The organism is Pseudomonas sp. BS3767 (genome assembly GCF_900099665.1).
GTDB classification, from domain to species: domain Bacteria; phylum Pseudomonadota; class Gammaproteobacteria; order Pseudomonadales; family Pseudomonadaceae; genus Aquipseudomonas; species Aquipseudomonas cerasi.
In genome coordinates, this window is record NZ_FNCX01000006.1 from 230,686 (window position 1) to 285,138 (window position 54,453).

Below are 54,453 nucleotides of genomic sequence, written 5' to 3' on the forward strand. Positions count from 1 at the left end.
GATTGCCGTCATGGATCAGGGGCGGTTGGTGGCCGTGGGCACCCACCAGCAGTTGATCGCCAGCAACCCGCTTTATGCGCGACTGGCGGCGTTGCAGTTCAATGCCGGGGTTGAGTAGGAGAGGGTGAGGAGGGCCTGTGGGCAACGTGGGAGGTCAAGCCTCCCACTCGCTGAGTCTCAGCGATATTCGCACAGGTAGGCGGTATCGACTTTGACCTTGAGCTGGAACTTGCTGTTGGCCGGTACGTTGAACTGGTTGCCGGTGGCAAAGGTTTCCCAGTCAGTGCTGTCCGGAAGCTTCACGCTCAATTCGCCGGAGATCACATGCATGATTTCCCGTTGCGCCGTACCGAACTCATATTCGCCCGCTGCCATGACACCGATGGTTGCCTCACCATCGGCCTGCGTGAAGGCGATGGATTTGACGGTGCCGTCGAAGTACTCGTTGACCTTGAACATGGGCGATTCCTTTTGAAAGGGCTGAAAATGGCTCGCCAGTATGCCCAACACGTTAAAACTCGTCACGCCCCTTGCACATCGACGCTGACGAAACGTCGACCTGCAGCGGCATTCAGTTGGGCAGAATCAACGGCAGCAGCCTGGCAGTATTGCGCGCATCGACCAAGGCGCGGTGCTGTTGCCCGCTGAACTGCATGCCTGCCAGTTGCAAGGCACTGTTCAGCCCCATCGGTTTCTGCAAATGGCGAGCCTGGGCGAAACGCTGTTTGAGATTGACGTGCGGCATGCTGGACAGTGCACTGTCGAGGTGATGCTGACGCCATTCCTCTTCCAGTTGCTGACGATCGTAATCCCCCCAACTGGCCCAGCCCACGATACGTGCACGGTGATGGCTCAACCAGCGCTCGAACTGCGGCCACACCGTCGTCAGCGGTGCAGCGCTGTCGATGCTGCTCTGGTTGATATGGGTCAGCTCGCGGCAGAAATGGGTCAGCAGCGGCCTGCGCGCCGGGCGCACGAAGCGTTCGAAATGGTCCAGCTCGCGTCCGTCCTGATTGACCAGTGTCGCGCCTATCTCGATGACTTCCATTTCTGCGACCGGCCACCCACCTTCTTCGGTCGTAGCCTCAAGATCAATCACCAGCCAGTGCGGCATCATCAAGCTTCCTTACGATAGTCAATGGCTTGAGCGTAGCCAGATTAACCCGTTGCGCACACCCTGAGCCTTGCATCGGCACCCTTGTTGTAACAACTGCCCCTACAGTGACCACGGGTGATTGCATTGGTGCCTCGCAGGCGGCTGTCACTTGCCTGGGCGAATACCGCAAGGATGCCGCAGAGCGCTGACGCCGTCGATTTGACAGTTGTTTAAATCATGGAAACCGCATAGTTTGAACGGCTTTGATTGATGTCGTGTTTTATGAAAAGACTTGCAGTGTTAATTGACGGTGTGGCGCGCAAGATCGTTACCGGCGTCATGCTCTTCATTCCGTTGATGGCAACGCCGCAGGTCTTCGCCGCGCAGATCGTGCGCGTGGCCGCAGTGCACTTCCCCCCTTATATGGTGCGCCCTGAAAAAGGTGAAGACGCCGGTCTTTTACCCAGGTTGATCGACGCCCTGAATGGCGAGCAGGACGACTACGAATTCGTGATGATCCCGACCTCGGTGCCCCGGCGTTTTCGTGATTTCACGGAAGGGCGTTTCGATGTTGCAGTCTTCGAAAACCCTGACTGGGGCTGGAAGGACATTCCACATGAACAGCTCGATATGGGGCTCGAGGATGCCGAGGTCTATGTGGCGCGCCGGGAAGAAGGGCGGGGGCAGGATTACTTCGACACCCTGGCTGACAAACGTCTGGCATTGTTCAGTGGCTATCATTATGGATTTGCCAACTTCAATACCGATCAGAAGTACCTGAGCGAGCACTTCACCATTACCTCCACGTACTCCCACGACAGCAACTTGCTGATGGTGGTGCGCGGCCGCGCCGATATTGCACCCGTTACCCGTTCGTACCTGATTGATTTCATGGCGCATAACAAGGATGAAGCGGCGCAGTTGATGGTGTCCGACCGTGTCGATCAGATCTACCGTCAATATGCGTTGTTGCGCCCGAACGGCAACATTGATGTTTCGCACTTCAGGCAATTACTGGAGAGGTTGCGTGCAGATGGGCAGTTGGCGAAGATTTTCGAGCCGCTAAATATCAAGGTGCTTCCGATAAACGCCGAGATGCCTGACAAGTAGCGGGTGGCAGGTGTCCGCCTGCCACCCGGAGGCACTTAGCGGTCCTTGGCGTCCTTGGCATCCATTTCTGCGTTGCGCTCGTGGACGCGCTTGAGCTGTTCTTCAGTGAGGGGCAGTTTCTTGGCTGTGTCGCGCAGCATCATCAGACCGCCGACGACCGAGCCAATGGCTACGAGCAGAATTAACCAGGCATACCAGGGCATAGCGCTCTCCTTGTTGTGATACCGGTTTGAGCAGCACGGCTACCCAATGGTTCAAGTGTATGCGCCTTGAAGGGGTTGCGTGCGAAAGCATTCGCCCGCAACCCGAAGAACTCCGGTGATCAATCCCCGGTCAGCATCGCGTCGGTCGGCGCGTCGGCACGGGATTTGGCGGTCAGACTGAAGTAGATAAAGCCGATGGCCATCAGGCCCAGGAAAATCAGGCCGATCAGTGCGTTGAACCAGGCCATTGCCACCAGGCACACGACGGCCAGCGCCAGAGCGATGCCGGGCACCACTGGATAACCGGGTGCGCGGAACGTGCGCTCCAGGCCAGGCTCGGTCTTGCGCAGTTTGAACAGGCTGAGCATGCTCATGATGTACATGACGATGGCGCCGAACACGGCCATGGTGATCATCGCAGCGGTCAGCGTCATGCCGCTCAGGTTGATCAGGCCGTCGCTGTAGATCGCGGCGATGCCGATCAGGCCGCCGGCGATGATTGCCCGGTGCGGTGTCTGGAAGCGCGAGAGCCTGGCCAGCGAGGCGGGCAGGTAGCCAGCGCGGGCGAGGGCAAAGAACTGGCGCGAGTAACCCATGATGATCCCGTGGAAGCTGGCGACCAGGCCGAACAGGCCGATCCACACCAGCATGTGCAGCCAGCCGGAGCTGTCACCGACCACGGCTTTCATGGCTTGCGGCAGGGGATCGTTGATGTTGGCCAGGGTGCGCCAGTCACCCACGCCACCGGCAAACAGCATGACGCCGATCGCCAGTATCACCAAGGTCAGAATGCCGCTGATATAGGCCTTCGGGATGGTACGTTTCGGGTCCTTGGCTTCTTCGGCGGCCATTGCAGCGCCTTCGATGGCCAGAAAGAACCAGATAGCGAAGGGAATGGCAGCGAACATGCCGGCAATGGCTTCGGGTCCGAAAGTCTGCGAACCGGCCCAGCCGTTCAGGGCGAAGTTGCTGAAGCTGAACGCAGGTGCAACCACGCCCATGAACACCAGCAACTCGGCCACAGCCAGAATGCACACCACCAGCTCGAAGGTTGCCGCGAGCTTCACGCCCACGATGTTGAGCGCCATGAACACGATGTAGGCGCCGACTGCCGCATGCTTGGGGTCAAGACCCGGGTATTGCACGTTGAGGTACGCACCGATGGCCATGGCAATCGCCGGTGGCGCAAAGACGAATTCGATCAGCGTGGCCATGCCGGCGATCAGTCCGCCTTTTTCGCCAAAGGCGCGACGGCTGTAGGCGAACGGACCGCCCGCGTGGGGGATGGCAGTGGTGAGCTCGGTAAAACTGAAGATGAAACAGGTGTACATGGTTGCAACCATCAGGGCTGTTACCAAAAAGCCCAACGTACCCGCGACGCCCCAGCCGTAGCTCCAGCCAAAGTATTCGCCGGAAATCACCAGCCCTACCGCGATCCCCCATAAATGAATCGTGCCGAGCGTCGGCTTGAGTTGTGTGCTCATTGTTCTCTCCCTGGGATTCGATAAACGTTGAAACATCCTGTTGCAGAGGCCGTGCCAGTGCACGCATCGGTGTCGTGATGCTTCAAAACGGGTCGTTTACAGAACGTCAGGATGAATCGATTCAACTCGTTGTAAAGCTTTGGTCCGGATTGGTGCGGCGATGACCGCCAGGGGTGCATGGAATTCAGAGGTGTGAGGACGCTGTTCGGGCAAATGCCGATCTACGGGTCCCGCCAGTGCGCCGGTTCAGCTACAATGCGCGCCGATTTCGACTTACCTGAGACCACGCTCATGTCCGCCTGCCAGACTCCTGTCATCGTTGCCCTGGATTTTCCGACCCGCGAAGCCGCCTTGCGCCTGGCTGATCAGCTCGATCCCAAACTGTGCAGGGTCAAAGTTGGCAAGGAACTGTTCACCAGTTGCGCGGCCGACATCGTCGAGACCCTGCGCCACAGGGGCTTCGAAGTGTTTCTGGATCTGAAATTCCACGACATCCCCAACACCACGGCGATGGCGGTCAAGGCGGCGGCCGAGATGGGCGTGTGGATGGTCAACGTGCACTGCTCGGGTGGCTTGCGCATGATGGCGGCCTGTCGGGAAGTGCTTGAGCAGCGCACTGGCCCACAGCCGCTGCTGATCGGTGTGACCGTTCTGACCAGCATGGAACGTGAGGACCTGGCCGGTATCGGCCTGGACATCGACCCGCAGGTGCAGGTGCTGCGCCTCGCTGCTCTGGCCGAGAAAGCCGGGATGGATGGTCTGGTCTGCTCGGCGCTGGAAGCGCAGGCTCTGAAAGCCGCTCACCCGTCATTGCAACTGGTGACACCCGGCATTCGTCCGGCGGGCAGTGCGCACGACGACCAGCGTCGTATCCTGACCCCTCGTCAGGCACTGGATGCAGGCTCTGACTACCTTGTCATCGGCCGCCCGATCAGCCAGGCGGCTGACCCGGCGAAGGCCCTGGCGGCGGTGGTTGCCGAGCTGGCTTGAGTGGATGGGTTCGTAGCGTCACGGCTCTTTACCTGCATCGTGGGGAAGGGCTGTGACGCTGCGAAAACCCTGCGGGTTTATTCCACTTTCAGGATCAGCTTGCCCTGATTCTCACCGCTGAACAGCATCTGGAAGGTTTCCGGGAACGTCTCGAGGCCTTCCACGATGTGCTCCTTGCTCTTGAGCTTGCCTTCCTTGATCCAGCCGGCCATGACCTGGCCCGCTTCTGCAAAGCGCTCTGGGTGGTCCAGTACGATGAAGCCTTCCATACGTGCACGGTTGACCAGCAGCGACATGTAGTTGGCCGGGCCTTTGATCGCCTTGGTGCTGTTGTACTGGCTGATGGCGCCACAGATCACCACACGCGCGCCGACCGCCAGTTGGCTGAGTGCCGCATCGAGGATGTCGCCACCGACGTTGTCGAAGTACACATTTACGCCATCCGGGCAGTGACGTTTCAGACCGTCCATGACGTCTTCGGATTTGTAGTCGATGGCGGCGTCAAAGCCCAGCTCCTCGGTCAGCAGACGGCATTTTTCCGTGCCTCCCGCAATGCCGACGACCCGGCATCCCTTGAGCTTGGCGATCTGCCCGGCCACGCTGCCGACAGCGCCTGCCGCACCGGAAATCACCACGGTGTCACCGCTTTTCGGTTGGCCGACATCCAGCAGCGCCAGGTAGGCGGTCATGCCGGTCATGCCCAGTGCTGACAGATAAAGGGGCAGTGGCGCAAGGTTCGTGTCCACCGTGTAGAAACCCTTCGGTTCACCAGCAAAGTAGTCCTGCACGCCCAGGGCGCCCTGAACATGGTCACCTACGGCGAACTTGGGGTTTTTCGATTCAATTACTTCACCCACGCCGAGGGCACGCATTACTTCGCCCAGCTTTACGGCTGGAATGTAGGATTTGCCGTCATTCATCCAGCCACGCATTGCCGGGTCCAGTGACAGGTATTTGCTCCTGACCAGAATCTGCCCGTCGGCAAGTGCGCTGACCGGGACTTCCTGATAGGTGAAGTCTTCACGGCGCGCATCGCCCGAAGGGCGCTTGGCGAGCAGGAACTGGCGGTTGGAAAGATCGGTCATGGCAGGGTCTCCTGAAAAGGGTTCAAGAATGGATTCAAACGCTCATCGCGCCATTCGGACAAGAAGCGATCACCCAGCGAATGCCGTTTGATCCATGTGATTGATAGGAGTCCGTTGCGCCGCTGGCGTTCAGACGGATCTGCGGATGAGCCATGCTGATGACGGATATGGCTTGAGTCGCGCCCCCTCAGTGCTCTAGGCTCTGTACGAAAAGTGGCTGCGCTCGGTGATGCTGCGTTAAACACAGGCTCGGAATGTTCATTTACAACACGTACACTCCGCTTCCTCGCCTGTTTTTGCCTTGCCTGACCTTCGCTCGCCGACTTTTCGTACAGAACCTAGATTCCTAGTTCGATCAACGCTTGGACGACCGTGATGCCTGCCACCTCTTCAAACACTCTTCACCCCCGGGCTCTGCGAGCTGGCGACGCCGTGGCACTGGTCTCTCCGGCAAGCCCTGTGGACCCCGGCAAGATCCAGGCGGCGGTGGCGGTACTTGAGGGGTGGGGGCTGCGCCCGCGGGTCTATCCGCATGCGCTGGGCAACTACTCGTTCTATTCGGGGACCGATGAAGAGCGGCTCGCCGACCTCAACGCCGCGCTGGCCGACCCGGAAATCCGCGCGGTCATCTGCACTCGCGGTGGCTATGGCGTGCAAAGGATTGTCCAGCAGGTGGATATGGACGCGGTGCGTCGTGATCCCAAGCTGGTGACTGGCTTTTCTGACATCACCGCGTTGCACGGTGCGCTGTGGAACCATGCGCGCCTGGCGACCATTCATGGACCGGTCGCTTCGCAGCTGGAACGTGGCGGTCTGTTCGTCAGCGGTATGCGCCATGTGTTGATGAGCACCGAGCCTGTCCTGCTCAAGGCTGATCCGGCCTCGCCAACGGCCAGGGTCAGAACCGCTGGCAGCGCACAGGGCCTGCTGTTGGGCGGTAACCTGTGCATCCTCGATACCTCTGTGGGTACGCCGTTCATGCCTGACCTGAGCGGCGCCATCCTGCTCATCGAAGAGGTCAACGAACCCGCCTACCGGGTCGACCGCATGCTCACCCACCTGGGCAACTGCGGGATTCTTGCGTCTCTGGCCGGCATTGCCGTCGGCGAATTTACCCCTGCTCCAAACACTGGCCGCACCATCAGCCCCGCGGATGTGCTGCTGGAGCGGCTGGGCAGTCTCGGCATCCCGGTGCTCGGCGGTCTGCCGGTAGGGCATGGAGATCCCAATCAGGCAGTGCCCCTGGGCACCCAGGCGATACTCGATGCCGACGCCGGAACCCTGCTGGTAGCGGCTGCCGCGCGTAGTTGATCTCTGCCGCGCTGCCAGCGGTTGGCCTAATCGGCCTTGCGTGTGTTCAGGATCAGCAAGGTCAGCAAACCCGCGACGATGCCCCAGAATGCCGAGCCTATGGAAAACAGCGTGAGTCCCGAGGCGGTTACCATGAAGGTGATCAAGGCGGGTTCGCGTTCCCTCGGTTCGGCCATCGCAACGGTCAGGCCATTGGTGATCGACCCGAGCAGCGCCAGCGCGGCAATCGAGAGCATCAGTTCCTTGGGGAACGCACTGAACAGACCCGCCAGGGTGGCACCGAAAATGCCGGCTATCGCATAGAAAATCCCGCACCAGATCGCCGCTGTATAGCGTTTGGACTTGTCCTCGTGCGCATGAGGGCTGGTACAGATGGCGGCACTGATCGCGGCCAGATTGATCCCGTGGCAGCCAAACGGTGCCGTGAGCAATGAGGCAAAGCCTGTCACCGATATCAGCGGCGAAACAGGCGGGAAGTAGCCGTCGGCTCGCAACACGGCCACACCCGGCATGTTCTGCGAGGTCATGGCCACCACGAACAGCGGGATGCCAATGCTCACTGTCGCTGCCCATGAAAACGCGGGGGTGGTCCAGACCGGTATGGCGACTTCCAGCGCCAGGCCGTCAAAGTTCAGCAAACCCAGCATGCCAGAGATGCCGATACCGACCAGCAGCGCGAGCAGCACCGAGTAGCGCGGCGACAGGCGCTTGACCAGCAGGTAAGTGAAAAACATGCCCATTACCAGGCTGGTGTGGTGCTGTGCGGCAATAAAGATCTCACTGCCGATCCGGAACAGAATCCCTGCCAGCAAGGCCGCAGCCAGCGACGCTGGCAGACGCCGCACGATGCGCTCGAAACTGCCGGTCACCCCGCACAGAATCACCAGCAGCGCGCTGGTGATGAACGCGCCAATGGCCTGCGGGTAGCTGACGCCGCCCAGGCTGGTGATCAGCAGTGCGGCGCCGGGTGTCGACCACGCCACGGTAATTGGCATGCGGTAGCGCAGCGAGAGGCCGATGCTGCACACCGCCATGCCCATGAACAGCGCCCACAGCCACGATGAAATCTGCACGCTGCTCAGCCCTGCCGCCTGGCCCGCCTGGAAAATCAACACCAGCGAACTGGTGCAGCCGGTCATCATGGCGATGAAACCGGCAACCACCGCCGACGGCGATGAGTCTGTCAGCGGGCGCAATGGCACCTTCAGGGATTGGTTCATGCTGGGCGTTCCTTGAAACGGGCAGGTAGCAAAGGGCGCCAAGCCTAAACGCATGGCTGCTGCGCCTTGCAATACAGCGACATGAGTAAACGCCAGCACAGTTGCAGCCGTGGCGTTTACTCGGCGTCAGCCCCGGCCGGACAGGCTCCGGATTGCAGGGTCTGCCCCAGCGCCCGATTGACCGTCAGCCAGCCATCCACGGCATCCTGACCTGCTTCGGCGAACACCCGCTGCAGCAGTTTGACCTGTTCGCGGCGCAAGCCCTGTTCAAAGAGGGCGCCTTCATCGGTGAGGCCCAGCAGTCGTTTGCGCTTGTCATTTTCGGGGGCAGCGCTGTGCACCAGATTCATGGCGATCAGCTGACGTAGCGGGGCATTGAGGGCCTGTTTGCTGACGCCCAATACGGTGAGCAGCTCCTTGACGCTCAGGCCGGGATAACGGGCGATGAAAAATACGATGCGCTGGTGCACGCGACTGAAGCCGCGTCTGGCCAGCATTTCATCAGCCTTGGCAGTGAATGCCTGATAGCCGAAGAAGAACGCTTCCATGGCCATTTGTTGATTGGCAGGTTTTTTAAGGTCAAGCATGTTGACGTATCCGGGTTGATCGTCGTAATTTGAGTCAACCAGTTTGACGTATTTCCAATTGTCTCGGCTACAGGTAACTGCCATGGCTTTCTCCGAACGCGTTTCCCGTCTGAAAAGTTCTCTGATTCGCGAGATCCTCGCCGCCGCTCAGCGCCCGGAAGTGATGTCGTTCGCCGGTGGTCTGCCCGCCGAGTCAATGCTGCCCAAAGTGGAGTGGGCCGACATGCCTGTTGCGCTGGGTCAGTACGGCATGAGCGAGGGCGAACCTGCGCTGCGTGAAGCGCTGGCCGCCGATGCCCGCGCTCTGGGTATCGACTGCGACGCCCGTCAGGTAATGGTGGTCAGTGGTTCTCAGCAGACACTGGACCTGGCCGCCAAGCTGTATATCGACAAAGGCACCGAAATTCTCCTCGAGGCGCCCACCTATCTGGCGGCGTTGCAGATATTCCAGCTGTTCGGCGCCGACTGCATCACCGTGCCGTTGCAGGCCGATGGCCCGGACCTGCTTGCCATGCGTCAGCGTCTGGAACAGCACAAACCAGCCTTCGCCTACCTCATCCCGACGTTCCAGAACCCCTCGGCGGTGCGCTACAGCCAGGCCAGTCGCGATGCCGTTGCGGCCTTGCTCGATGAGTTCGGTGTCACGTTGATCGAGGACGAACCGTACCGTGAACTGAGTTTTGACGGCGGCAGTGCCAGGCCGATTGTCAGCAGTCTGAAAACGGCCAGCTGGATTTATACCGGCACGGTTTCCAAGACACTGCTGCCAGGCCTGCGGGTGGGTTATCTGATCGCCAGCCCCGATCTGTTTCCGCACTTGCTGCGTCTGAAGCAGTCGGCCGATCTGCATACCAATCGCCTCGGCCAGTGGCAGGCCTTGCAGTGGATTGGTACTGAGCACTATCGTGAGCATCTGGTGACGCTGTGCGAGTTTTACCGGGGCCGTCGTGATGCGTTCGAGAGTGCCTTGCAAACGCATTTTTCAGACCTGGCCACCTGGAACAGCCCGCAAGGCGGACTGTTCTTCTGGTTGACGCTGAAGCAGCCGCTGGATACGCGCACCTTGCTGGATGCAGCACTGGCGCACGATGTGGCGTTCATGCCGGGCGAACCTTTTTTCGCCGATCCGGACGCCAATCACGGTCACTTGCGGCTCAATTTCAGCCATATCGACCCTGCACGGCTCGATGAGGGTATAAAACGTCTGGCGTCGGTGGTCCGCGCAGCACACCTTCTGCAAGCCGCCTGATTCAAGACGTCAACATAGACGCAGCAAGGGAGCAGTCTGATGTACAAGGTTTATGGCGATTACAACTCGGGCAACTGCTACAAGGTCAAGCTGATGCTTAATCTGCTGGGCAGCGAGTACGAGTGGGTGCCGGTCGATATTCTCAACGGCGAAACACAGACCCCGGCGTTTCTGGAAAAGAACCCCAACGGCAAGATTCCGGTGCTGGAGCTGGAGGATGGCACTTGCCTGTGGGAGTCCAACGCGATTCTCAACTTTCTGGCTGACGGTTCTTCGTACCTGCCAAGCGAACCGAGGTTGCGCACCCAGGTTCTGCAATGGCAGTTCTTCGAACAGTACAGCCATGAGCCGTCGGTCGCAGTGGCCCGTTTCATCCAGTTCTACCTGGGCTTGCCGGCTGAACGCATGACCGAGTATCGCGCCATGCAGAAAGCCGGCTATCGCGCACTGGCGGTCATGGAGCAGCAGCTCGACCGTACGCCGTTTCTGGTCGGCGAGAATTTCTCCATCGCCGACATTGCCTTGTATGCCTACACCCACGTCGCGCATCAGGGCGGTTTCGATCTGGCACCCTATACCGGGATCCGCCGTTGGCTGGATCGGGTCAAGGCACAGCCGGGTTATATCGGTATGCTGGACTGACACGTCCGTCATTTGAACAAAGGGAAATGTATGCGCGTTTCAATCGTACTTCTGGGTGCTTTCATTGCGCTGGGTATCGGCTGCTCGGCCCAGGCCGAGGACTGCGACGCCAATCAGGCCAGCATGAACCGCTGCGCTGCCAATCAGCAGGCAGCGCTCGATGCCGAGCTCAACAAGCAGTACAACGCGCAAATGGCGTGGTTGAAGACCCCGGCGAAAAAGCAGGCACTCAAGGATGCACAACGAAAGTGGATAGCCCTGCGTGATGCCGATTGCCTGTATCAGGCGGGCAAGCCCGAGGACTCAGGCTCTATCTGGCCATTGCTGCAATCGCAATGCCTGGCCGAGCAGACCCGTGTGCGTCTCAAGCAACTGCAAGCCTATGTGGCTTGCCGCGAGGAAGGTTGCCCGCGCTGAGAGGCGCCGGCCAAACAGCGGTCAGATCGCTCCGAAGCGCTGGTTCAGATAGTCGATGATCACCTTGGATTCATACATCCATACGGTTTTGTCACCTTCCTCGATGCGCAGGCAAGGCACCTTGATCCTGCCGCCCTCGTTGAGCAGTGTCTGGCGATCAAGCTCATTGTTTTTCGCATCGCGCAACGCGACCGGAACATTCAGGCGGCGCAGGGCGCGACGTGTCTTCACGCAGAACGGGCAGGCATGGAACTGATACAGCGTCAGGTCCTGAGCCGCTTCAGCGACAGCCGCCTGGGCCTGCGGGTCACGTTTTTTCCTGCTCGGGCGAGTCAGGAAATCAATGCCGATGACGAGTTGGCCGAGGCCGACTCTTAACGCTTTCATGAACAAGGTCATACCTCTTGCGGGCGGTGGCGTGGCCAGCCGTGCATTCAGCGTGCCTCACGGCAGGTGAACGCAGGCTGAACGGTCACTTGATCAGGCTGAGAAACTCGCTGCGGGTGGCCGCGTTTTCACGGAACTCGCCCAGCATCACCGAGGTGATCATGGCCGAGTTCTGCTTCTCGACGCCACGCATCATCATGCACATGTGCTTGGCTTCGATCACCACCGCAACGCCCAGCGCGCCGGTGACCTGCTGAATGGCCTCGGCGATCTGGCGGCTCAGGTTTTCCTGGATCTGCAGACGGCGGGCATACATGTCGACGATCCGCGCTACTTTCGACAAACCAAGCACCTTGCCCTGCGGGATGTAGGCCACGTGTACCTTGCCAATGAACGGCAGCAGATGGTGCTCGCACAGTGAGTACAGCTCGATGTCCTTGACCATCACCATTTCACTGGCATCGGAGCTGAACAGCGCGCCGTTGGTCACTTCTTCCAGGGTCTGCGCGTAGCCGCGACACAGATACTGCATGGCCTTGGCGGCGCGCTTGGGGGTGTCCAGCAGACCTTCGCGCGAGACGTCCTCGCCCAATTGCCCGAGGATGGCGGTGTAATTCTGTTCCAGTGTCACAGAGGGTGATTCCGTATAGGTTTCAGAGCGGTACGTTTGGGCCTGTACCGATTTTTTACCAATCGAGCTGGTGTCCCGTTTGCCGATCCCGCTCCAGTGGAATTGGGCGATTTCGCATACGTGACCTGCGGATCTCGTTGATTGGCGATGAATGCGGGGTTTATCCCGGCGATTGGGCACATGGTAGCGTAGGTGTGCTCGCAGTTGTACTGCCGTGGCCTCGTAATGCTTTCGCAATCAGCTCCGGTTTTTAGACTTTGCCCGGCATTGCGCTATAGCCAGGTGCTTTCCAGAGTCGCAGAAAAGCGAATGCAGAGAGCATGTGTTTTGGCTTGGGCTCTCCGACATGCGTTTCTGTCGCCTTGATTGGAGCGCTGGAATGACATATGCCGTAGCTTTTTCAAGCATCTGCAAAGCAGATGTGAAGCGTATCCTTTTCATGAAAGCGGCTTGCGAGATGCAATCCAAAGTCTGACAGGAGGTTGGATGGCGAATCAAAGAGACGAGCTTGAGCTTGAGAAACTCCAGGCTGAGGTTCACAAGTTTGTGGCTGAGGCGCGAAAAATGATTGCGGAGACCGATAAGCTCAAGCGCGAAACAAGCTTTTATCCATTTGTGGCGGCTGGTGGGTTGATCACCGTAATCGTTACGGCTGCCGCTTTCATCCACAAGCTTCAGGCAGCCAGTATTCAGTAGCGGACATGACCTGCAGCGCTTGAGATTCAGGCTGGACCAAGCGAAGGTGTGCACATAACGCACGAATCGGCATTTCGAGAGAAGATGAGTATGAGTCACGATCAAGTCATAAAGCGGATGCGCGAAGACCTTGAGCAGTTGGGCAACGAGGTCCGCAATATGTCTGCCCATGAACCACGAAACGTCCTGGTGTCTGCTGCATCCGGTGCAGTATTTGCTCTGGTTTTTTCATGGCTTGCATTCAAGGTCTGGTTCTGAACGCCTGCGAGAGCTAGGCCACGGCAGTTAATCGCCTGAGTCAGGCCAAGGCCATATGGCTTTTTTGTGTCTGACGGCCCGTGTCTTGTTTGCCCTTGGAAATCCGCTTTTACAGCTTTTGTATCCTCTCGCTTACACGTTGGCGACCAGATCGCTACCCACTTCTGACGTCCATCACGGTCTGAGTAGGCAGGTCATCAATCCATTGCCTGTCTAGAGAGTAAACCCGGATGTTGAGTCGAGTAGCAAAAATAGCGTTGTTCGCGATTGTACTGTCGTCCGTTTCCGGCTGCTGGCCGTTCTGGCCTGGCCCGGGCGGACATGGCGGCGGCGGTGGCGGTGGCGGTCACCATGAAGGCGGTGGCCCTGGTCCTGGCGGCCCTGGCCCGGGTCGCTGATTCACCAGCAGGGCCGGCGTACAGGGTCTGACTGACTGGAAGGGCGCGGCGGGTTCTACTCGTCGCGCCCTTCCATCATGGTGCGCCTGAGGATTACGTACACTGCGCCTGCACCACCGTGTTTGGCCAGGCAGGAGCAAAAGCCCAGTACCTGCGGATGCTGACGCAGCCAGGTGTTGACGTGGCTTTTGATCATCGGTCGCTTGCCGTCCAGGCGTACCGCCTTGCCATGGGTGACACGTACGCAGCGTATTTCCAGACGCGTCGCTTCAGCCAGAAATTCCCACAGCGTCTCTCGCGCCACTTCCACGCTCATGCCATGCAGGTCAAGGCTGCCCTCGAAGCTGATCTGCCCGAGTTTGAGCTTGCGCATCTGACCTTCCTGCACGCCGTCACGCGACCAGCTCAGGATATCCTCAGGACCGACGTCGATCACGAATTGATCCGACAAGCCGTCGACGGTCACCGAGTCGGTACGCACGGTTGCCGACTGGCGCAGACGGGCCAGCATTTTTCGATCGGTCTTGGGTTTGCCGACATCGGCGTGTTCATGCTTGAGCGGCTTGACGCCGCGTGTCTCGCTTCTGAACAGGGAAAAATCGTCGTCTTGCATGTGGCCTCCGCGAAGGAGGCCATTCTAACCGCTCAGGCGAGAGGGTCAGTTGTGTTTTTTCATCAGATGCGAAGAGATACTCAAGCCGCCGCCACTGCGCTGACGACGGCAGCGGCGCCATAGCCAGACGCCCATGTACAGCACCAGCAATCCGCCGATGGCGACAAACGCCGCGCCGCCCGGGCTGGCATTCAGTTCGCCCAGCATCTGCGGGTGAACCGTGAGGCTGGATGCACCGACAACCGCCAGCAACAGGCCTGCGACCACAAGGAGCAGTGCGATCAGCGTGCCGATGCGTTTGCCCCAGTTGCCCTGACCCCTGGGGCGCAGGCGACGTGCATCGAAACCATCTGACGTTTTCATGCCTTTTCCTCAACAGGTATCAGCTCAATGGAGTATCGGCGCTCTGACCCGGGGAAGGAGGGGTGGTTCCCGCCTCCGGGACGATCCATGACGGCAAAGGATGGGCGGTTATGTGAACGCTGTCACACGCTCCTTCGCCTGTGTAGCGTCAGACAAGGTCTTTGGTCAGTGCCAGGGTGGCGAAGTTGTCGGCCATGATTGCCATCTCGGTTCTGTGCACGACCTCAGCGCTGACCACGCCGTGCGGGCTCGGCAGGTCACGGGTTGCACAGGCATCGTCGACCAGGGTGCAGCGATAGCCGTAGTCCTTGGTGGCGCGAACCGTGGTGCTGATACTCGAATGGCTCATGAAGCCGCAGACGATCAGGTCCAGGTGCCCCAGGCTCTGCAGCAGTTCATGCAGTCCGGTGCCATTGAAGGCATTGGGCAGGCGTTTTTCGACCAGATGTTCATCACCCTGCGGCAACAGCTCCGGCACCAGTTCGCCGCGCTCGCCATGTGGATCGAACGGGCCGCCCACAGTGCCCAGATGGCGGATGTGAACAATCGGGCACTTGACCGCCCGTGCTTTCTCGACCAGTCGGCCGATGTTGGCCATCGCTTCCCTGACGCCGGTCAGGGCCAGCGGGCCGCGAAGGTATTCTTTTTGCGCGTCGATGATGATCAGCGTCGCGTTACTCAGATGGGCAGGCGCATGCACCCGGCCACTGAGTTGAAACATGGTCTTTAAATCGGACATTCACGGGCTCCTTGGTGTGGGGCTTTTGCGACATTGTCCTCTGGCTGAAGCGTTCTGGGAATGGCAACCATCGCAAGCCACGGTTTTTATGGCCTGCAGGGCAGTTGGAGGAGGGGGTGGATGGCGGTTTGCCTTGATGGCGGTACGCGAATCATGGAAACTTCCCCGCCTATCGGGTACGAAGAATGCACGTTGTTCGTAACCAGACTGTTCACCGAGGCTCGTCTTACAACAGTTCGTGCCTTTCAAGGAGTTTGTCCATGATCACTTCCCGTTTGCGTACCGTGCGCGACCATATACGCTGGGCCGTCAGCCGCTTTCACGAGGAAGACGTATTTTTCGGTCATGGCACCGACAATGCCTGGGATGAAGCGCGGCAACTGGTACTGGGCGCACTGCACCTGCCTTGGGAAATTGCCGACAGCTACCTGGATTGCCGCCTGGAAGTCGACGAAATATCCGAACTGCAACGCTTGATCAAGCGGCGCATCGATGACCGTGTGCCGACCCCGTACCTGCTGGGCGAGGCCTGGTTCTGTGGCATGTCGTTCATTGTCGATGACCGCGTTCTGATCCCGCGCTCACCTATTGCCGAGCTGATCGAAGAGCGTTTCGCCCCTTGGCTGGCCGACGAGCCGGCGCGGATTCTCGACCTGTGCACTGGCTCCGGTTGCATCGGTATCGCCTGTGCCGATGTGTTCCCGGAAGCCGAGGTGGCCCTGGCCGACCTGTCCTACGACGCGCTGGAAGTGGCCAACCAGAACATCGAACGTCACGGCATGGAGGACCGGGTCTACACCGTTCAGGGCGACGGATTCGACGGCCTGCCGGGTCAGCGCTTTGACCTGATCGTTTCCAACCCGCCCTATGTGGACGCCGAAGACTTTGCCGATATGCCTGACGAGTATCAGCATGAGCCGGAGCTGGCGCTGGCCTGTGGCAGCGATGGCCTGAACCTGGTCCGCCGCATGCTCGCCCAGGCCGCCGATCATCTCAACGAGAAGGGCCTGTTGATTGTCGAGGTCGGCAATAGCCAGGTGCACGTGCAGGCGCTGTATCCGGAGGTCGATTTCGCCTGGCTGGACTTCCAGCGGGGCGGGCATGGTGTGTTCATGCTCACGGCAGAACAGTGCCGCGACCATCAGGCATTGTTCCAGTCGAAGGTTTGAGCTCAACAGCCGCGACAAGCGGCTGAGACCAAAGGGAGGCCGATATCAGCCTCCCTTTTTTATCGGCGTGTCTTTTATCGGTGCGTCGCGATCCAGATCAGCAGTCCGGCCTGAAAGACCGCGAAGGTCACCAGGCAGGCAATCGTGAAGCGCAGGCCGCTGTCCTCACGCTTGTATTTGCTCACCCGGTCTTCATGCTGACGGATCGTCACCTCCTGTTCGATCAGGTTTTTCTCGGCCTTTTCCAGCATTTGCGAGGCTTCGAGAATCTCGATGATCTGCACCTTGTCGTTGTTCCAGGTGCTGTGCAGGTTGCCGACGTGCACATCCTTGATCGCGCCTTTCATGTGCTGGGCATCGGCATACGTCACTTCAAAGCCCAGAGTGCGCAGAAAGTGATCGCGACGCAGACGTGTGTCTTCGTTCAGACCGTCCTTGCTGGCCAGCGCCACGCCTTCAATCTTGTAGGAAGACCATCTTTTCTGCGCCCAATGCACCGCATGCGCAATCATGAAGCGCCCGATGCCGCGGTTCCATGGCTCGATCTGCAAGCCTGACTCGGGACCGAAGCGCACCACGCGCTTTTCGTGGTCGGCCCAGATATCCAGATGGTTCTGTTCCTTGCGGACCCGCTGACCTGGCAATTGCACCGTGATCCGCAGCAGGCTCAAGGCCTTGCTGTGCCGCTCGGCACGCCCGAACTGTACGAAGCGCAGAGGGCGGCCGCCGGTAGCACGGTCGGTAGGCAGTGGCGACAGACGCAGCATCTGAAAGCTTTCGGGCAGAACGTCTTCCCACGGCTGCGGGGGTACTGGCACTGCGACTTCTGCGCTGGCCGGTTCTGCGAGGGTTTCAGTCATGGTAGTTGCGTCTGTCATAAGGGTGTCCTTTCCTGGGCCTTGCCCCGGAGCATGTTTGCCGGGGCATAAAGGTGCCGAAACACTAAGGTGCCGGAACACAGGGCCAGCACATTGCTATCGGCCAGATTTGCCAGGACTGAAGGGCTGTTGACTTGTGCGCGTCAGATCTTTTTTCCGTGTGGGGCGTCCGGGGCAGGGAGTGCCTTGATGAAGCTCAGGATCCGCTCGGTCACTTCACTGGCCAGCGGCTGGGTCGGATTGCGGTAGGAGAGCAGTTGCTGCTGCAGATCGTCCGGGACGATGCGCAGCACATGATTCATGCCATCGATCAGGGCCAGTTGGGCATCCGGTTTGGCTTTCTGCAGCAGCAGCGCGTCGCCCACACCGACCTGAATATCGTTGCGACCCTGAACGATCAGCGCCGGAATGTGCAAGGCACCGAAAGCCGCCGCCGGATCCTGGCGGAACAGCGAGATCAGGTACGGCTGGACACTGGGGCGGAACACCACTTCCAGCTCGGCGGGCACGTTGTCATCGGTCTTGCCAGCCTTGAGTTCGTCGAGCAACTGATCGCTGCGCTGCAGCAGGTCCGGTGGCAGGCGCTCCTGAAACTGTTCACGCAGCACCTGATCCACCGGGCGTCCGGTGCCGGCCACGGAGATCAGCGCTGCTGCACCTACCTTCTCAGCCGCCAGCGTCGCCACCAGCGCACCTTCGCTGTGGCCCAACAGAATCAACTGGCCCAGGCGCGGGTTGGCTTTCAGTGCTCTGGCCCAGAGCTGGACATCGGCCACGTAGCGCTCGACGCTCAGGTTGCGTTCATCCGGTGTGACCGCCTTGCTGGCCGCGACGCCACGTTTGTCGTAGCGCACGCTGGCGATATTGTTGCTGGCCAGGATCACTGCCAGGCGTTTCATGCTGTCGTTGCGTCCACCTTCCGGGTTGTTGCCGTCGCGGTCGGTGGGGCCGGAACCGGCGACGATCAGCACCACCGGCACCGGTTTGTCGGAACGCGGCATCAGCAGCGTGCCGTACAGCTTGCCGTTTTCGGTGTCCACGCTTATCGGCCGCTGCACCGTGCCGGGTGCAGCAGCGCTGGCGGTTGCGGCGGCCAGGCTCAGGATCAGGGTTATCGGCAGGGCCAGCAGACGCAGCGCGTTGGGAACTCGAAGCAGGGAAATACCGGATAACATCGCAAGGCCATCATTGGGGGAGTCACGCTTGGACGCACGCCGTGACAGAAGGTTCGAGGATGAACTGAACCGCGAGCCTGCGTATACTGGCGCGCTTGGTTTAACGATCTGGTTTTTTGGCTGATTTTTCGGAGCGCCCGCATGTCCGGCAACACTTTCGGCAAGCTGTTCACTGTCACCACCGCCGGCGAAAGCCACGGCCCGGCGCTGGTCGCTATCGTCGACGGCTGCCCGCCGGGGCTGGAGCTGGACCTGCAAGACCTGCAGCGCGACCTGGATCGGCGCAAGCCGGGCACCAGCCGCCACACCACGCAGCGTCAGGAGGCCGATGAAGTCGAGATTCTCTCGGGTGTCTTCGAGGGCAAGACCACTGGTGCGTCCATCGGCCTGCTGATCCGCAACACCGATCAGAAGTCCAAGGACTATTCGGCGATCAAGGACCTGTTCCGCCCGGCCCACGCCGATTACACCTATCACCACAAGTACGGCATCCGCGATTACCGCGGTGGTGGCCGCAGTTCGGCAAGGGAAACCGCCATGCGTGTGGCCGCAGGGGCCATTGCCAAGAAGTATCTGGCAAGCCAGGGCATCGTCATTCGCGGCTACATGAGCCAGCTTGGCCCGATTCAGATCCCGTTCAAGACCTGGGATTCGGTCGAAGACAACGCGTTTTTCTGCCCCGACCCTGACAAGGTGCCGGAACTGGAAGCCTACATGGACCAGCTGCGCCGTGATCAGGACTCGGTCGGTGCGAAAATCACCGTGGTCGCAGAAGGCGTGATGCCGGGGCTCGGCGAGCCGATCTTCGATCGTCTGGACGCTGAGCTCGCCCACGCGCTGATGAGCATCAACGCGGTCAAGGGTGTGGAGATCGGTGCCGGTTTCGACTGTGTTGCCCAGCGCGGCACCGAGCACCGCGACGAGATGACGCCCCAGGGTTTCCTGTCCAATCACGCGGGCGGCATTCTCGGCGGCATTTCCTCCGGCCAGCCGATCATCGCGCATCTGGCGCTCAAGCCGACCTCCAGCATCACCACGCCAGGGCGTTCGATCGATGTCGATGGCAACGCCGCCGACGTGATCACCAAAGGTCGGCATGACCCGTGTGTCGGCATCCGTGCCACACCGATTGCCGAGGCAATGATGGCCATCGTTCTGCTGGATCATCTGCTGCGTCATCGCGGTCAGAACGCCGACGTCAGCGTCAACACGCCTGTGCTGGGGCAGGTGTAATGCACGCTGTTACGGTTGCGGACTGCTAGCGTGGCGCAACCTGCCGGCGGACAGTTGCCTTACTGGAGGCTGTCCGGGTTCTACGTATGCTATTTCGCCTTGCTGGGCCTGTCGGCGCCTTTCATGGCCCTTTACCTGCATCATCTGGGTTTTTCCAGCGCACGGATCGGCGAACTGGTCGCCATCCCCATGCTGATGCGCTGCGTTGCGCCCAATCTCTGGGGGTGGCTGGGTGATCACACCGGTTGGCGTCTGACCATTGTGCGGTCCGGCGCCATCTGCACGTTGCTGGCGTTTTCGCTGATCCTGGTCGAAAAAAGCTATGCCTGGCTGGCGATGGTCATGGCGCTCTACGCGTTCTTCTGGCACGCCGTACTGCCGCAGTTCGAAGTCATCACCCTCGCACACCTGCAAGGCCAGACCTCGCGTTACAGCCAGATCCGCCTGTGGGGCTCGATCGGTTTCATTCTGGCGGTCGTGGTGCTGGGGCGAGTGTTCGAATGGTTCAGCCTGGACCTGTTCCCCTACATCGCACTGGCGATCATGTCCGGTATTGTTGTCAGCAGCTGGTGGGTGCCGAATGCGCATCCAGCACCGTCGAGCCTTGAAACCGGGCCGGGCGGCTTTCTCAGCCAACTGACGCGCCCCGATGTATTGGCGTTCTACCTCAGTGTCGCGCTGATGGTGCTCAGCCATGGCCCGTATTACACCTTTTTGACCCTGCACCTCGAAGCGCTTGGTTACAGCCGGGGCCTGATCGGCCTGCTGTGGGCCGTCGGCGTGGTGGCCGAAGTGCTGATGTTCACGGTCATGAGTCGGATTCTGCAGCGCTTCACCGTGCGCCAGGTACTCTTCGCCAGCTTTCTGCTGGCCGCATTGCGCTGGCTGCTGCTGGGGCTGTTTGCCGATCACCTCACCGCGCTGCTGATCGCGCAGGTGATGCACGCCGCGACATTCGGCAGCTTTCACGCCGCTGCCATTCACTTCGTGCAAAGTAGCTTCGGTCCGCGTCAGCAAGGTCAGGGGCAGGCGCTTTATGCCGCCTTGTCCGGCGTCGGCGGGGCGTTGGGTGCTCTGTATTCCGGTTACAGCTGGAACGCACTGGGCCCGGTCTGGACCTTTGCCATCGCCAGCCTTGCAGCCTTGGCCGCTGCCGTCATGATTGTCACACCCAAGAAAGAGGAAGGTGTATGAGCCGCGAACAATTGAGCCTGGAAATCATCGAGGCCGGGCGTTTTCTGTACGGCCGTGGCTGGTCGCCTGCCACCAGCAGCAATTACTCTGCGCGTCTTTCTGCCAGCGAGGCGCTGTTGACCGTGTCCGGCAAGCACAAGGGCCAGTTGGGCCCTGACGATGTGTTGGCCACCGATCTGGCTGGCAACAGCCTGGAACCCGGTAAAAAACCGTCTGCCGAGACCTTGCTGCATACCCAGCTGTACAGCTGCAGGCCGCAGGTCGGCGCCGTGCTGCACACCCACTCGGTCAACGCGACCGTGTTGTCGAGGCTGACCACGGCCGATCATCTGGTGTTCGAGGATTACGAACTGCAAAAGGCCTTTAGCGGCGTGGTGACTCATGAGTCGCAGGTCGTGGTGCCGATTTTCGACAACGATCAGGATATTGCCCGCCTCGCGGCAAAGGTGCAGCCTTGGCTGGACGCCCATCCCGAGTGCGCCGGCTACCTGATCCGCGGTCATGGCCTCTACACCTGGGGCGCTAAAATGAGCGACGCCTTGCGCCAGATCGAAGCGTTCGAGTTCCTGTTCGAGTGCGAACTGAAAATGCGCGCGGTATTGAACCGCTGATCGTATCCCGCCCAAACCAGCTTTTAAGCCTGACCGGCCTGTAAAAGCCGGAAGGTGTTGCACCAAACCGAGGATTTCACGCATGAGCAGCCTGTCCGTTTATCACGTTTCAAGCCCTGATATGCCCAACAAGGTGCTGACCCATCTGGAAGACATCGCGTCGACGCTGGCCGAGCACGGTGTGGCGTTCGACCGTTGGGAGGCCGCGACGCCGATCACCCCCGGTGCCAGCCAGGAAGAGGTGATCAGCGCCTATCGCACCCAGATCGACAAGCTGATGACCGAGCGCGGTTATGTCACCGTGGACGTCATCAGTCTCAACAGCGATCATCCGCAAAAAGCCGAATTGCGCGCCAAATTTCTTGAAGAGCACCGCCACGGTGAAGACGAAGTACGCTTTTTTGTCGCCGGGCGCGGCTTGTTCACCCTGCACATCGACGACTATGTGTACGCCGTGTTGTGTGAAAAGAACGACTTGATTTCCGTACCGGCCGGCACGCGGCACTGGTTCGATATGGGCGAAAACCCGCACTTCGTTGCCATCCGCCTGTTCAACAACCCTGAAGGCTGGGTGGCCAATTTTACCGGTGAAGACATTGCCGGCCGTTTTCCACGGCTGGAAGACTGAGAGGAGCCCGATTCTGATGCCCATCAAAGCTATCCTCACGGATATCGAAGGCACCACCAGTGCAGTGAGTTTCGTGTTCGACGTGTTGTTTCCGTTCGCCAGAAAGCACTTGCCCGCATTCGTTCGCGAAAATGCCGAGCAACCGGCCGTGGCGCAGCAGCTGCAGGCGGTACGCGAGCAGGCCGCTGAACCGGACGCTGATGTCGAGCGCGTCATTGCGCTTCTGCTGGAGTGGATCGCCGAGGACCGCAAGGCCACGCCGCTCAAGGCCCTGCAGGGCATGGTCTGGGAGCAGGGCTACAGCGCCGGACAGCTCAAGGGCCATGTTTATCCGGATGCTGTCGAGGCCTTGAAACACTGGCATCAACAGGGTTACCGGCTTTACGTTTATTCCTCGGGCTCGATTCAGGCTCAACAATTGATTTTCGGCTGCTCCGAGGCGGGCGACCTGTCCGGCCTGTTCAGCGGTTACTTCGATACGACGTCCGGCCCCAAACGCGAAGCGCAGTCCTACCGGGCGATAGCGCAGGCAATGGACTGTCCTGCCGGGGAGATTCTGTTCCTGTCGGATATCGTCGAAGAACTCGATGCCGCACAGGCCGCCGGCATGGCCACCTGTGGTCTTGCGCGTGATGGCGGGGCACTTGCCGGGCACCGACATGTGGCCAGTTTTGCGCTTATCGATCCAGCGTCCTTCTAGAAAACTCCCGCCTGCTGTGCGCGGCATCGCCCTGATGCCGCTGCATTGAAATATGCCTGCCACAAGGCTCACACATTACTTTTGTAGGGCTTTTCCTGTTATCGAGTGAGCTGTTGCCTGGTCGAAAGTGCGTTGAATCTGTTTGTTCTGTTCGCGGTTTTTCAACGTGATTATTCGTGTAAGTTCTGCGCCATCGTCACCGGGGGCACGGACAACACCTGTACCGACTGCCGGGCGAAGAAGGAGCGGCAGCGATGGGCAGTGCCATGACAGAAAGCGCAACCAGGGATTTATTGATACAGCAGATGGTGAGCACGATTACCGAGCTTGATGGGCAGACTGCCATCGAAAACGCACTCGAGTGGTTACGGCGCGAATGCAGCAGCGAGCGCGCGATGTTCTTTCAGTTCAAGGGCCCGGTGTTGCTGACATTCATCACGTCCAGCGTCGACGATGCCTGGGGCGAGGCCTACCGCCAGCACGATTTGATCACGCAGGACCCGGTGATCCGTTGTTATCGCAATCAACTGGGCTTCCTGAACTGGCAGGATGCTTTCAGGCAATACCCGGTCTCCGCCTTTTATGACGAGCTCGTCGATGCCTGCGAACTGCTTCCGGCCATCTCCTACGGCTACACCAATCATTGCCGTGGTGCCGACAGCGTGACATCGGTCTGTACCCTGGGCGAAGTTGAGCGTCCCATCAGCGCTGAACAAAAGTACCTCATGAGCAGTCTCATGCCAGTGCTGCACAGTGTCGCGCGTGGTCTGAAGTTCTGTTCACGCGGTCTGACTCATCGCGAACTGGAAGTGTTGCAGTGGGCCAGAGACGGGAAAACGGCCTGGGAGATCTCGATGATCCGCGACGTATCGGAATCGACGGTGAAGTATCACCTCAAGACCATCTACTCCAAGCTGGGCGTTGCCAACAGGGCACAGGCGGTGGGCGAAGCACTTTGTCGTGGTCTGATCAGATAGTCGGCCGACAAAACGCAGGCAAAAAAAAGCCGCGAGAACAAAGTGTAATCGCGGCAAACAAGGGATGAGAGAGCGTACAGCGGGTGCCACCCAAGAGGGTGGCGGGCAAAATCAACGTGTGTGGTACGTCGGCAGATCAAAACGGTGCTGGCTTTGCAGCATCGAGATAGCTGGCAGCTCGCTGGCTTGTGCAGCCAGGTCGCGGCGGATGGCGCTGATTACCCATTCCAGTTGAACTGGTGTGTGCAACTGAGCATAAGAGACTGAGCGACGGATCTGCTTACCATCCTGGGTACGCAGTGACAACAGAACACCACCATCTGGGCGCGGCTGGGTAGTAACGGTGTAGTCGGAGAATACGGAAGCGAATTTTTCTTGAATAAAAGTCATGTGAGGCGGCTCCATTGCTCATGGGATAACAAGCTTGCAAGTACTATTGCAGTGTCTGTGCCAGTCTTTCCCTTAAAATAAATCCTTTAAAATCAATGACTTGTAATATCCTCTAATTTCAGTCTTCGTGCATTTTGCATGAACGCCCGTCGTGCGCCCTGCATTTTGCCGTTTCCTGCACGATGGGGATCGGGCAGAAGGGGATTGCATGGATAGCGGCGATCAGGAGCAGGCATTGCGCATCCGCGTCGATGCTGATCGAACAGCTGGCGAGACTTGAGGTCAGTGTGTGTATCGACGCCGGGTCAACGCATGCCCGGAGTACCGTGCGCCAAGGAGTAGTTAATGACCGATACAGATATCAGCGCTTCGAAAACCATGACTGAAGACGAAGCCGCCGAGTTCGCCGAGCAGGTATTCGATGTGGCTCGCCAGGGAAATGCAGTCATGCTGGAGCGCCTGCTTGAAAAGGGCCTGCCTGCAGATCTGCGCAACCACAAAGGCGATACGCTGCTGATGCTGGCCAGCTATCACTGCCATGCGGATGCGGTCCGTGTGCTGCTGAACCACAAGGCTGATCCTGAAATCCGCAACGATAACGGCCAAAGCCCCATCGCCGGTGCAGCGTTCAAGGGCGATCTGGCGGTGGTCAGGTTGCTGGTCGAGGCGGGTGCCGACATAGACGGTGCCTCTGCTGATGGCCGTACCGCATTGATGATGGCGGCGATGTTCAATCGCAACGAAATAGTCGATTACCTGATCAGTCAGGGCGCGGACCCGCATGCCACTGACGCCAAGGGCATCACTGCACTGGGCGCCGCTCAGGCAATGGGCGCGACCGTCACCATTGAGCAGTTGACCAGAATGGGCGTGCAGCCAGCCCGGTCCTGACAGCAAGGCATGAACACATAGAGGCGCGATGGATTTACCGTTATCCTTCGCGCCTCTTTTTTTGCCCGCTATCAGGATCGCCCCCCATGAAAGACTCACTGGTCGAATTAATCAGCAAAGTCAGCTCCGGCTGCATGGGCGACGATGAAATCGTGCATATCGCCGATGAAGCCGCGCAGGCGTATGCCGATCCGCAGGCATTTCTGGCCGCCAACCCTGATATCAACTACGACGATACATTCCCGATCCCGCTGGGCGAGTGGGTCGTGGTGGGCAGCCTGCCGGAAACCGTTCTGTTCCAGGCCGACAGCTACATGGACCTGTTCGAGCAGATCGTTCAGTCGTTCGGCAAGGACGTGACCTTCAACATCAAGCCCAGGCAGCTGGCCAAGGTCGAGCCGCTGGTCGCGCTCAATCGCATTCAGATTCAGTTGAGCAGCATGAACAAGGAGATGGGCGGCTATGTGCTGATGAACTTCAGCCAGCCACTGGATGATGAGTTGCAAGCAGTGCTGGTGTACGGCCGTGACGAAGCGCGCGTAGTCGAGCTGGCAGCATCGGCAGGCATCCATGCCGCACCTGCACTGCAGGCGTTGCGCGGTTAACCCAGCGCCGTATCGAGAAACATCATCACCGCAAAGCCGCCCATAAGGCCCAGGGTTGCCGAGGTCTGATGGCCATTGCGGTGGGTTTCCGGGATGACTTCATGGGACACCACGAAGATCATCGCGCCTGCTGCCAGCCCCATGCTCAGCGGATAGGCGATGGCAAAGCCGCTGGAGATACCCAGGCCCACCAGTGAGCCCAGTGGCTCCATGAGGCCGGAACCGATGGCCACCAGCATCGCCTTGAAGGCTGACAGGCCGGTGGCGCGCAGGGCCAGCGCAATGGCCAGACCTTCGGGAATGTCCTGAATGGCGATGGCGGTGGTCAATGGCAGGCCGACATTCATGTCGCCGCTCGCGAAACTGACGCCAATCGCCATGCCCTCAGGCAGGTTATGCAGGGTGATCGCCAGCACGAACAGCCAGACCCGACTGATTCGCTCCGAATGAGGTCCCTGGCGGCCTACGCTTTCATGCTCGTGCGGGGTGAATTTGTCCAGTCCCAGCATCAGCAGCACACCCAGTCCCAGACCGGCAACAACCGTCGCAGCTGCCCATGGGCCGCTGTCGGTAATGTCCCGGGCGGCTTCCAGGCCTGGAAGAATCAGCGAGAACGAACTGGCCGCCAGCATCATTCCGGCGGCAAAGCCGAGCATGATGTCCTGAGCGCGTTGCGAAACATTGCGCAGGGCAACCGCCATCACGGCGCCTAGCGCCGTGGCCAGAAAACCCGCGATGCCGCCCAGCAGGGCGTGATTGAAGTTGACCTCACTGGTGCCATGGAAGGCGTTATAAAGACTGATGCCAACGAGGCCGACGACGATCAGCAGGGCGAGGGCAAAGCCCAGGCTCACCAGTGGGCTGCCCTGGAACTGGTTTAAGCAGGCCGCCCAGGGCGTTCGGGGTTGTGCGGGCGTAGGCATTGACAGGCTACCTTTGATAAAGGGGGAGCGATGGTAACTGAAATACAAAGTCGACCCCGTCTGGGAGCCCGAGAATATAAGGTTGGTTCAACGGAACCCCCGAACGGCGCTACTATCCTAGGAGGGTAAGCATTCAATTTAGGGGCAACACCATGGGTTCTAGCTTCAACGGCCTGGTCGGCTTGATCATTCTGGCGCTCGATATCTGGGCCATCATCAACGTCTTGAAAAGCGGTGCCGAGACCGGCAAGAAAATCCTCTGGGTATTGCTGATCGTACTGCTTCCTGTGGTAGGCCTGATCATCTGGGCAATCCTCGGACCGCGTGGCAACGTACGCATGTGATACGTCCACACGCTGGGCAAAACAACGCTTGATTACCTTGGGTAATCAGGCGTTTTTCGTTTCATGCGCCGGGCATTCGCAGCGGCAATGGCACGCGAGGCTGCATAGAGGTTCGACCTGTCATGTTCCTCGACGTAGAATGCGCGCCTTTGTTGTGGGCGGTCGGCCGTCCTGTCATCAGTACCCAGCGGGAGCTTACCCATGAGCGATTATCAGGAAACGTTATACGAAGGCTACGGCCAGCGCTTTCGTATGGAAAAAATGCTTCACGAAGTACGTACCGATCACCAGCACCTGGTGATCTTCCAGAACCCGCGCATGGGCCGTGTCATGGCGCTGGACGGCGTCATTCAGACCACCGAAGCCGACGAGTTCATCTACCACGAAATGCTCACCCATGTGCCGATTCTGGCGCACGGTGCAGCCAAGCGTGTGCTGATCATTGGCGGCGGCGACGGCGGTATGCTGCGTGAAGTCGCCAAGCACATGAGCGTCGAACACATCACCATGGTCGAGATCGATGCGACCGTGGTCGAGATGTGCAAGGAATATCTGCCCAATCATTCCAGCGGCGCCTTTGACGATTCGCGTCTGAACCTGGTCATCGACGACGGCATGCGCTTCGTCGCGACCACCGAAGAAAAGTTCGACGTGATCATCTCCGACTCCACCGATCCGATCGGCCCGGGTGAAGTCCTGTTCTCGGAAAACTTTTATCAAGCCTGCCATCGCTGCCTCAACGAAGGCGGCATTCTGGTCACCCAGAACGGCACGCCCTTCATGCAGTTGAGCGGTGTGCAGACCACGGCCGGGCGTATGAACGGTCTGTTTGCCGACTGGCATTTCTATCACGCTGCCATCCCGACCTACATCGGCGGAGCGATGACCTTCGCCTGGGGCTCGACCGACAAGAGCTATCGCAAATTGCCGCTGGAAACCCTGCGTCAGCGTTTCTCGGGCAGCGGTATTGTTACGCGTTATTACAATCCGGAAGTCCACATCGGTGCGTTCGCCTTGCCGCAGTACGTTCTGCAGGCCGTGGGCAAGGCCAGCAACGACTGATGAGTCGGTCCGGCTTCTCGAGCCGGATTCTCTCGAGCGTCGCCTGCAAGGCTTTATAAGCGCTTAATTCGCGACAGAAATTTCACACGTTCTGTCACAGAATTGCGCGCGAAGCTGAACAGGCACGCGTCTTCATGGGCTGACCTGGCCCCTGGCGACCCGCAATCAAGTAATATCTGCGCCCTGTCGCGCGCCGTCTGCCTCAAGAGCAAGGCGGCGCTGCACCCTGAACCTACCCCTGAATCCACCGGATCCTGACAACCATGGCCAAAACGGACGCCCAGATTCATCGGCAAGCCCGCCTGCAAAATCCCACTGTCAAATCGCATCTGGCTTACATCCTGCTCAGTGGCTTCGCCCTGATGGTGATGTACACGCTGTTGCGTATCGGTCTGCTGGTCTACAACCGCGAGATGATTGGCGACACGCCTGCCTCGACGTTCCTTGAAGCACTGTTCAACGGCACGCGCTTCGACCTGCGCCTGACCATGTACCTGTTGATTCCGCTGGTGCTGTCGCTGTTCAGCGCACGCGCCATGGCGGCACGCGGGTTCTTCCGTTTCTGGCTGACCCTGGTCGGCAGCATCACGCTGTTCTTCGGCTTGATGGAAATGGACTTCTACCGTGAGTTTCACCAGCGCCTGAACGGCCTGGTGTTTCAGTACGTCAAGGAAGACCCGAAGACTGTCCTGAGCATGCTCTGGTACGGTTTCCCGGTGGTCCGTTACCTGCTGGCATGGGCCGTGGTGACCTGGCTGCTGAGTCTGGTGTTCAAGGGTATTGACCGTGCAACCCGTCCACGTGTTGCTGCAAAAACCAGTCCGGAGGCCACTCGTTCCATTGCGCCTTGGTATGTGCGCGCCGGTGTGTTCGTGCTGGTGTTGCTGGTCATGGTGGTCTGCATCCGTGGCACCTTGCGCCAGGGCCCGCCTTTGCGCTGGGGCGACGCCTACACCACCGAGTCCAATTTCGCCAACCAGTTGGGCCTCAATGGCACTCTGACGCTGATCACGGCGGCCAAGAGCCGTATGTCCGAAGATCGCGACAACATCTGGAAAGCCACGCTGCCACAGAACGAGGCCCAGCAGACCGTGCGCGACATGCTGCTGACCCCGAATGACAAGCTGGTCGAGCCGGATATTGCCGCTGTGCGTCGCGACTTCACGCCACCGGCAGAGAACACCTTGCCGATCCGCAACGTGGTCGTGATCCTGATGGAAAGCTTCGCCGGTCACTCGGTAGGCGCCCTGGGCAACGATGCCAACATCACGCCGTACTTCGACAAGTTGTCCAAGGAAGGCCTGTTGTTCGATCACTTCTTCTCCAACGGTACCCACACCCACCAGGGCATGTTCGCCACCATGGCGTGCTTCCCGAACCTGCCGGGCTTCGAGTACCTGATGCAGACGCCGGAAGGCAGCCACAAGCTGTCGGGTCTTCCGCAATTGCTGAGTACGGGCCGCAACTACGACGACGTCTACGTCTATAACGGCAACTTTGCCTGGGACAACCAGTCGGGTTTCTTCAGCAACCAGGGCATGACCAACTTCGTCGGCCGCGAGGACTTCGTCAATCCGGTGTTCTCCGATCCGACCTGGGGTGTTTCCGACCAGGACATGTTCGACCGTGGTGCGCAGGAGCTCAAGGCCCGTCAGGACGGTAAGCCGTTCTATGCCTTGTTACAGACCCTGTCCAACCACACGCCGTATGCGCTGCCGGATCCTCTGCCGGTCGAGCGCGTCACCGGGCATGGCTCGCTGGACGAGCATTTGACTGCCATGCGTTATGCCGACTGGGCGCTAGGCCAGTTCTTCGAGAAGGCCAAAAAAGAGCCTTACTACAAGAACACGTTGTTCGTGGTGCTGGGCGACCATGGTTTCGGTAACGATAAGCAACTGACTGAAATGGACCTGGGCCGTTTCAACGTGCCTCTGCTGCTGATCGGCCCTGGTGTGCAGGAGAAGTTCGGCCAGCGCAGCAGCATTGTGGGTACGCAGGTCGACGTAGTGCCGACCATCATGGGGCGTCTGGGTGGTCTGAACCGCAACCAGTGCTGGGGCCGCGATCTGCTGAACCTGCCTGAGGGTGACAAGGGCTTCGGTGTGATCAAGCCGTCGGGCAGTGAGCAGGTGGTCGCTATCATCAGCGGCAATCGCATCCTGATCGAGCCGACCGAGATGCCTGCCAAGCTGTTGACCTACACGCTCGGTGCCAAGCCGCATGCCGAAGAAGTGCCTGATGCGCCGGACACGCAGGAGCTCAAGCGCAAGCTGGAAAGCTTCCTGCAGACGGCCACCAAGAGCCTGCTGGACAACACGGCCGGTGTAGAAGCCAGCAAAAACCGCAACTGATGACAACCGACTCGTCCGGCTGACCGGCGAGTCGGATCAGTCTGGCGACAAGGGCCCTCGGCATTGACTGCGAGGGTCTTTTTTTACCCGTCATGGGTGGCCCTGCGGCGTAATCGGTTGAACGAATGCGCGGGCCAAAAGGTCCAGATCACATAAGCCAGAGTGCCTGGCTTCGTATGGGAGGCATTGATGAAACAGTGGGCCATTTTGTATCTGGACAAGGATGGTGTGCAGCAGCGCCGCGAGGCTGGTTTTGATGAGCGTCCCAGTGAGGAAGAGGCTGCGCGTTTCCTGCGCAAGGACCTTTACCCAATGACCGACGAGCTGGATCTCAATGATCTTGACGGGCGTACTGAGGAGCCTACCGTGAAGACGCTCAAGGACCATAACAGTGTGCAGATTATTTCCATTACAGAAGTTGCCTGATCTGCGCTGATTCAAAAACCTTTTCGTGGCAACCACTTGGCATCCGGCCCACGATGGGGCTACTCTGCAGATGAGGCTGTTCAGACGGCCTCTGACATCTCGATACCCGACCGGCGCCAAGCCTGGTCCGGTCAGCTACATGCTTGATTCCCCACGCCGGATTATCTGTCGTGAGGCGGCCCCCGAGGACTCGGCGGTCGCTCTGGAAGAGTTGAAACTCTATCTATCGTTGCATAGGAGGACGTTTCATGAGCACAGCCTATCAAGAGGACATCAGCAGTAACGTACTGCGCCGCATGAAAGAAGGCGGTTTTGACTTCGCGCGAATCTATCCCATCGAGTTCTACGCCATCTTCCCGGATGAGGAACGGGCACGGCAGGCCGCAGAGCAATTTCGCGGCGAATCCCTCAACACCCAGGTAAACGTACGTGATGACGGCCATTGGCACCTGCAATTGAGCAAAGTCATGTACGCGACTTATCACGGCATTGGTGACTTCGAGCAGGACTTCCAGACGGTCATTTCACCTATGGACGGCGAAGTCGAGGGATGGGGCGTTACTCAGGAGATCAGAAGACTGCACGCTTGATGGCTGCGGATTGTCAGGCATACACCACCGGCTGATTCGGGACACGTTCCGGATCGGCCGGTTCTGTTTTCGGCCCGCGTTCATAAACAGTGGTCAAAAAAAAGCCACTCAAACGAGTGGCGCAAAGGGAAGTCTGTTTAAAATCCGCAGGCGTTCTTCATCTGCTGGACAAAATATCGGTTGCGGCAAAAAACGGCGTTTGGTGCCCTGTTTGCTTGGTTGCTGTGGAGTGTGGCGAACTAATGCTGTTGGCGGAAATCAACTCTGACTATGCTGATCATAGATTTCACGGTTGAATGACGCTTCCGAATGAGGCGCAAAAGAATTGGCTTGGGCGTTTAGTGCACAGGAATGGTGCGTAGAACGTCGAGTGTTTACCTAACCTTTTGAAATTAAAGCGTTTATGCCGGTGGCACGGGCTTTGCGATGGTCTTGGTGTCCATGGTGACAAGGAGTACGGCATGATCCGCACCTTTTATGACGAGATGTACGATGCGGGCGGCGTAGTCCGTCCGCACTATCGGGAGTTCGCCCGCTGGCTGGGTGATACGCCTCCCGAGCTTTTGGCTCAACGCAGGCGCGAAGCCGATCTGCTGTTTCACCGTGCCGGGATCACGTTCACACTCTATGGTGATGAGCAGGGCACCGAGCGGCTTATCCCTTTCGATACCATCCCGCGCAGCATCCCGGCCAGCGAATGGCGGGTTGTCGAGCGTGGCTGCATTCAGCGCGTCAAGGCGCTGAACATGTTTCTCGCGGATCTGTATCACGACCAGCGGATTATCAAGGCCGGGATCATTCCCGCCGAACAGGTGCTGGCCAACGAGCAGTACCAGTTGGCAATGCAGGGCCTGAATCTGCACCGCGATCTGTACTCGCATATTTCCGGCGTCGATCTGGTGCGCGACGGTGATGGCACGTATTACGTGCTGGAAGACAACCTGCGCACTCCGAGCGGCGTGAGCTACATGCTCGAAGACCGCAAGATGATGATGCGCCTGTTTCCGGAGCTGTTTTCCGCACAGCGCATTGCGCCGATCGATCATTACCCGAACCTGTTGCTCGACACGCTCAAGAGTTCCAGCCATCTGGACAACCCGAGTGTCGTGGTGCTGACGCCTGGCCGCTTCAACAGCGCCTTTTTCGAGCATGCGTTTCTGGCTCGCGAGATGGGCGTTGAACTGGTGGAAGGTGCCGACCTGTTTGTCCGTGATGACCGCGTGTTCATGCGCACCACCGACGGCCCGAAAGCCGTTGACGTGATCTATCGTCGCCTCGATGACGCATTCCTAGATCCGTTGGCTTTCAACCCTGATTCGATGCTGGGCGTCCCGGGGCTGCTGTCGGCCTATCGATCCGGCAACGTGGTGCTGGCCAATGCCATCGGTACCGGCGTCGCGGATGACAAGTCGGTTTACCCCTACGTCACCGACATGATTCGCTTCTATCTGGACGAAGAGCCGATTCTCAAAAACGTGCCGACCTGGCAGTGCCGCAAGCCGGAAGAGCTGTCACATGTGTTGGCCAACCTCGGCGATCTGGTCGTCAAGGAAACCCAGGGCTCCGGTGGCTACGGCATGCTGGTCGGCCCCGCAGCGACCGCCGCCGAGATCGAAGCCTTCCGGGCGCGCCTCAAGGCCAAGCCGCATGCGTACATCGCCCAACCCACCTTGTGCCTGTCGACCTGTCCGACCTTTGTCGAGAACGGCATAGCCCCGCGACATATCGATTTGCGCCCGTTTGTTCTGTCCGGTCGTGAAACCCGCGTTGTGCCTGGCGGGCTTACCCGAGTGGCCTTGCGTGAAGGCTCACTGGTGGTCAATTCGTCACAGGGTGGCGGAACCAAAGACACCTGGGTGGTCGAGGATTAAGGATGCCTGCCAATGTTAAGTAGAACTGCCTCTGATCTTTTCTGGATGTCGCGTTACCTGGAGCGAGCGGAGAACCTCGCCCGCATGCTGGACGTGAGCTATTCGCTGTCGCTGATGCCGCAGGACGGGCGGGGCGACGGGCTGGATGAAATAGCCATGCCGTTGCTGATCACCGGAACGCTGGAAACCTATATCGAGCGTCATGGCGAGCTGCATGCCGAGCGCATGCTGCATTTCTTTGCCCTGGACGCCACCAACCCCGCCAGCATCTACAGCTGCCTGGGCGCAGCGAGGGCCAGTGCGCACGCGGTGCGCGGGCGCATCACCGCAGACATGTGGGAGAACATCAACTCCACCTGGCTGGAGATTCGCGGCATCGCCCAGCAGGGCCTGACCCGCTACGGCATGAGCCGTTTCTGTGAATGGGTCAAGGAGCGTTCGCACCTGTTCCGTGGCGCGACCTACGGCACCATCATGCGTAACGATGCGTTCCGTTTCATCCGTCTGGGCACGTTCATCGAGCGCGCCGACAACACCATGCGCATGCTCGATGCCCGCTATGAAATGCTTGAATTGCGTGGGCCACAGGCCAATGCTGCGGCAGACAACTCGGCGGCCGGTTATTACCAGTGGAGCGCCTTGCTGCGCGCACTGTCCTCGTTCGAGGCTTACACTGAAGTCTATCGGGATGCGCCAGGCGCGCGTCAGGTTGCTGAACTGTTGTTGCTGCGTGCTGACATTCCACGCTCGCTACGCGCGTGCCTGGAAGAGATGGACGTCATTCTGGCCAGCCTGCCGGGCGTCAACGGGCGTCCCGCACAGCGCATGGCGGCCGAGATGGATGCCAGATTGCGCTACACCAGCATCGACGAGATCCTGGCTGAAGGCCTGCACGAGTGGTTGAACGAATTCATTCCGCTGCTGGCCCAACTGGGTGATGCCATTCACACTTCGTACCTGGAGGCTGCATGAGACTTTCGATAAGCCATGAGACCACCTATCACTACGATGACCAGGTGCGCTCGAGTATCCAGTATCTGCGCCTGACGCCTCACGACAGTGAGCGCCAGCAAGTGCTCAGCTGGCAGCTGACGTTGCCACGTCCGGTGCGTGCGCAGATCGATCCCTTTGGCAATATCCTGCACGTCCTGAGCCTGGAAGAGCCGCACGAAGCGATCATCATCGGCGCGCGCGGGCAGGTGGAAATCGACGAAACCCGCGAGGCCGAGCACGAAAGCCAGTCGGCATTACCGTTTTTGCGCGTGACGCGACTGACCGAGCCTGACGAAGCGATTCGCAGTTTTGCGGCGATGGAGTGTCGCAAGCGGGCTGACCGCACAGGGTTGATCGACCTGATGCAGGCGCTCAACCAGCACATGATCTACACCCAGGGCGCGACCGAAGTGGACACCAGTGCCGCGCAGGCCTTCGCCGGACGCTCTGGCGTCTGTCAGGACCATACTCATGCGTTTCTGGCCTGTGCCCGCAGCCTTGGGGTGCCGGCCCGTTATGTTTCCGGTTATCTGTGCAGCGAAGACAGCGAGCATCTGTCCAGCCACGCCTGGGCCGAGGCCTGGATAGACGACGCCTGGTACAGTTTCGATGTCACCAATCAGTTGGCGATCCCCGAGCGCCATTTGAAACTGGCGGTCGGGCTGGACTATCTGGACGCCTGTCCGGTGCGCGGCATGCGGCGCGGCGGCGGATCCGAGCAGATGCACGCCAAGGTCGTGGTGTCGCCCATGACCGGCACGCCGAAAGTGAAAACCCGCGTGCAAGTCCAGACGCAGCATCAGTAACCCGCAGCGGGTCTGCGCATCATGAAATGGCCGGGCTCAACTACCCGGCCATTGTTCATTCGGCAGGGTCGTCGGTGATGTCGTAGAGCGCGTTATGCAGCTCTTCATAGTTGCCGCCATTGATGACGCTGAAGTAGCCCGCAGCCCTGAGCTGTTCCTGAGCCTTGTCGGCCTTGCTGTCCGTGCTGCTGAAAATGACGAACACGGCATTGCGGTCGTTGAGCACCTGTTTCATCTGATTGACCAACCGTCGGTCATCGACGCGTACGGCGTTCAGTACCGTGCCTGCGTCATAGTCGGTCTGGCTACGTACATCCATTGCCAGTTTGCCTTCCTTCAACGCTGCCACGGCCGCAGCCTGATCGACCATCCCCGCGTGTGCTGCGAAGCTGCTGACAAGTGCCCAAACAGCAATCCATTGGCGCATAAACCCACCTCCCTCAGTGCGAATGGAAAGAGTGGCACAGTTGAACATAGTTCGAAAGCGCGTGGATCAGCCAAACAATCGATTCAGGTTAGGCACGATCAATAACAGCGCAGTGGTAAAGAGGATCAATCCCGCCTGACGTACTTTGGAGTGCTTGAACTTGAACATGGCTGACCGCCTTTTGTTGTTATTCCTGAGCGACAGAAGCAGGCCGATCCGCAAAACGGATCATCGACTGCTGGCAAGGTTGCGCATTGAACAGGTGGGTCCGGTCATTCGACCGCTGGCCCGAGCGCTGAAAGGATTTTGCGCGCTTCCTGTTACAGATCTAACCATAGAGCCGAGGTGCCCTGGAGTTTAGAACTGTTGGGAATCTAAAATTGCTTATCTAGAAGCGAAAGCTATTATCGGAAGGGGCGCTGAATCAACAGGCCTTTTCTAGACGCTTCGTCTTTGCCCGTCAGCTTTGCACCGTTCGTCCGGGACAGATTTTTCCTACATGGAATAAACGTCTGAAGCGGGACGGGGCACTGCTTGATTTGCCGAGGCCTTCAAGGCAGGCTCTGCCGGTGCGCTACTGCCTCATTACTGCTTCAGGATCCCTTTTATGTCTTTACGCATCTGTATTCTGGAAACCGACAATCTGCGACCTGAACTGGTCGAGCAATATCATGGGTATGGGCGGATGTTCGAATTACTCTTCGCTCGCCAGCCCATCGCCGCAGAGCTGACGGTTTACAACGTGGTGCAGGGCGACTATCCACCTGCAGACGAGCAGTTCGATGCTTACCTGGTGACCGGCAGCAAGGCCGACTCATTTGGCACCGACCCCTGGATTCAGACCTTGAAGGTCTATCTGCTGGAACTGTATCAGCGCGGCGAAAAACTGCTGGGCATCTGCTTCGGTCACCAGTTGCTGGCCTTGCTGCTGGGCGGCAGGACCGAGCGTGCCGTGCAGGGGGGGGGGCGTCGGGATTCACCATTATCAACTGGCCCCCGCCAGGCCGTGGATGACACCGGCGATGGACACGCTCACGCTGCTGATCAGTCATCAGGATCAGGTCACCGCGCTGCCCGAGAACGCCACGGTCATTGCGTCCAGCGAGTTCTGCCCGTTTGCGGCTTACCATATCAATGATCAGGTGCTGTGTTTCCAGGGGCATCCCGAGTTCATCCATGATTTTTCACGCACCTTGCTTGACCTTCGTCAGGAAGCGCTGGGCGAGCAGATTTACAAGCAGGGTGTGGCCAGCCTTGACCACGACCATCATGGCGCGACAGTGGCGGAATGGATGATGCGCTTTGTGGCGCACAAACCGGAAAAACAGTCAGTCTGACCCGGCGCATGGCCCATCGTCATGCGTTCGCCGGACTGTTTGAATGAGGTTGCAGTGGCGGGTTTATAGCCAGCCGGAGCGCTTGAAGCTGGCGAACAGTGCCGTACACCCGCCCAGAATGACGCCCAGCACGATGAAGTAGCCGTATTCCCACTTGAGTTCAGGCATGTTCTCGAAATTCATGCCGTAGATACCGGCAATCGCTGTCGGGAACGCCAGAATCGCTGCCCAACCGGCGAACTTGCGTTGCACGATGCTCTGCCGCGAAGACTCCAGCAGCAGGCCGATTTCGATCGTCTGGCTGGCGATATCACACAGGTTGCCCAGGTCTTCCATCTGGCGCTTGACGTGAATTTCGACATCGCGAAAGTAGGGGCGCATGTTCTTGTCGATGAACGGAAAACTCAGTCTCTGCAATTCTTCGCCCACTTCCACCATGGGTGCCACGTAGCGACGCATGCGTAACAGGTCGCGGCGCAGGGCATGAATGTGCTGGATGTCGGACTCGCGCAACGAGCCACCGATGACGCTCTGCTCCAGTTGCTCGAGCTCGGCGTGAATGGCTTCGGTCACCGGCTGATAGTTCTCGGTCACGAAGTCCAGAAGCGCGTAGAGCACGAAGTCTTCGCCGTGCTCCAGCAGCAGTGGTCTGGCCTCGCAACGCTGACGCACCAGCCCGTAGGACTTGGAGTGGCCGTTGCGCGAGGTGATGACATAGCCCTTGCCGGCGAAGATATGGGTTTCGATGAACAGCAGCTTGCCGTTGTCGCGTACGGGGGCGTAAGTCACGATGAACAGTGCATCGCCAAAGGTTTCCAGCTTCGGACGGCTATGCACCTCCAGCGCGTCTTCAAGGGCCAGCTCATGCAGATTGAACTGCTCCTTGAGGCTGGTCAGCTCCGCGTTGGTGGGCTGCTCCAGTCCTATCCAGACAAAGTGATCGGGCTTGGCTGCCCAGGCGGCGCCCTCATCGAGGGTGATATCACGGACTTTTTTACCCTTGCTGTACACCGCTGCTGCAACAACTCGACCCATGGTGCTATCGCTTCTTCAATTTGTCAGTGGCGCAAAAACATGCGCGGTCGCTGATCAGATTGATCAAATGCGTATGAGTTCGCCGATAAACGAAAGCCCGTTGGCGCGGGCTTCGGTCGAGCCTCAGAGCATGTGCTGCCGATCCTGTTCGATCGCTGCCTCCAGCGTGTCGAGCAAGGCCTTTCTGACCTTGAGTTTGGTCTTCCTGTGCGCGCTCATGTTGATCTTCTTCAATTGCCCGGCGACGGCCAGCGCGGTGCTCTGCAGCTCCTCGACGCTGACCACGCGGTCGAGGAAGCCGGCGGCCATCGCTGCTTCAGGGTCGAACATCTCGGCGTTGATCACTGAGCGATTGAAGGCTGACTTGCGCAGGCGATCGCGCGCCAGCTCTATACCGGCATGGTGCATGGTCATGCCGATCTGCACTTCGTTCAGACCGATACTGAATGGCCCGGCGACGCCGATTCGATAATCGGCGGACAGCAGCAGAAAGGCGCCCTTGGCAACCGCGTGGCCGGGGCAGGCGACGATGATCGGGAAGGGGTGCGACAGCATGCGCCGCGCCAGCGTCGAGCCCTGTGCGACCAGCTCGATCGCGGCCTCGGGGCTGGAGGTCATGACCTTGAGGTCGTAACCGCCCGACAGAATGCCCGGCTGGCCGGTGAGAATAACGATGGCCCGATCCTTTTCGGCCTGGTCCAGCGCGGCGTTGAACGCAACGATCACGTCCGGGGAAATGGCATTGACCTTGCCGTTGTTCAGGGTCAGCGTGGCGACACCGTCGTCCAGATGGTATGAGACCAGATCACTCATGACGTGATTCCTTTATTGAAGTGAGCAGACGTTACTCATCCATAGGGAGCAGGTAAAGCGCTGACTGCCGGGTCACTGAATGGCGTGCCGATCAATGGCGGATTCAGCGCCGACTGCGCTCTGCGTCATGGCTGGATATCGTTGAATCCGCAATATTCTTCCCAGTCCATCCCCAGCGCTTCGGCGACCTGGCGGTGTGCTTCCAGACGCATGCTCTGCAACTGTTCGGGCGACTCGGCAATCAGTTCCAGTGCCAGCTCCCAGGTTTCGATACCCTGGCTCTCGGCCTCGTCTTCGAACGCCCACTGCACTTGCTGCTTTTGCTCCTTGGGGCTCAACGCGCTGATCTCATCCTTCAGGGTCGGATGGGTCGCGAGGTATTTCGCCAGCGCGGCCTCGTTCCACTCAAGCGTATTCATGTGGTTTTTCCTCAAACGTTTCGATAGCCAGGCTGTCTCTTGGAATAGCCCGGCAAGACGGCGTGATTGTGAGGGAGCTGGCCTTTGGTGTCAGCACTTGCAAGCGGCTGTCCGCACGAATTTATCGACCACTTGAAGAGGAGCCTGTCGTTATGATCAAAGTCAGCGTGCTGTATGCGTATGAAGAGGGTGCCCGTTTCGACCACGATTACTATCGTGACAAACACATGCCGCTGGTGCAGGAGCTGATGGGCAAGTACTGCAAGGGTTACAGCGTGGACCGAGGCATAGGCGGGGCAACGCCAGGCTCGGACCCTGTGTATATCGGCATGTGCCACATTTATTGTGATTCCATTGAAGACTTTGAAGCCGGCATGGGGCCGCATTCAAAACAGATCAATGCCGATATCATCAACTACACCGACCTGATCCCTGAAATTCAGATCAGCGAAGTGCGCGCCGATGTGAAAAACGTTCTGTAAGTTATCGAGCGCTGTCCTGAAGGGCCGGCCGTTTTTTCGAGGACATTCCACCCGACGGATCGAAACACTGACTGTCGTAATGCGGGCTTTGGCACTGCGAGGGGACGTTCGGGGGAGGCGGGCGGTTTCGCTGGAAAGCCTTGTAGCGCTCGGTCTCGATCACCTGCACCCGAGTGCGACCGCCGACCTTCAGGTATTCGGTCGCCTTGAGGTTGGTCTTGTGAACATAGTCCAACGGCTCGTCGTCCCATCGCATGTATGGCGGCCCCTGGCGTTGCAATGCGCTTTGCGCGCTTTCATCGCAGGGGATGGATGCATAACTCACCTTGCCCTGAGGTGATGTGCATTTGAAGATCTCGCCGTATGTTGCGCCACTGCCCAGCAAAGCGAACATCGACAGCGTTATTGAAAGCCTTTTCATGATGTACTCCCGGCAGACGCAAGCATGGCGCAAGGCTACCATTTGCTCTTTGCCGCTGCCATATCCCTCTGCCAGGTCCGTTCGTCAGACACATCGCACGGCTGTGTCCACAGGCTCTCTGACTATCAGGTCCTGAATTTAACAAACGGAGGCGCACATGACCGGCACCCAGCCAGGCAGCAGCAATGGAAACAACAACGATCAGGGTTTCGACGAGAAGTCGCCGGACGCCAAAGACCCGCAGATCGACCCTACCGAGCCTGCAAAGACTCCTGCGACCGAAAAAGGCAGCAAGGATGATTACCCGCCTTACACACCGGACAAGTAACTGACAGATTGCCCTCGGTGAGTACCGGGGGCGATTTATAGCTGAACCTCGCTTTACCCCCTCGTACTACTTGTTGGCATCCAGGTATTCCAGCAGATCTTCCATTCGCTCATCGTCACCCATCCACCACAGTTTCATGCGAGTGCCGGGGACAACTTCGCTCGGGTCCTTGATGTAAGTGCGTAACTCTTCGCGCGTCCAGACCAGCCCCGAGTTCTTCATCGCGTCGGTGTAAACGTAGCCTTCCTGTTGCCCCGCCTGACGACCAATGATGCCGTTGAGGGGCGGGCCAAATGCGCTGCGTGCAGAAGGGCCGATCTTGTGACAGCCCGAGCAGAGGCGGGTGAAGACTGCTTTCCCGGCCTCTGCATCGCCCGCGCCTTGAGCAAGCGCAGGCAGGGCCAGTGCCAACAGGAGTAATGCGGTTTTTTTCATCGGTCATCCACAGCGCGTTCGGCCTTTTGCTCAAAAGTGGCAAATCTTAGCGCAATTATCGCGGGATCACTTGCTGGCCGGTATCTGGCTCGACAGTTCGTCGAAGTCACGCTTGTAACTCGCCATCTCGGCTGCGCTGACAAAGCTCTGCTCAAGAACCAGCTTCTTCGCTCCGGCTTCGATGGTCTCCAACTGGTGAAGAAAGCGCTTTTTCTTTCTGGCTTCCATTCGCGTGCCAGCCTCATCGATAGCTGTGCGTAGCTCAGTTGCTCGCTGGTTTACGAAATCCTGGCCTCGACGATCAACGGTGAGCCCGTCGTTTTCGACATAGCCCTCCAGCCCGGTTTTCTTCAACACCAGCCAAAGCGCCTGATCCGGCGTGAACGTGCCCTTGAATTTCTTGACCTTTCTGCTGCTGTCCGCGCCCAGATCGACCTTCACCGGGCAGCCGGATCGGTGCGCAAGTTGCTGCAAGGCCTCGTCCAGACGTTGCGAGGGCATGTCATACGCCACCGGCGTCATCTGACACGCAGCGAACGCGGGAGCAGCCGCCAGACACGCAACGGCGAGGAGCAGTTTTTTCAGGGTGTTTTTCATGATTGCAGGGTTTCATCCGGGAGGTAGGGCTTGGAAATCGTTTTCTGCATGATGTTCCCTGTCTGCCCGACGCTTGCTTGAGCAGTCGTGTCCCTGATGTCTCTTGACCCATGCCAGACGCTGCATGCTCAAATCGCAGACAAAGAAAAGCCCGCGATGGGGGGTAGCGGGCTTAAGGTCTTGCTGGGAATTGAGTTAACAATAAACCCGCGAACGTGAAAAAAGCGTGAACTGCCAGATACAATTTACAAACAATTCAAATCACGGCTCGCCGTCCCAGTAATCGAGGTTTTCCGTGGTCCGCTGGTTGGCGGTGAACACCCGGGTTCCCTGCACTGAAACCATCGCCTGATACTTCCCCGAGTCCGGGTATTCACAAACCTCCGGCGTTTCCCGAGTGCTGATCGACAGGTACTTCAGCGGCGCCTGCGAGGTGTTGATTATCTGATGAGGATATTCGGAGCCAGCCGGGATAAACACGATGTCACCCGTTCTGATCGGCAGCATCTCACCCGCAACACGCAAACTGCCTTCACCCTCGACGATCACGAACATCTCTTCCTGCACATGATGAAAATGATAAGGGCAGGAGCGCTTGCCCGGCGCCACGACATCAATCGAGGCCCCCAGCTTTTGCGCGGCCGTGCCTGTGCCCAGGCGGGCTGCCGAGCTTTCATAGAGCGGTTCACGAACTTCATGTTCGAGGTGAGCCTCATTGAAATTGCGAATCAGACGAGACGCCAGTTCACGTGCGCGTTCATTCATGTCGGTCGACGCTCGATGAGTTCAGAAGAGGGTACTTTAGACCAGAGCGCGTGAGGTGTTGCAGGCAGTTACCTCGATCAGGAAAAAACAGCCCCAGGCAGCCGCCACAAAAAGCCCGCCGCGCCGCATGCATCCGTTGCGCAACTCGGAAACCTATTCACCTGAAACTCGTCTACACTTCAAATCACGATTTGGCCCTTACCAGAGGACGCACCATGTTTTCAAAACCCGACATTCAGCGCGTTCTTGAGACAGCTTTTCTGCCTTCCAGGTGCGAGTGCGTCGTAGCGCCAAATGAAACCTTCTCGGTGAAGCTTCTCCATCCCGAGTCAGGTGATATCCAGCTCTACGTAACGGGGCTGTCCCTGTCCGAGGTAGACAGCAGCCGATCCATCGCACGGCTGGTGCTTTCGCTGAGAGAACAACGAGACCTGATGGGGTTGATGGATTTGTCCCTGAGGCGGATGGCGTAGGGTCTGGGCTCGGATTTTGATTGGGGTTATTTGATTGCATTCAGCAAGGCCTATCGCTGCCAGGCTTATCGTGTGTATTCGCTCATGCGGCGTCTGACAGACGATTTTTGATATGTCAGAACCACAAAGCCCCTGAATTGCTCCCAGAATTTAGGGGCTTTGCGTTTATCGACATGGCGGTGAAGGAGGGGGGCTCAAGTAATCGTCAATGGCGTGGTGCGATACCGGAGCGTCTACCCTCGCGATTCCATCACCAAGACAATGACTTGATGCTTTCCCGAGAAACGAACCTTGAGTTGGGCCTGAGGTTGATTCCCTCTCGTAAGGAAAGCTGCGGTGCTCGCGGTTTGAATACACAACACTGTGCACAACTACCGGCGCCCGATGACAGGAGTCGCATTTGCACATGGATCGTCAAAAATGATGGGAACCGCAATCACGGTGCCAGCAAGTCATGTCCCACCTTTACCTCAGTTCGTACAGCCGCAGAGGCGTTGCCATTGAGTGAGCTACGCTGGGAGAGGTTCGAAAAGCTCACCCGCATGGATTTAGAAAAGGCCTGTGCGGCGTTCTTCGCCGGAGGCTGGTTGGCGAGGATTGATATGTTCTACATCGCCTTTGCAATATCGACTGGATTGCGTCGGGTCGCAGGCGTCTCCGCTTGGGCTTGAATTTGCCGGCGGCAACCGACCGCTATCGGACGCTCCTAGGTGCTGGTCGGTGGAGGTTGCTAACGAAGGTTGGTTTGGGTTGCTATTATAGCTACTATTTAACCTAGGCGGTCAAACCTTGTAGGTAAGAACCGCTTTATGGCAGAGATTGCGCGCCAACATTGTTTAGGGTTCCATTTATGGAAAACTATATTTTTCTCTTTCAGGGGATTGCATTAAAATGACAGAACGCAACATGCCAGAACTGATTCGACAGTATCGGGAATTAAAACCGAAGGTTGAACGTTTGAGAGGTAATTTGGTTGCCGCCTTGGAAGACATGATTGCTCAAAAAAATGTGCCTATATTCACAATCGAATCCAGAATCAAGGATGAAAATTCCCTTCTCGAAAAAATCTCAAGAAAGGGCTATGAGGCACAGATTGAAAATATCGACGACCTATGCGGAATTCGAGTGATCTGTTACTATCAAACCGATATTGTCATAACTTGCAAATTGATCGACGATGAATTTGATATAGTTTCCAAAGAAGATAAGCAAGATGAGTTAGACGACAATCAATTTGGCTATAGATCATTTCACTATGTCGTAAAATTAAAAAGTGAGTGGTTGACACACCCGGCCGCCAGAGGCCTCGACGGATTGAAGGCCGAAATTCAGGTCCGTACTATGCTTATGCATACTTGGTCCGCTATCAGCCATAAGTTGCTTTACAAAAGAGCATCTGACGTGCCGCCGCAGCTACGCCGAAAGCTTAACCGACTTAGCGCACTGATTGAATTAGCGGACGAACAATTTGATGCTATAAAAGACATGAAAATCGAGTACAAAAACGATTTTTCTAGATCGAATCAAGACTTCAGTAATCTAGATGAGCTTAATTCAGACAGTTTGCTAGCTCTACGTGATAGGTACTTTAATAAACGAAACTACAATGATGAGGATATACCTAGCTTACTCGAAGATATTCGGGAGGCAGGCTTTACCCTCAAAGAACTAATTGAAAATATTGAACATGCAATTCCTATTTTGAATGGCATGGAAGTTGAAGAGGCTGATTGCGCTGACAGCGAACTGCCGATGTGGGGGTTCTCAGGTGTGATCAGAACAATTCTAGATCTCACAAGCGATGATTTCTATCACAGCAGAGAACACACGTTGCCTGATTACGTTAGAGCCTCTAGAGATAAATATCGACAGGTCTTGAATTCGCAAATTTAGACGAGTATTAGACTGATATTTGAGCGATCCCGCAATGCAAAAACCATACTTAAACACGGACGTGATTTTACAAAAAATGTATTTATAGACTAATACTCTAGAGCCAAAGAAATGGCAGCGGATGTTGTCTTGTACCCCACCTCAAGCGCATCTTGAAACTGGATCGCTTGCGACTACGAGGGATGAGTTCACGTTAGCGGCTGCGGTACAGAACCTGCGCCGACTGGCCAGATCCTCCCACAGGATAGTACGCCTGCTTCAAGCAAAAACCCTTAAATCAACCCTCTGACAAAAGCAGCAACGGTCAACGAAGTACCGAAAAGCCACTTAACAGTGGTGAATGGATTCTTTGATAGGGCCAGCTCAACGTCAGGTTTCCTGAGAAATCGACCTTTTCAACAGAGTCGGCTAAAGCGGTCAGATAGAATATCTACGAAACCATGAGGGATTACATGAAGCATTGGTCCGACGCATTATGAACTTCAATGCGTTAGCAGTTACTTATATATTCAGGTGCGGAAGGTTAAGTGGCTTCGCTCTCAAGCTTTGAGAGCTCAAGATCGTCGCAATTCTCTCATTATGCGTATCCGGAAAGTAGATTTTCCCAGACGATCTTGTGATAGCGGTATACAGCAATGATAGCTTTTTTGACAGCTCGGTTTTACTTCTCAGATCAGAAAAATAGTATAAGTCCTCAGAAATTGCCATTCTCGGAAACTCGTAGTTTTTCACTGTAAATACTGTGGCCAACAACGGACGTGACGGTTTTCCATCAGCGAGCTCAGCCAATTTTGCGCATTGGTAAAGCCCGGAAACACCAAATTTGGTACCCACAACTTCGAGCCATTGCTCAACCCTGAGAAAGGCGTCGTTCCACTTCATTTCCGAATGCAATTGTTCCCAGCTTCCGAAGCGAGCAATCGCCCCGTGACTCGGACGCTTGTCATGCATATATAAATAAAGGCATCCCTCTAGGAATGGTTCGAACTGATTGGTCCAGTCAATGACCGCTGCACCTTGGCTCGAATTACGATTGCGAATTAACCAGTCGAAAATACCCCATTCATCGGCCACCAGAATTACCGAGGGTTCAGGAGGGAATGAGTCCGCTCGATAGTCAGCCACCACTGTGTCTTTCGCCTTATCAGCTACAAACGGTAGTGCGCTTGCGTCTGGGAAATCAGCTAAAAGTGGGTTTATATAGTCGGCCAATGCTGGGCCTGCTCGTAACGAGATAGCCATTTCGCGATGGCGGATCCTCGCGTTATGGGTTATGTATCGCCCTTGCAGATTTTGGAACTGGTCCCCCAAAGTAATTACAGTTTGAGGCGACCTGTCGAGGATATCGACCATTGGCTCGCTCAAGTCATGGCCTTCGTCAACAATTACTGTATCGATAGATTCAGGTAAATTAAGCTTTGATAAAGCCAATTGTTTAACTCGGTGGTAGCCACGCACCGGAAGTGGATCTTCCTCTTCCTCAAAGCTTGTCATCTTGAACCAAAGCTTTCCTGCCACGGCCGCTAATATTTCTTGTTCCGAAGTCGAGAGCCAGCGGACCTGATCGTAGGGTATATGACTGATAGTGATCCGGGCATCGTTTGAAAAGCAAAACTTGGCGATAACCGACCAGCAAAGAGCCGCCACACGGGCAGCATTACGATTACCGATTGAGCTGATCCCTGCCTTTTCTGCGAGCGCTGAATAAGAGAGTGGCAATCTCGAAATCGCCTTCAACCTCTTCTCAAGAGCCTTGTTCCCACCCGACAGAAGTCTGGTAGCCATCCACCTGAATGTTACCGCCCAGACATGATCCTCGGAAAATCGAGCTCGTATGGGTTTTAGCTTCGCTTCCACATCGGCGAGGAATAGGATTCTACGCTCAGGCATAAGAGCCAGTATCTCATTCAGCACAAAGGATTTCCCGGTGCCCGCGTGAGCTTGGGCATCGATGGAATCCTCCATATTTGCCCTAATGTTCTGAACCAACCGAAGCTGGTGATCGCTTAGCTTTACTACCAAACCGCTGGCGCGAACATGCTCATATTTGATAGCACCTAATGAAGCTGTATGTTGCTTCGCATAATCGAAATTCCAGGTGCCATCGGGATGAATGTACTGACGGCGAGCAACCGATTCCTTGTCCATCAGACTGATCTCGACTGCCAATGCTTGGAGAAGCCCCACTTCAAAATCGACTAGGCTGTATGCCCCGGCCAAAGCCGATCTCAGCTTATCGGAGTGATGAGTCAGCAGATTTGCAAACACTCTCTCCATCTCCAGAGGCGAGCGGACGGGCAGCTTAGGCAGCTGGAGCACGTAGAGAATCGTAGCTACCTCATAGCGAGACAGACGAACCACATCCAGAGAAAACCCGCTTGAAAGCGCAGCGCTGAGATTTTCACTGAGAGGCAGGTACCAGCGAGGTTTCTTCATGAAAATCATATCTCCCAAAAATTTAGCGCCGGACTTACCAGAGCTTTAGGCTAACCTAAGCGGCGTGCGATATAGCAATAATCTACTCAAGCTATGCTTTCGGAGATGGATGATTGCTCATCATTCGCTCAAACGGACCTATTATATCCGGGTCACCTGAATGTTTCGGTGCGATTGCTCCAGAAAAGACGGTGCAAGGTATTGCGTAAAATTTCACGACGTTCGTATGCTGATAGGGCCGCATGGATGAGCACAAGCGGCCTAAGCTGGAGCTTTCCTCTCACACCCGATTACTGCCTTTCCTGAAGTGCTGCAAACGATCCATAGCAGCCCTTCGTGATGCCCTAACCACAGCTACACTTAGGGAGTTTTTTATGCAAGAGGACGTAGAGTAAGCAGCTTGCTTGAATATATGGGAACCGGCCATCGCTTGGCCGTTAAGCAGCAGTAACAATCGAACCTTCTAGGGCCGGTCTCCGGGCGGCCTTTGATCATTCAACCGCATTCAAACGGCGGGTAGCTTTTCAATTGGAAACGACATGGACGTTTACTACGTTGGTACCGATAAAGCCAAACGCACTGCGCTGCTCGCTTCTGATGCAGACGTAATCCTATTGCTATTTGACCGCTGGGACGATTTCAACTTCAAGACGACCTTCCCGACGTATTGTCGGATTAGCGGTCAGGTCGTCGAGCTATGCCCTATCCGAATTCTTTTTGATGAACAAAAGGTTTCCTTTAGCTTTCTCGATGAGCTTGTGGCTAACGGTTGGGATGGGAAATTTCCCGTACAGGGCGTGCACTATATCTCCACACCCCATTCGCTCACTTTTTACGAACAGATTGATGGGCATCTTGATTTGAGGACTGCCGCTGAGGTTGCTCAGGTTCTGTGCGACGCCAGCTTCATGGTCCACATCGCTGCTGACCCTGATAGCCTGAGGTTGACCCAAAGCGAAGGTTTCTCCAACTCACTACAGCGTGAGCGGGCTTCGGTAGCTGCCTTTTTGGATGGATGGCGTTTCTTCCAGCAGCTCGGAATTAGCATTGGCAACTTGGTGTTCAACTTCAAAGACACCGAGGGCGTCGTACAGCCTCTGCAGCTCAATTTCGGTGCGAATAGCCCGCTACCGCATGACATCAATGTGCTGATAGGGCCAAATGGTGTAGGCAAATCTCAAACCCTAATTCAACTGGTGAGATCTTGGCTCAAACTCAATCCGACCGAAAAGGAGGACGTGGGCTTTCAAGAAGCGGTCAATATCAATCATGTTGTCGTAGTATCTTACAGCCCTTTCGAATTGTTTCCGATGAGTAGTGAGGGGGATCGCCACTATGACCCTGGGGAGCGATCTGACCAGGGGGTATATCAGTACTTTGGCCTCAGAGCCTTCTACCCCATTACCGATGAGTTAGGCCAGGAGCGTCACGGCATAAGGCTCTCACGAGATTGGCCGCGTCGAAATGCGGCTTACTCACTCATACAATGCGTGGCTGATGACCAGCGTTATGGAGCGATCAAGACTTGGTCAGCGAAGATCAAGACACTCAAAGACGTTCTGCAAGACGCCATAGAATTTGATGAGATTGCCCTTGGGATGACCGGCCACTTCGAGGAGGACGCGTTTTTTGAAGAGCCCACTTGGGTTTCAAGTTTAATTGAGGTCGAGCCACAGGAAGGTGAAGCCAACTTGCCTGAGGTCTACCTGCTTGTGGTTCCAACTGAAGTGCATGCGTTAAGAGTCGATGGTATGAAAAAGTACGTGCATGATCGCTCCGGCATCGTATTCATAAAGGATGGCCAGCCTGTACAACTCAGCTCCGGTCAGCGACTTTTTTCATACATTGTCGCCAACATTCTTGGGGCAATGCGCCGCAACAGCTTGATCGTGATAGATGAGCCTGAGCTTTTCCTGCATCCGACACTAGAGATTGCATTCATAGGTATGCTTAAACAGCTCTTGGCCAGCTATGCCTCGAAAGCCCTGCTCGCGACGCATTCTCTTGTTACTGTCCGAGAACTTCCAAGACACTGTGTGCACGTGTACGAGCGCACGCCCGACGGAGTGTTCATAAATCATCCGCCGTTTGAAACTTTTGGCGGTGACATTCAGCGAATCTCCTCTTACGTTTTCGGCGATAAGTCAGTCTCAAAACCATTCGAGGAATGGCTAAAAGTCAAGTTGCTGGATTACGGATCTGCTGACGCTTTGATAAATGCGCTTGGGGATAATATCAACGAAGAAATGCTGATCCAGATTCACGCGATGGCGGAGGGTAAATGGTGATACGTCTGGACTTACCGCATTTTCATCTAAGTGAACTTGAGATTGTCGATCAACTGGTGCTGGAGCGACAAAATGGCATCAATCGACTCTATTTCACCTCCATCCACGCAGAGTGGCGCGCGCGCGTGGGCCTTTACGTTGCTGTGAATGGAAACCCTGAGGCTATAGCGCCTTGGCCTGACTTGAGGGCTAAAGGGGTAGGAGACAGGTTCAGGAATCTCTATCTTTCACCTGGAGCTGAGTCAGTTCAAAAGCCCATTCTGGATGCGCTAAGACGGCGTACATTAACGTATTGCCCTGCATGTGGAGAGGATGGAACACCAAACACTTTGGATCACTACCTACCCAAAGATACCTACCCAGAGTTTGCTGTCTGTCCCGTGAACCTGTTCCCGATGTGTGATATCTGTCAGGGAGCCAAAGGGACAAAGCTGCTGAGCACTGACAATGAGCGATTGTTTTTGCACCCCTACTTTGATGCGTTCATTGATACTCAGCTTGTCGAGTTGACCATTGACGGCCCATACAATGCACCGGAAGCAATATACCTTAGGGCGGCGGCCGGCCTATCTGACGCCAGCCGTTTTTTGATAGAGAGACACTTGCGAGAGTTGAGCATCCCGTCGCGTTACTCCCGTTACTTTTCCGAAGCTTATCTTCGTCTTTTGCGGCATATACAACTTATGAGAAGTAAGGGGTCCGACATCTGCTCAAGGCTTGAGGACTTCAGAGACATGGAAGCATTGAAGTCCGTGAATGCTTGGGGGCACATTTTCTATGACGGAGTCCTGCGCGACAACGCCCTGGTAGATTATTTATTAAACAGTCCGGACCTTCCTCAAGTATAGGTTTTCTATGGAAGGTGAATCACCCTGAATCTTTTGCACTCGATGACCGCTTCTGGCCGATAGCAGCTCAATCACAGCGGGCAGCCACCGACCCAAGGCGGCCATGTCTTGGGTCTCTAATGGCTCAGGTGCTGATGATGGATAGGGCAGGCCAAATAGCTGCTCAGCTTTTTGATCAAATACGGTCAAGACAAAGCGCCTTTTTTCTACCTGGATTTTTGCTGTTAGTCTAACGACGAGGTTGAAAAAATCGTCGATTCCGTGTCGTTGATGCCACAGATTACCAATCCGTACACGATCCGTCCGCGTCTGATAGTGATGGCCTTCCGGCTGATTGCTTTCTCGTTTTACAGCTTCCCTTAAGCCTCCCCGCGCAAGATAAATATGCAAATACCCGGAGTGTCAGGAGCCTGGTGCAAAGCCGAAATGATAGCTCATTCCCAGCCCGTTCAAACCCGACTGAACTGTGAAGCCCTCCCGAGGCCTGAATTTAACCCCCCTTAAGGAGCCAGCCCCATGAACAGCGATCAACTCAATCAATACGACGCCGAGCGCCTTCACCAGCGAGTAGCGGCCGAACTGGGCATTACGGCCGAAGAGCTGACCACCTGGATGATCAACGATATCGAACGCGTGACCGAGGGCGGCAAGGACGTCGGGCACATGGTGGTCTTTCGCGAGTCGACCCCTGCGGAGGTTCTCGACAAGGTTCAGCACAAGCAAAGCCATTTCACGGCCATGACCGGTGTGATCGATCTGAGCTAAGTGCAGCGGGCTTTGATGCTCAAAGCCCGCAGACTCAATAGCCTGCCCCGGTGCCTGCGCCTGTCACGATCGCAATCCCGGAACTGGTCCCCAGGCGTGTTGCGCCGGCTTCAATCATCGCTCTGGCCGTGGCCACGTCGCGCACGCCGCCAGACGCCTTGACGCCGATGTCAGGGCCGACCACCCGGCGCATCAGCGCCACATCCTCGAGCGTTGCACCACTGCGGCTGAAGCCGGTGGAGGTCTTGACGAATGCCACGCCCAAGTCGCGACAGATCTCGCAGGCGCGGACCTTCTGCGCCTCATCGAGCAGGCAGGTTTCCAGGATCACCTTGAGCGGCACCTTGCCACAGGCTTGCAGCACTGCGGCGATATCGTCGCGGACCTCATCGAACAGGCCGTCCTTGAGCCAGCCGATGTTCAGCACCATGTCGATTTCCTGAGCTCCGGCAGCGATCGTCAGGGCGGCTTCCGACGCCTTGCTGGCACTCAGCCCGGCGCCCAGCGGAAAGCCCACCACCGCACAGACCTTCACGGCAGAGCCGGCCAGTTGTCGAGCGGCAAAAGGCACTTGGCTGGAGTTCACGCACACCGAGTAGAAACCGTGCTCCCGGGCTTCGGCGCAAAGTGTGGCAATCTGCTCTCGGCTGGCATCCGCCGCCAACAAGGTGTGATCGATGGCCTGGGCCAGTGCAGCGGGTTCGAGTGAATTCATCAAGGGATTCCTGTCATCAGTAAAAACACTTGGGTGGATACCCATAAGTTAAAAAATTAACACTTGGTGTTACTCTAGCGACACCTCCAACGGATTGCCGGGATGCCCATGGACGTCAAGAAAAACGACCGCATCAAACAGATTCAACAGGCCCTGCAAGATCAGAAAGCCATCCATCTGCGGGAGATGGCGGCGCTGCTCGATGTGTCCGAAATGACCCTGCGCCGTGACCTCAGCCGCCACCCCGAGCAGTTACGGCTGCTGGGCGGCTACATCACCCGCGCCCACGATGATCCTGAACCGGGGGATTACCGGGTCAGCGAGCAGGACACCCGTCATGTCGAGGAGAAGCGCCGCATCGGCAAGCTGGCCGCCACCTTCATCCGGCCTGGCGACACGGTGTTTTTCGACTGTGGCACGACGATCCCCTTCGTGGTCGATTTCATCCCCGACGAGCTGGAGTTCACCGCGGTGTGCAACTCGCTCAACGTGCTGCTCAAGCTGCAACAGAAACCCAACTGCAGCATCGTCCTGTGCGGCGGCATGTTCCACCGCAAGAACCAGGTGTTCGAGAGCCATGCCGAAACCAGCATCCTCGATGGCGTGCGCCTGACCTGGGCCTTTGTTTCGGCGGCCGGGGTCAGCCTGGACTGCGGTGTCACCTGCTTCAATTTCCACGAGGTGGAGGTCAAGCAGAAGGTCATGCGCCAGGCCCGGCAAAGCCTGCTGCTGGCCGATCACTCCAAATTCGACGCCGTACGCACTGCGCACTTCGGTGCCTTGAGCGATTTCCATTGCGTGGTCAGCGACAAGAAAATCCCGCGTAGCTACCGCGAGGCCATCGAGGCGAGCGGGGCGCAGCTTGTAATCTAGAGGCATCACGGTTGCAGCGCCCGGCGTTCGGCGGCGTTCAGGTAACCGGTGGTCAGGCTGAACTCGGCGCTGGCACCGGGCGCGAGGCTGCGCACGTTGCCTTTGGCGAGTTCGGCGCGGTAGCCCTCCGGTTCACAGGTAGCCGGCAAGATGAAGGCCGCCACCTGTTGATCGGTGTTATGCAGGATCCAGCGCGCGGCATGTTCAAATTGCCGGGGGCTGTAGCGGGTGTAGAACGCTGCGCCGTCGGGATGATCAAGGAAGAAGTGCGCCTGCCCCTGAGCGTCGCTGCGCACGTCGTCGAAGAAGCAGACGATCTCCGGGTCATACAGCGCGGGCGAGTCGAGCACCTTGAGGCGGGTCGGGTCCTCGCTCAGTTCTGCTATATAGGCGCTCCAGGTCGGCGTCGGCCGCACATGGGCCGGCACGCTGGCACGCACCCGTGTGCGCTCGCAGCCCAAGGGCTGGGTGAGGCGGGCGCCGTCGACGTAGGCGTAGTTCATGTGCGCCATGTACATCAGGTCCATGGGCTTGCCGGCCAGATTGACCACCTGCATGCCGATCTCGAACAGCCCGCTGGCAGGGCGCAGGGTCACGCTCGGCCTGGCCCGGTAATGGTCGCCGAAGCCCTGCACGTATTCACAAGTGCCGCCGAGTCGCAGATACGCACCGTGCTCGTCTTCGCCTGTTTGCAGCCAGGCATCGTCCATTGGTGCGCAGGGCATTTCGCCGTGCAGCGCATGGTCATCCTCGGGCCCCGGGCAACCGTTGCGCAGCAGGCCGCTGTGAAACATGAAACAGCCGTAGGTGCCGATCACACTGGCACTGGGCCGCGGCTGGGTGAACATATTGAGCATGGTCAAATCAACGCCGTCGAATTCGGCCGACCAGATCATTTGCCCTTGCCAGGGCAGGATCACCAGCTTGCCGCGGCTGTTTTCCAGTGAAAGCGCCTTGACCCCGCTGGGGTAGGTCCAGGCACGCACGCTGAAATTCGCGGATTCGAGCAGCAGCCGGCTGGTCTGGTCCCAGAGCTGAGGGTAGAGCGGCAGGCGCAACGTTTCGCCACTCATTGCGCCACCGCCGTGGCCGAGCCACCCAGCACCGGTTGCGGCTGACGCATGCAGTACACTGCGTACATCACGATAGCCACGAAGCACAGCAGTGGCACGCTGTAGGCAATCTGCATGTTGCCGCCATTGGCATCGCTGAGCAGGCCCTGGAAGATCGGCATCACGCCACCGCCAACGATGCTCATCACCAGCAACGAGCCGCCGACACCGGTGTCCTCGCCGAGACCGTCAATGGTCAGACCATAGATGGTCGGCCAGCAAGGCCCGAGAAACACACTGACCCCTACGGCGGCATACACCGCAGTGATATTCGGCACCAGGATGGTGTAGGCCAGCAGCGCGATGCACAGCACGCCATACACCGCGAGAACTTTGGCCGGATGCATTTTGCGCATCAGCAGGTTGGCGATCATCTTGCCGATGAAATAGGCGGCAAAGGTGGTCAGCAGGAACCACGAGGCACTGCGCTCGTTCATGCCGCCCATTTGCATGGCCAGGCGAATAGTAAAGCTCCACACCCCGACCTGCGCGCCCACGTAGAGGAACTGCGCCAGTACACCGAAGCAGAAGCGCGGATTGCGACGCAGGCGGCCGAGGCTCTGGCCGATGCTCGAACGTGATTCGCTGACGGTGCCGTTGCCCTTGCACGCGGGGAAGCGGGTGATGGCGATCAGGATGAACATCAATATGAGTACCGCGATCATCCATTTGTACGGCAGCAGGGTCGACTGGAT

General features: G+C 57.7%; 62 protein-coding genes and 1 pseudogene (2 of these 63 cut by a window edge). 35 read left to right on the forward strand and 28 right to left on the reverse strand.

Annotation, left to right across the window (positions count from 1 at the left end):
- A protein-coding gene (locus BLR16_RS18470; protein WP_024663020.1) for an ABC transporter transmembrane domain-containing protein crosses the window boundary here: on the forward strand, positions 1-118 show its 3' portion. 1,652 nt of this gene lie to the left of the window's left edge; only the last 118 of its 1,770 coding nucleotides appear in the window; its start codon lies off the left edge, out of view; its stop codon occupies positions 116-118.
- Between the two features lie 59 nt (positions 119-177).
- Here BLR16_RS18470 and BLR16_RS18475 read toward each other — a convergent pair whose 3' ends face one another.
- The gene (locus BLR16_RS18475; RefSeq protein ID WP_003371493.1) at positions 178-459 is read right to left on the reverse strand and encodes a pyrimidine/purine nucleoside phosphorylase; all 282 of its coding nucleotides are present in this window, start codon (positions 457-459) and stop codon (positions 178-180) included.
- Between the two features lie 112 nt (positions 460-571).
- On the reverse strand, positions 572-1,114 hold the full coding sequence (locus tag BLR16_RS18480; protein ID WP_003371494.1) for a 3'-5' exonuclease: 543 nt from the start codon (positions 1,112-1,114) through the stop codon (positions 572-574).
- Between the two features lie 252 nt (positions 1,115-1,366).
- Between BLR16_RS18480 and BLR16_RS18485 the strand changes: the two genes are divergently transcribed.
- Positions 1,367-2,206, forward strand: a complete 840-nt coding sequence (locus BLR16_RS18485) for a substrate-binding periplasmic protein (protein WP_032609972.1) — start codon at positions 1,367-1,369, stop codon at positions 2,204-2,206.
- Between the two features lie 35 nt (positions 2,207-2,241).
- On the opposite strand, the gene BLR16_RS18490 is transcribed toward BLR16_RS18485, so the two are convergent.
- Positions 2,242-2,409: a DUF2897 family protein gene (locus BLR16_RS18490; RefSeq protein WP_003371498.1), complete on the reverse strand. Its 168-nt coding sequence runs from the start codon at positions 2,407-2,409 to the stop codon at positions 2,242-2,244.
- Positions 2,410-2,528: 119 nt separating this feature from the next.
- Positions 2,529-3,893 (reverse strand): ethanolamine permease, encoded by a 1,365-nt coding sequence (eat, locus tag BLR16_RS18495; protein ID WP_054081137.1) that lies wholly within the window; start codon positions 3,891-3,893, stop codon positions 2,529-2,531.
- A 291-nt stretch (positions 3,894-4,184) separates the two neighbouring features.
- Here eat and pyrF point away from each other — a divergent pair, with 291 nt between their 5' ends.
- The gene (gene pyrF, locus BLR16_RS18500) at positions 4,185-4,883 is read left to right on the forward strand and encodes an orotidine-5'-phosphate decarboxylase (protein WP_003436736.1); all 699 of its coding nucleotides are present in this window, start codon (positions 4,185-4,187) and stop codon (positions 4,881-4,883) included.
- A 77-nt stretch (positions 4,884-4,960) separates the two neighbouring features.
- On the opposite strand, the gene BLR16_RS18505 is transcribed toward pyrF, so the two are convergent.
- Positions 4,961-5,968: an NADP-dependent oxidoreductase gene (locus BLR16_RS18505; protein WP_003436735.1), complete on the reverse strand. Its 1,008-nt coding sequence runs from the start codon at positions 5,966-5,968 to the stop codon at positions 4,961-4,963.
- Positions 5,969-6,343: 375 nt separating this feature from the next.
- Here BLR16_RS18505 and BLR16_RS18510 point away from each other — a divergent pair, with 375 nt between their 5' ends.
- Complete coding sequence (locus BLR16_RS18510) at positions 6,344-7,279, forward strand: S66 peptidase family protein (RefSeq protein ID WP_074808009.1); 936 nt, start codon at positions 6,344-6,346, stop codon at positions 7,277-7,279.
- A 26-nt stretch (positions 7,280-7,305) separates the two neighbouring features.
- Here the strand turns inward: BLR16_RS18510 and BLR16_RS18515 are convergent, their stop codons facing one another.
- Together BLR16_RS18515 and BLR16_RS18520 are read right to left on the reverse strand one after the other, a co-directional pair.
- Positions 7,306-8,499 (reverse strand): benzoate/H(+) symporter BenE family transporter, encoded by a 1,194-nt coding sequence (locus BLR16_RS18515; protein ID WP_024663024.1) that lies wholly within the window; start codon positions 8,497-8,499, stop codon positions 7,306-7,308.
- 116 nt (positions 8,500-8,615) lie between these two features.
- On the reverse strand, positions 8,616-9,086 hold the full coding sequence (locus BLR16_RS18520; RefSeq protein ID WP_042931015.1) for a MarR family transcriptional regulator: 471 nt from the start codon (positions 9,084-9,086) through the stop codon (positions 8,616-8,618).
- An 82-nt stretch (positions 9,087-9,168) separates the two neighbouring features.
- On the opposite strand from BLR16_RS18520, the gene BLR16_RS18525 reads away from it, so the two are divergent.
- The 3 genes from BLR16_RS18525 to BLR16_RS18535 are packed head-to-tail and all read left to right on the forward strand — an operon-like array spanning position 9,169 to position 11,394.
- Positions 9,169-10,335, forward strand: a complete 1,167-nt coding sequence (locus tag BLR16_RS18525) for an aminotransferase-like domain-containing protein (protein WP_074808012.1) — start codon at positions 9,169-9,171, stop codon at positions 10,333-10,335.
- A gap of 39 nt (positions 10,336-10,374) precedes the next feature.
- The gene (locus BLR16_RS18530) at positions 10,375-10,977 is read left to right on the forward strand and encodes a glutathione S-transferase family protein (protein WP_003343108.1); all 603 of its coding nucleotides are present in this window, start codon (positions 10,375-10,377) and stop codon (positions 10,975-10,977) included.
- Positions 10,978-11,007: 30 nt separating this feature from the next.
- Positions 11,008-11,394 (forward strand): lysozyme inhibitor LprI family protein, encoded by a 387-nt coding sequence (locus BLR16_RS18535; RefSeq protein ID WP_003436730.1) that lies wholly within the window; start codon positions 11,008-11,010, stop codon positions 11,392-11,394.
- A 21-nt stretch (positions 11,395-11,415) separates the two neighbouring features.
- On the opposite strand, the gene BLR16_RS18540 is transcribed toward BLR16_RS18535, so the two are convergent.
- The gene (locus BLR16_RS18540; RefSeq protein ID WP_003315148.1) at positions 11,416-11,793 is read right to left on the reverse strand and encodes a glutaredoxin family protein; all 378 of its coding nucleotides are present in this window, start codon (positions 11,791-11,793) and stop codon (positions 11,416-11,418) included.
- Positions 11,794-11,866: 73 nt separating this feature from the next.
- Entirely contained in the window at positions 11,867-12,412 is a 546-nt protein-coding gene (folE, locus tag BLR16_RS18545; RefSeq protein ID WP_003436728.1) for a GTP cyclohydrolase I FolE, read from the reverse strand.
- Positions 12,413-12,898: 486 nt separating this feature from the next.
- On the opposite strand from folE, the gene BLR16_RS28640 reads away from it, so the two are divergent.
- Both BLR16_RS28640 and BLR16_RS28645 read left to right on the forward strand, forming a co-directional pair.
- The gene (locus BLR16_RS28640; protein WP_032609968.1) at positions 12,899-13,108 is read left to right on the forward strand and encodes a hypothetical protein; all 210 of its coding nucleotides are present in this window, start codon (positions 12,899-12,901) and stop codon (positions 13,106-13,108) included.
- Positions 13,109-13,198: 90 nt separating this feature from the next.
- On the forward strand, positions 13,199-13,366 hold the full coding sequence (locus BLR16_RS28645; RefSeq protein WP_003371518.1) for a hypothetical protein: 168 nt from the start codon (positions 13,199-13,201) through the stop codon (positions 13,364-13,366).
- Positions 13,367-13,819: 453 nt separating this feature from the next.
- Here the strand turns inward: BLR16_RS28645 and BLR16_RS18565 are convergent, their stop codons facing one another.
- From BLR16_RS18565 to BLR16_RS18575, 3 genes are all read right to left on the reverse strand, one after another.
- Positions 13,820-14,377, reverse strand: coding sequence for a Smr/MutS family protein (locus BLR16_RS18565; RefSeq protein WP_003436724.1), 558 nt, complete (start codon positions 14,375-14,377; stop codon positions 13,820-13,822).
- Positions 14,378-14,422: 45 nt separating this feature from the next.
- The gene (locus BLR16_RS18570) at positions 14,423-14,740 is read right to left on the reverse strand and encodes a hypothetical protein (RefSeq protein WP_074808015.1); all 318 of its coding nucleotides are present in this window, start codon (positions 14,738-14,740) and stop codon (positions 14,423-14,425) included.
- A 148-nt stretch (positions 14,741-14,888) separates the two neighbouring features.
- Complete coding sequence (locus BLR16_RS18575; protein WP_003315142.1) at positions 14,889-15,479, reverse strand: cysteine hydrolase family protein; 591 nt, start codon at positions 15,477-15,479, stop codon at positions 14,889-14,891.
- A gap of 260 nt (positions 15,480-15,739) precedes the next feature.
- Between BLR16_RS18575 and prmB the strand changes: the two genes are divergently transcribed.
- Entirely contained in the window at positions 15,740-16,648 is a 909-nt protein-coding gene (gene prmB, locus BLR16_RS18580) for a 50S ribosomal protein L3 N(5)-glutamine methyltransferase (RefSeq protein ID WP_003371525.1), read from the forward strand.
- Between the two features lie 74 nt (positions 16,649-16,722).
- Here prmB and BLR16_RS18585 read toward each other — a convergent pair whose 3' ends face one another.
- Positions 16,723-17,526 carry a hypothetical protein gene (locus BLR16_RS18585; protein ID WP_072364493.1) on the reverse strand — a complete coding sequence of 268 codons (804 nt, stop codon included), beginning with the start codon at positions 17,524-17,526 and terminating at the stop codon, positions 16,723-16,725.
- 143 nt (positions 17,527-17,669) lie between these two features.
- On the reverse strand, positions 17,670-18,701 hold the full coding sequence (locus BLR16_RS18590) for an alpha/beta hydrolase (RefSeq protein WP_003436719.1): 1,032 nt from the start codon (positions 18,699-18,701) through the stop codon (positions 17,670-17,672).
- 141 nt (positions 18,702-18,842) lie between these two features.
- Between BLR16_RS18590 and aroC the strand changes: the two genes are divergently transcribed.
- The 6 genes from aroC to BLR16_RS18620 all read left to right on the forward strand — a co-directional run bounded on the left by aroC (position 18,843) and on the right by BLR16_RS18620 (position 24,044).
- Positions 18,843-19,934, forward strand: a complete 1,092-nt coding sequence (gene aroC, locus BLR16_RS18595; protein WP_003436716.1) for a chorismate synthase — start codon at positions 18,843-18,845, stop codon at positions 19,932-19,934.
- A gap of 30 nt (positions 19,935-19,964) precedes the next feature.
- Positions 19,965-21,128, forward strand: a complete 1,164-nt coding sequence (locus BLR16_RS18600) for an MFS transporter (RefSeq protein ID WP_074808018.1) — start codon at positions 19,965-19,967, stop codon at positions 21,126-21,128.
- Entirely contained in the window at positions 21,125-21,739 is a 615-nt protein-coding gene (locus BLR16_RS18605) for a methylthioribulose 1-phosphate dehydratase (protein WP_003371534.1), read from the forward strand. The genes BLR16_RS18600 and BLR16_RS18605 overlap by 4 nt, the downstream gene beginning before the upstream one ends.
- 82 nt (positions 21,740-21,821) lie before the next feature.
- Positions 21,822-22,367 (forward strand): 1,2-dihydroxy-3-keto-5-methylthiopentene dioxygenase, encoded by a 546-nt coding sequence (locus BLR16_RS18610; protein ID WP_003371536.1) that lies wholly within the window; start codon positions 21,822-21,824, stop codon positions 22,365-22,367.
- 16 nt (positions 22,368-22,383) lie between these two features.
- A complete protein-coding gene (gene mtnC, locus BLR16_RS18615) occupies positions 22,384-23,067 on the forward strand; it encodes an acireductone synthase (RefSeq protein ID WP_058396593.1) in 684 nt (227 codons plus the stop codon).
- 254 nt (positions 23,068-23,321) lie between these two features.
- Positions 23,322-24,044, forward strand: coding sequence for a helix-turn-helix transcriptional regulator (locus tag BLR16_RS18620; RefSeq protein ID WP_003436709.1), 723 nt, complete (start codon positions 23,322-23,324; stop codon positions 24,042-24,044).
- Positions 24,045-24,155: 111 nt separating this feature from the next.
- Here the strand turns inward: BLR16_RS18620 and BLR16_RS18625 are convergent, their stop codons facing one another.
- Positions 24,156-24,434: a DUF3509 domain-containing protein gene (locus BLR16_RS18625; protein ID WP_003315128.1), complete on the reverse strand. Its 279-nt coding sequence runs from the start codon at positions 24,432-24,434 to the stop codon at positions 24,156-24,158.
- A 345-nt stretch (positions 24,435-24,779) separates the two neighbouring features.
- Here BLR16_RS18625 and BLR16_RS18635 point away from each other — a divergent pair, with 345 nt between their 5' ends.
- Together BLR16_RS18635 and BLR16_RS18640 are read left to right on the forward strand one after the other, a co-directional pair.
- Positions 24,780-25,325 carry an ankyrin repeat domain-containing protein gene (locus tag BLR16_RS18635; RefSeq protein ID WP_003436706.1) on the forward strand — a complete coding sequence of 182 codons (546 nt, stop codon included), beginning with the start codon at positions 24,780-24,782 and terminating at the stop codon, positions 25,323-25,325.
- Positions 25,326-25,411: 86 nt separating this feature from the next.
- Positions 25,412-25,930: a hypothetical protein gene (locus tag BLR16_RS18640; protein WP_003371543.1), complete on the forward strand. Its 519-nt coding sequence runs from the start codon at positions 25,412-25,414 to the stop codon at positions 25,928-25,930.
- Here BLR16_RS18640 and BLR16_RS18645 read toward each other — a convergent pair.
- Entirely contained in the window at positions 25,927-26,853 is a 927-nt protein-coding gene (locus BLR16_RS18645; protein ID WP_074808022.1) for a ZIP family metal transporter, read from the reverse strand. The genes BLR16_RS18640 and BLR16_RS18645 overlap by 4 nt on opposite strands.
- A gap of 152 nt (positions 26,854-27,005) precedes the next feature.
- Here BLR16_RS18645 and BLR16_RS18650 point away from each other — a divergent pair, with 152 nt between their 5' ends.
- The 8 genes from BLR16_RS18650 (at position 27,006) to BLR16_RS18690 (ending at position 35,296) form a co-directional block, all read left to right on the forward strand.
- Positions 27,006-27,197 (forward strand): PLDc N-terminal domain-containing protein, encoded by a 192-nt coding sequence (locus tag BLR16_RS18650; protein ID WP_003315122.1) that lies wholly within the window; start codon positions 27,006-27,008, stop codon positions 27,195-27,197.
- 201 nt (positions 27,198-27,398) lie between these two features.
- Complete coding sequence (gene speE, locus BLR16_RS18655; RefSeq protein WP_003371548.1) at positions 27,399-28,259, forward strand: polyamine aminopropyltransferase; 861 nt, start codon at positions 27,399-27,401, stop codon at positions 28,257-28,259.
- 263 nt (positions 28,260-28,522) lie between these two features.
- Complete coding sequence (locus BLR16_RS18660; RefSeq protein WP_003436699.1) at positions 28,523-30,610, forward strand: LTA synthase family protein; 2,088 nt, start codon at positions 28,523-28,525, stop codon at positions 30,608-30,610.
- 189 nt (positions 30,611-30,799) lie between these two features.
- Positions 30,800-31,036, forward strand: a complete 237-nt coding sequence (locus BLR16_RS18665; RefSeq protein WP_003436696.1) for a hypothetical protein — start codon at positions 30,800-30,802, stop codon at positions 31,034-31,036.
- A gap of 248 nt (positions 31,037-31,284) precedes the next feature.
- Complete coding sequence (locus BLR16_RS18670; protein WP_003371555.1) at positions 31,285-31,626, forward strand: ribonuclease E inhibitor RraB; 342 nt, start codon at positions 31,285-31,287, stop codon at positions 31,624-31,626.
- Positions 31,627-32,087: 461 nt separating this feature from the next.
- Complete coding sequence (locus BLR16_RS18680) at positions 32,088-33,497, forward strand: circularly permuted type 2 ATP-grasp protein (RefSeq protein WP_003371557.1); 1,410 nt, start codon at positions 32,088-32,090, stop codon at positions 33,495-33,497.
- Between the two features lie 12 nt (positions 33,498-33,509).
- On the forward strand, positions 33,510-34,469 hold the full coding sequence (locus BLR16_RS18685) for an alpha-E domain-containing protein (protein WP_003371559.1): 960 nt from the start codon (positions 33,510-33,512) through the stop codon (positions 34,467-34,469).
- A complete protein-coding gene (locus tag BLR16_RS18690; RefSeq protein WP_074808026.1) occupies positions 34,466-35,296 on the forward strand; it encodes a transglutaminase family protein in 831 nt (276 codons plus the stop codon). The genes BLR16_RS18685 and BLR16_RS18690 overlap by 4 nt, the downstream gene beginning before the upstream one ends.
- 55 nt (positions 35,297-35,351) lie before the next feature.
- Here the strand turns inward: BLR16_RS18690 and BLR16_RS18695 are convergent, their stop codons facing one another.
- The gene (locus BLR16_RS18695) at positions 35,352-35,723 is read right to left on the reverse strand and encodes a rhodanese-like domain-containing protein (RefSeq protein WP_005731508.1); all 372 of its coding nucleotides are present in this window, start codon (positions 35,721-35,723) and stop codon (positions 35,352-35,354) included.
- Between the two features lie 607 nt (positions 35,724-36,330).
- On the opposite strand from BLR16_RS18695, the pseudogene BLR16_RS18700 reads away from it, so the two are divergent.
- Positions 36,331-37,060 (forward strand): annotated as a pseudogene (locus BLR16_RS18700) (amidotransferase).
- A gap of 63 nt (positions 37,061-37,123) precedes the next feature.
- Here the strand turns inward: BLR16_RS18700 and BLR16_RS18705 are convergent.
- The 3 genes from BLR16_RS18705 to BLR16_RS18715 form a co-directional block, all read right to left on the reverse strand.
- Complete coding sequence (locus BLR16_RS18705; RefSeq protein ID WP_003371567.1) at positions 37,124-38,095, reverse strand: magnesium and cobalt transport protein CorA; 972 nt, start codon at positions 38,093-38,095, stop codon at positions 37,124-37,126.
- 123 nt (positions 38,096-38,218) lie between these two features.
- On the reverse strand, positions 38,219-38,908 hold the full coding sequence (locus BLR16_RS18710; protein ID WP_003371569.1) for a crotonase/enoyl-CoA hydratase family protein: 690 nt from the start codon (positions 38,906-38,908) through the stop codon (positions 38,219-38,221).
- A gap of 125 nt (positions 38,909-39,033) precedes the next feature.
- Positions 39,034-39,327: a DUF6388 family protein gene (locus BLR16_RS18715; RefSeq protein WP_003405751.1), complete on the reverse strand. Its 294-nt coding sequence runs from the start codon at positions 39,325-39,327 to the stop codon at positions 39,034-39,036.
- A 152-nt stretch (positions 39,328-39,479) separates the two neighbouring features.
- Between BLR16_RS18715 and BLR16_RS18720 the strand changes: the two genes are divergently transcribed.
- The gene (locus BLR16_RS18720) at positions 39,480-39,809 is read left to right on the forward strand and encodes an EthD family reductase (protein ID WP_003436688.1); all 330 of its coding nucleotides are present in this window, start codon (positions 39,480-39,482) and stop codon (positions 39,807-39,809) included.
- 1 nt (position 39,810) lies between these two features.
- On the opposite strand, the gene BLR16_RS18725 is transcribed toward BLR16_RS18720, so the two are convergent.
- The gene (locus BLR16_RS18725; RefSeq protein ID WP_003371574.1) at positions 39,811-40,230 is read right to left on the reverse strand and encodes an iron ABC transporter substrate-binding protein; all 420 of its coding nucleotides are present in this window, start codon (positions 40,228-40,230) and stop codon (positions 39,811-39,813) included.
- Between the two features lie 157 nt (positions 40,231-40,387).
- On the opposite strand from BLR16_RS18725, the gene BLR16_RS18730 reads away from it, so the two are divergent.
- A complete protein-coding gene (locus tag BLR16_RS18730) occupies positions 40,388-40,558 on the forward strand; it encodes a DUF6021 family protein (RefSeq protein WP_003371575.1) in 171 nt (56 codons plus the stop codon).
- 66 nt (positions 40,559-40,624) lie between these two features.
- On the opposite strand, the gene BLR16_RS18735 is transcribed toward BLR16_RS18730, so the two are convergent.
- The 3 genes from BLR16_RS18735 to BLR16_RS18745 all read right to left on the reverse strand — a co-directional run bounded on the left by BLR16_RS18735 (position 40,625) and on the right by BLR16_RS18745 (position 42,355).
- On the reverse strand, positions 40,625-40,993 hold the full coding sequence (locus BLR16_RS18735) for a c-type cytochrome (RefSeq protein ID WP_003371576.1): 369 nt from the start codon (positions 40,991-40,993) through the stop codon (positions 40,625-40,627).
- Between the two features lie 66 nt (positions 40,994-41,059).
- Positions 41,060-41,590 (reverse strand): hypothetical protein, encoded by a 531-nt coding sequence (locus BLR16_RS18740; RefSeq protein ID WP_003436676.1) that lies wholly within the window; start codon positions 41,588-41,590, stop codon positions 41,060-41,062.
- Positions 41,591-41,851: 261 nt separating this feature from the next.
- Entirely contained in the window at positions 41,852-42,355 is a 504-nt protein-coding gene (locus tag BLR16_RS18745) for a cupin domain-containing protein (protein ID WP_058396589.1), read from the reverse strand.
- Between the two features lie 215 nt (positions 42,356-42,570).
- Here BLR16_RS18745 and BLR16_RS18750 point away from each other — a divergent pair, with 215 nt between their 5' ends.
- Together BLR16_RS18750 and BLR16_RS18760 are read left to right on the forward strand one after the other, a co-directional pair.
- The gene (locus BLR16_RS18750; RefSeq protein WP_065350221.1) at positions 42,571-42,828 is read left to right on the forward strand and encodes a DUF1652 domain-containing protein; all 258 of its coding nucleotides are present in this window, start codon (positions 42,571-42,573) and stop codon (positions 42,826-42,828) included.
- Between the two features lie 906 nt (positions 42,829-43,734).
- Positions 43,735-44,721, forward strand: a complete 987-nt coding sequence (locus BLR16_RS18760) for a GTP pyrophosphokinase (RefSeq protein ID WP_074808029.1) — start codon at positions 43,735-43,737, stop codon at positions 44,719-44,721.
- Between the two features lie 501 nt (positions 44,722-45,222).
- Here BLR16_RS18760 and BLR16_RS18765 read toward each other — a convergent pair.
- Positions 45,223-47,157, reverse strand: coding sequence for a hypothetical protein (locus BLR16_RS18765; RefSeq protein ID WP_232917511.1), 1,935 nt, complete (start codon positions 47,155-47,157; stop codon positions 45,223-45,225).
- Positions 47,158-47,696: 539 nt separating this feature from the next.
- On the opposite strand from BLR16_RS18765, the gene BLR16_RS18770 reads away from it, so the two are divergent.
- The 3 genes from BLR16_RS18770 (at position 47,697) to BLR16_RS18780 (ending at position 51,058) form a co-directional block, all read left to right on the forward strand.
- The gene (locus BLR16_RS18770; RefSeq protein WP_074808035.1) at positions 47,697-49,445 is read left to right on the forward strand and encodes an ATP-binding protein; all 1,749 of its coding nucleotides are present in this window, start codon (positions 47,697-47,699) and stop codon (positions 49,443-49,445) included.
- Complete coding sequence (locus BLR16_RS28945; RefSeq protein ID WP_232917510.1) at positions 49,439-50,293, forward strand: hypothetical protein; 855 nt, start codon at positions 49,439-49,441, stop codon at positions 50,291-50,293. The genes BLR16_RS18770 and BLR16_RS28945 overlap by 7 nt, the downstream gene beginning before the upstream one ends.
- A gap of 516 nt (positions 50,294-50,809) precedes the next feature.
- Positions 50,810-51,058: a hypothetical protein gene (locus tag BLR16_RS18780; RefSeq protein WP_032698248.1), complete on the forward strand. Its 249-nt coding sequence runs from the start codon at positions 50,810-50,812 to the stop codon at positions 51,056-51,058.
- 34 nt (positions 51,059-51,092) lie between these two features.
- Here BLR16_RS18780 and deoC read toward each other — a convergent pair whose 3' ends face one another.
- A complete protein-coding gene (gene deoC / locus BLR16_RS18785; RefSeq protein ID WP_074808039.1) occupies positions 51,093-51,773 on the reverse strand; it encodes a deoxyribose-phosphate aldolase in 681 nt (226 codons plus the stop codon).
- Positions 51,774-51,881: 108 nt separating this feature from the next.
- Between deoC and deoR the strand changes: the two genes are divergently transcribed.
- Complete coding sequence (gene deoR / locus BLR16_RS18790; protein ID WP_032609997.1) at positions 51,882-52,646, forward strand: DNA-binding transcriptional repressor DeoR; 765 nt, start codon at positions 51,882-51,884, stop codon at positions 52,644-52,646.
- Between the two features lie 5 nt (positions 52,647-52,651).
- On the opposite strand, the gene BLR16_RS18795 is transcribed toward deoR, so the two are convergent.
- Positions 52,652-53,719, reverse strand: a complete 1,068-nt coding sequence (locus BLR16_RS18795) for an aldose 1-epimerase family protein (RefSeq protein WP_074808042.1) — start codon at positions 53,717-53,719, stop codon at positions 52,652-52,654.
- Positions 53,716-54,453: the 3' portion of an L-fucose:H+ symporter permease gene (gene fucP, locus BLR16_RS18800; RefSeq protein ID WP_060708867.1), read on the reverse strand. 594 nt of this gene lie beyond the right edge of the window; 738 of the gene's 1,332 nt are visible here — the last part of the coding sequence; its start codon lies beyond the right edge, outside the window; its stop codon occupies positions 53,716-53,718. Before fucP ends, BLR16_RS18795 begins: the two co-directional genes overlap by 4 nt.

Coding starts and splice junctions, on each gene's coding strand:
- BLR16_RS18715 (WP_003405751.1), bottom strand. CDS start 39,327: ATGAATACGCTTGAGTGGAACGAGGCCGCGCTGGCGAAATACCTCGCG.
- BLR16_RS18695 (WP_005731508.1), bottom strand. CDS start 35,723: ATGCGCCAATGGATTGCTGTTTGGGCACTTGTCAGCAGCTTCGCAGCA.
- BLR16_RS18625 (WP_003315128.1), bottom strand. CDS start 24,434: ATGACTTTTATTCAAGAAAAATTCGCTTCCGTATTCTCCGACTACACC.
- BLR16_RS18680 (WP_003371557.1), top strand. CDS start 32,088: ATGATCCGCACCTTTTATGACGAGATGTACGATGCGGGCGGCGTAGTC.
- BLR16_RS18590 (WP_003436719.1), bottom strand. CDS start 18,701: ATGTTATCCGGTATTTCCCTGCTTCGAGTTCCCAACGCGCTGCGTCTG.
- BLR16_RS18735 (WP_003371576.1), bottom strand. CDS start 40,993: ATGAAAAAAACCGCATTACTCCTGTTGGCACTGGCCCTGCCTGCGCTT.
- BLR16_RS18525 (WP_074808012.1), top strand. CDS start 9,169: ATGGCTTTCTCCGAACGCGTTTCCCGTCTGAAAAGTTCTCTGATTCGC.
- BLR16_RS18760 (WP_074808029.1), top strand. CDS start 43,735: ATGCCAGAACTGATTCGACAGTATCGGGAATTAAAACCGAAGGTTGAA.
- BLR16_RS18770 (WP_074808035.1), top strand. CDS start 47,697: ATGGACGTTTACTACGTTGGTACCGATAAAGCCAAACGCACTGCGCTG.
- BLR16_RS18570 (WP_074808015.1), bottom strand. CDS start 14,740: ATGAAAACGTCAGATGGTTTCGATGCACGTCGCCTGCGCCCCAGGGGT.
- BLR16_RS18605 (WP_003371534.1), top strand. CDS start 21,125: ATGAGCCGCGAACAATTGAGCCTGGAAATCATCGAGGCCGGGCGTTTT.
- mtnC (WP_058396593.1), top strand. CDS start 22,384: ATGCCCATCAAAGCTATCCTCACGGATATCGAAGGCACCACCAGTGCA.
- BLR16_RS18795 (WP_074808042.1), bottom strand. CDS start 53,719: ATGAGTGGCGAAACGTTGCGCCTGCCGCTCTACCCTCAGCTCTGGGAC.
- BLR16_RS18620 (WP_003436709.1), top strand. CDS start 23,322: ATGGGCAGTGCCATGACAGAAAGCGCAACCAGGGATTTATTGATACAG.
- BLR16_RS18660 (WP_003436699.1), top strand. CDS start 28,523: ATGGCCAAAACGGACGCCCAGATTCATCGGCAAGCCCGCCTGCAAAAT.
- BLR16_RS18535 (WP_003436730.1), top strand. CDS start 11,008: ATGCGCGTTTCAATCGTACTTCTGGGTGCTTTCATTGCGCTGGGTATC.
- BLR16_RS18730 (WP_003371575.1), top strand. CDS start 40,388: ATGACCGGCACCCAGCCAGGCAGCAGCAATGGAAACAACAACGATCAG.
- BLR16_RS18575 (WP_003315142.1), bottom strand. CDS start 15,479: ATGTCCGATTTAAAGACCATGTTTCAACTCAGTGGCCGGGTGCATGCG.
- BLR16_RS18740 (WP_003436676.1), bottom strand. CDS start 41,590: ATGAAAAACACCCTGAAAAAACTGCTCCTCGCCGTTGCGTGTCTGGCG.
- BLR16_RS28645 (WP_003371518.1), top strand. CDS start 13,199: ATGAGTCACGATCAAGTCATAAAGCGGATGCGCGAAGACCTTGAGCAG.
- BLR16_RS18650 (WP_003315122.1), top strand. CDS start 27,006: ATGGGTTCTAGCTTCAACGGCCTGGTCGGCTTGATCATTCTGGCGCTC.
- BLR16_RS18780 (WP_032698248.1), top strand. CDS start 50,810: ATGAACAGCGATCAACTCAATCAATACGACGCCGAGCGCCTTCACCAG.
- BLR16_RS18510 (WP_074808009.1), top strand. CDS start 6,344: ATGCCTGCCACCTCTTCAAACACTCTTCACCCCCGGGCTCTGCGAGCT.
- BLR16_RS18505 (WP_003436735.1), bottom strand. CDS start 5,968: ATGACCGATCTTTCCAACCGCCAGTTCCTGCTCGCCAAGCGCCCTTCG.
- deoC (WP_074808039.1), bottom strand. CDS start 51,773: ATGAATTCACTCGAACCCGCTGCACTGGCCCAGGCCATCGATCACACC.
- BLR16_RS18705 (WP_003371567.1), bottom strand. CDS start 38,095: ATGGGTCGAGTTGTTGCAGCAGCGGTGTACAGCAAGGGTAAAAAAGTC.
- BLR16_RS18485 (WP_032609972.1), top strand. CDS start 1,367: ATGTCGTGTTTTATGAAAAGACTTGCAGTGTTAATTGACGGTGTGGCG.
- BLR16_RS18610 (WP_003371536.1), top strand. CDS start 21,822: ATGAGCAGCCTGTCCGTTTATCACGTTTCAAGCCCTGATATGCCCAAC.
- BLR16_RS18750 (WP_065350221.1), top strand. CDS start 42,571: ATGTTTTCAAAACCCGACATTCAGCGCGTTCTTGAGACAGCTTTTCTG.
- speE (WP_003371548.1), top strand. CDS start 27,399: ATGAGCGATTATCAGGAAACGTTATACGAAGGCTACGGCCAGCGCTTT.
- BLR16_RS18475 (WP_003371493.1), bottom strand. CDS start 459: ATGTTCAAGGTCAACGAGTACTTCGACGGCACCGTCAAATCCATCGCC.
- BLR16_RS18665 (WP_003436696.1), top strand. CDS start 30,800: ATGAAACAGTGGGCCATTTTGTATCTGGACAAGGATGGTGTGCAGCAG.
- BLR16_RS18640 (WP_003371543.1), top strand. CDS start 25,412: ATGAAAGACTCACTGGTCGAATTAATCAGCAAAGTCAGCTCCGGCTGC.
- BLR16_RS18685 (WP_003371559.1), top strand. CDS start 33,510: ATGTTAAGTAGAACTGCCTCTGATCTTTTCTGGATGTCGCGTTACCTG.
- pyrF (WP_003436736.1), top strand. CDS start 4,185: ATGTCCGCCTGCCAGACTCCTGTCATCGTTGCCCTGGATTTTCCGACC.
- BLR16_RS18520 (WP_042931015.1), bottom strand. CDS start 9,086: ATGCTTGACCTTAAAAAACCTGCCAATCAACAAATGGCCATGGAAGCG.
- BLR16_RS18670 (WP_003371555.1), top strand. CDS start 31,285: ATGAGCACAGCCTATCAAGAGGACATCAGCAGTAACGTACTGCGCCGC.
- BLR16_RS18585 (WP_072364493.1), bottom strand. CDS start 17,526: ATGACAGACGCAACTACCATGACTGAAACCCTCGCAGAACCGGCCAGC.
- BLR16_RS18490 (WP_003371498.1), bottom strand. CDS start 2,409: ATGCCCTGGTATGCCTGGTTAATTCTGCTCGTAGCCATTGGCTCGGTC.
- BLR16_RS18765 (WP_232917511.1), bottom strand. CDS start 47,157: ATGAAGAAACCTCGCTGGTACCTGCCTCTCAGTGAAAATCTCAGCGCT.
- BLR16_RS18565 (WP_003436724.1), bottom strand. CDS start 14,377: ATGCAAGACGACGATTTTTCCCTGTTCAGAAGCGAGACACGCGGCGTC.
- deoR (WP_032609997.1), top strand. CDS start 51,882: ATGGACGTCAAGAAAAACGACCGCATCAAACAGATTCAACAGGCCCTG.
- BLR16_RS28945 (WP_232917510.1), top strand. CDS start 49,439: ATGGTGATACGTCTGGACTTACCGCATTTTCATCTAAGTGAACTTGAG.
- BLR16_RS18690 (WP_074808026.1), top strand. CDS start 34,466: ATGAGACTTTCGATAAGCCATGAGACCACCTATCACTACGATGACCAG.
- BLR16_RS18710 (WP_003371569.1), bottom strand. CDS start 38,908: ATGAGTGATCTGGTCTCATACCATCTGGACGACGGTGTCGCCACGCTG.
- BLR16_RS18530 (WP_003343108.1), top strand. CDS start 10,375: ATGTACAAGGTTTATGGCGATTACAACTCGGGCAACTGCTACAAGGTC.
- BLR16_RS18720 (WP_003436688.1), top strand. CDS start 39,480: ATGATCAAAGTCAGCGTGCTGTATGCGTATGAAGAGGGTGCCCGTTTC.
- BLR16_RS18480 (WP_003371494.1), bottom strand. CDS start 1,114: ATGCCGCACTGGCTGGTGATTGATCTTGAGGCTACGACCGAAGAAGGT.
- eat (WP_054081137.1), bottom strand. CDS start 3,893: ATGAGCACACAACTCAAGCCGACGCTCGGCACGATTCATTTATGGGGG.
- prmB (WP_003371525.1), top strand. CDS start 15,740: ATGATCACTTCCCGTTTGCGTACCGTGCGCGACCATATACGCTGGGCC.
- aroC (WP_003436716.1), top strand. CDS start 18,843: ATGTCCGGCAACACTTTCGGCAAGCTGTTCACTGTCACCACCGCCGGC.
- BLR16_RS18645 (WP_074808022.1), bottom strand. CDS start 26,853: ATGCCTACGCCCGCACAACCCCGAACGCCCTGGGCGGCCTGCTTAAAC.
- BLR16_RS18745 (WP_058396589.1), bottom strand. CDS start 42,355: ATGAATGAACGCGCACGTGAACTGGCGTCTCGTCTGATTCGCAATTTC.
- BLR16_RS18515 (WP_024663024.1), bottom strand. CDS start 8,499: ATGAACCAATCCCTGAAGGTGCCATTGCGCCCGCTGACAGACTCATCG.
- BLR16_RS18540 (WP_003315148.1), bottom strand. CDS start 11,793: ATGACCTTGTTCATGAAAGCGTTAAGAGTCGGCCTCGGCCAACTCGTC.
- BLR16_RS18725 (WP_003371574.1), bottom strand. CDS start 40,230: ATGAAAAGGCTTTCAATAACGCTGTCGATGTTCGCTTTGCTGGGCAGT.
- BLR16_RS28640 (WP_032609968.1), top strand. CDS start 12,899: ATGGCGAATCAAAGAGACGAGCTTGAGCTTGAGAAACTCCAGGCTGAG.
- BLR16_RS18635 (WP_003436706.1), top strand. CDS start 24,780: ATGACCGATACAGATATCAGCGCTTCGAAAACCATGACTGAAGACGAA.